This window comes from Luteimonas sp. A478, assembly GCF_054052025.1.
In genome coordinates this window covers 113,818-168,429 of the sequence record NZ_JBSVRF010000003.1, presented here as the reverse complement: position 1 = coordinate 168,429, position 54,612 = coordinate 113,818, and the positions used below count along the sequence as shown (strand labels likewise).

Sequence of the window (54,612 nt, the reverse complement as noted above, 5' to 3'; positions counted from 1 at the left end):
TTCGACAGCAAAGCCATCAAGCTGCAGCGTACCGGCAAGCTCGGCACCTATGCCGCCAGCCTTGGCCACGAAGCCGCCCACGTCGGAATCGGCGCCGCCATGCGGCCCGAAGACGTCTTTGCCCCCAGCTATCGCGAATACGGCGCGCAGTTCATGCGCGGCGTGAAGCCCCGCGACGTCCTGATGTACTGGGGCGGGGACGAGCGTGGCAACGACTTCGAAGTGCCGCGCAACGACTACCCTTGGTGCGTACCGATTTCCACCCAGTGCCTGATGGCCGCCGGCGCCGCCCTGTCGTTCAAGCTGCGCAACCAGGACCGCGTGGCCGTGGCCTGCTGCGGAGATGGCGGCTCGTCCAAGACCGACTTCTACGCCGCGGTGAACTCCGCCGGCGCGTTCAAGGCGCCGCTGGTGCTGTGCGTGATCAACAACGGCTGGGCCATCTCCGTGCCGCGCTCGGCCCAGACCGGTGCCGAGACCCTGGCCCAGAAGGGCCTGGCCGGTGGCCTGCACTGCCTGCAGCTGGACGGCAACGACCTGATCGCCGTGCTGGAAGGCATGCGCCGCGCCACCGAGCGCGCCCGCAAGGGCGAAGGCGGCACCGTCATCGAGATGATGACCTACCGCCTGCACGACCACACCACCGCCGACGACGCCAGCCGCTACCGCGACGAGGCCGAGGTCAAGGACGGCTGGACGCGTGAACCCATGACCCGGCTGCGCACGTACCTGACTGATTCAGGCGTGTGGAGCGAAGACGAGGAGAAGGCCTGGCTGGCCGAGTGCGAGGAGAAGGTGGACGTGGAAATCAACGCCTACCTCAGCACCCCGGTGCAGCCGGTGGAAGCCATGTTCGACTATCTGTATGCCGATCCGCCGGCCGACCTGCTGGCCCAACGTCAGGAAGCCATCGAGCGGGAGGGCCGGGCATGAGCACCACGCAGGCCAATCCGATCACACTGATCGAAGCACTGACCCAGGCCATGGCCTACGAAATGCGCGTTGATGAGCGCGTCGTGGTGCTGGGCGAGGACGTGGGCGTGAACGGCGGCGTGTTCCGCGCCACCGCCGGGCTGCACTCCGAGTTCGGCAGCGAGCGCGTCATCGACACCCCGCTGGATGAAACCACCATCGCCGGTCTGACCGTGGGCATGGCCAGCCAGGGCATGCTGCCCATCGCCGAGGCCCAGTTCGACGGCTTCATGTACCCGATGGTCGACTTCATCGTCAGCCATGCCGCGCGCATGCGCTACCGCACCCGCGGCCGCCTGACCTGCCCGATGGTGCTGCGCGTGCCGTGGGGCGGTGGCATCCGCGCGCCGGAGCACCACAGCGAGGCCAACGAGGCCATCTTCACCAACGTGCCAGGCCTGCGCGTGGTCATGCCGTCCTCGCCGCAGCGCGCCTACGGCATGCTGCTGTCGGCGATCCGCGAGCCGGATCCGGTGATCTTCTTCGAGCCCAAGCGCATCTACCGCCAGTACAAGGAAATGGTGCCGGACGACGGCGAAGCCCTGCCGCTGGACGTGTGCTACGTGCTGCGTGACGGTACCGACGTGACCCTGGTGACCTGGGGCGCGCAGGTGAAGGAAGCCCTGGAGGCCGCCGACAAGCTGGCCGCCGAAGGCATCAGCGCCGAAGTGATCGACGTGGCCACCCTGCGCCCGCTGGACTTCGTCACCATCGCCGAATCGGTCAGCAAGACCGGCCGCTGCGTGATCGTGCAGGAAGCCCCGAAGACCGCCGGCTTCGGCGCCGAGATCGCCGCGCGCCTGGCCGAGGAATCGATGTTCGACCTGGTCGCCCCGGTCGAGCGCGTCACCGGCCCGGACACGCACATCCCGCTGTTCCGCCTGGAAATGAAGTTCCTGCCCAGCGTGGAGCGGGTGGTCGAAGCAGCCAAGCGCGCCGTGTCCCACGGCTGATCCATCCGGACCCTACAACCTGTCGGCGGGCCACGGCCCGCCCTATGGATAAACGCCATGAGCAACAAGAAGACCTTTTTCCTGCCCGACCTGGGCGAAGGCCTGCCGGACGCCACCATCGTCGATTGGAGCGTCAAGGAAGGCGACACCATCCGCCTGGACGACCCGCTGGTGTCCATGGAGACCGCCAAGGCCGTGGTCGAGGTGCCCTCCCCGGTCTCGGGCAAGGTGCTGAAGCTGTCCGGCGAGTCGGGTGACGTGATCATCACCGGCGCCATGCTGGCCGAGTTCGAGATGGATCCCTCCATGCCGCAGCGCGCCGAAGGCCAGGACACCGGCCACAATCACGGCGGCGGCGACAAGGGCGTGGGCAGCCAGGATCCGGCGCCCGATGACCGCGTGGTTGCTTCCGACGACGGCGGCGCGATCGAGGCCGAAGGCGAGCCCGCGGCCAAGGGCGAGGTACGCCAGGATGCCGGCACCGTGGTCGGCGCCATGCAGTCCTCCGACCATGTCCACACCGAGCAGGCCGTGGCCGTTGGCGGCGTCAAGGCGATGCCCGCCGTGCGCGCGATGGCCCGCAAGCTGGGCGTGGACCTGAGCCGGGTGACGGCGACCGGTCCCAACGGCGTGGCCAGCCTGGCCGACGTGAAGAAGGCTGCTGCCGACGGCACCGCCAAGGCTGGCGCCGCTCCGGTGGACCGCGCTGCCCAGGCACCGGCGCCCGCGCCTGCCGCGGCTGCACAGCGTGGCCCCGTGTCACAGTCCGGCCGTCCGATGCGCACCCAGCCGCCAGGCGTCGCCGCCACCGGCCAGCCGGAGCAGCTCAAGGGCGTGCGCCGCAACATGGCCCGGGTTATGGCCGATGCGCACAGCCAGGTGGTGCCGACCACCCTGGTGGACGATGCCGACCTGCACGCCTGGATCGGCAAGCAGGACATCACCGGACGCCTGATCCGCGCCATCTGCACCGCTGCCAAGGCCGTGCCGGCGCTGAACGCCTGGTTCGACGGCAAGAACCTGACCCGCACCATGCATCCGCACGTGGACATCGGCATCGCCGTGGACACCGATGACGGCCTGTTCGTGCCGGCCCTGCGCAATGCCGACGTGCTTGACGCCACCGGCGTGCGCTCGGCCATCCAGCGCCTGCGCCAGCAGGTCGAAGACCGCAGCATTCCCGCCAGCGAGCTGTCGGGCTACACCATCAGCCTGTCCAACTTCGGCATGTTCGCCGGCCGCTACGCCACTCCGGTGGTCGTGCCGCCGTGCGTGGCCATCGTGGGCGCGGGCAAGCTGAGCCACGACGTGGTGGCGGTGATGGGCGGCATCGAAGTGCACCGCCGCATGCCGATCTCGCTGACGTTCGACCACCGCGCCGCCACCGGCGGCGAAGCCGCCCGCTTCCTCAAGGCGCTGCTGGACGATCTGTCACTGCCGAACTGACCCGCACGCCCTGTAGGAGCGCGCCGCGCGCGCGAAACCGCGTGACGCTGATCGCCACGCCGTGGCTCCGGTTCCAGCTACATGGGCCGAAGCCACGGGTCGATGCCTGGATTCACGCGGCCTCGCGCGCATGGCGCGCTCCTACCGGGGCGCGCGTGCGAGGGCGAGGCTGCGGTCCAGCCACACGCCCAGCCCCTGGGCGTTGAGCTCGATATCCATCGCCAGAAGCTCCGGCACCAGCTGTTCGGCGCGGTCGATTCCCTGCCTCTGGGCCCGTTCCACGTACAGTCGCGACAGCGCCCGGCGCAGCCGGACATGCCGTTCCGGACTGTCCTCCAGTCCGCGGGCCAGATCCACCATCGCATCCACCTGGGCGATCAGGCTGGTGCCCAACTGCTGTGCACGCGCCACCCTGCCGTAATGGGTCACGTACACCGCCTGCGGTGCCTCCGCCAGGATCCGGCGGATGGAGTCGCGCAACGCATCCGGATCAAACTGCACCGGCGAGGTGCTGGGCACGATGAAGGCACCGCGGTCTGAATCCAGCTCCCGGTAGGAGATGCCGAAGGTATCGCCGCAGAACCAGCTGCGGCTGCGCGCATCCCAGACCGAAAGGTGGTGCCCGGCGTGGCCGGGCGTGTGCACGCAGCGCAGCGGCCTGCCGGCGAGATCCAGCACCTGGCCGCTGGCCAGGATGCGCATTCGATCCTCGGCGATGGGCGTGAGCGACCCGTGGTGCAGGTCGTACTCATCGCCATAGACCGCCCGCGCGCTGGCCTCCAGCCGGGCGGGATCACGCATGTGCCGCGCACCCCGTGGATGCACTGCGAAGGTGGCGTTGGGCAGCTGCTGCATCAGCGGCCCGGCGCCGCCCGCATGGTCCAGGTGCACGTGGGTGGCAATCACCCAGTCCACGTCGGCGGGCTCCAGCCCTTGCTCCTGCAGCGCCGCCAGCAGCCGCGGCACGCTCTTGCCGGTGCCGGTGTCGATGAAGGCCGCGCGCCCGTTTTCGATCACCAGGTAGGCGGCACAGAACCCCGGCCGCACATAGCCGGTATCGATCGTGACAATGCCATCCGGGGCAGACATGCCTGACTGGAACTCCAATGATCTGCTGAACTGGAAGTCAGTCTAGGCCGCGTCAGCCAAAGCAGGGATCCTGCTTTGGTCGCAGTCGGCGCGTGCGCTCAGCGTTTGCGAAGGATCCGCGGGCGCAGGAAAAAGGCGGCCGTCATCACCGCCAGGTACACGGCATAGCCGATCGCCGTGGCCAGGATCTGGCCCCACATGCGTCCGTAGTCCGGATCGGCCACTTCCAGCGCCCAGTACTGGCTGTATGCAAACGCGACTATCGCCAGCAGCAGGGCCAGCACGTCGTAAACCCGTCGCGCGCGGCCGCGGGGCTGGCGCGGATAGATCCAGAACAACGCACCCAGGATCAGGAACCACGGCACAAACAGGATCAGCGCCAGGTTGAGCTCAACCAGCGAGTTCAAAGCTCGGCCTCGGCAAAGCGGGCGAGCGCCTCCATCAGCTGCTCCACGGCGACCGCCTCGCCCAGCCGGCCGATCAGGTCACCGCCCAGGTGCACGCCCCCCTCCTCCACATGGTGCAGGCCGGCACCGGCCTCGCGCTTGAGCCGGGCAATCAGCTGGCCCGCCCCGCGCGGGGACTCGTGGCCTTCGCTCTGCAGCAGCAGGCGTTCGCCATCGACCAGCTTGAAGTAGAAGCGGCCGTCATCTTCGCGGTACTGCTTGAACTGGGGCGGTGCAACAGGCGCCGCTTCCCTGGCCTCTGCTTGCGCGGCCAGCGGCTGCGACAGGTCGTGCAGGCCTACGGCCGAGCGCAGCTCGCGCAGGAGCGGCGCGGCCACCTCTTCGCGCAGGCGTGCCGCGCCCTCGCGCAGCTGGCGCTCAATCGCGGCCGGATCAGCCACCAGCGCGTCGTAGCGGTCGCGCAGCGGCGCCACCTCCACGTCAATGCGCTCGAACAGACGCTCCTTCGCCTCGCCCCAGGCAATGCCGGCGGCGAACGTCTCCTGCATCGCTGCGGTTTCCACCTCGCTCGCGAACGCGCGATACAGCTCGAACAGCGCCGAGCCTTCAGTGTCCTTGGGCTCACCCGGCGCGCGCGAGTCGGTCACGATCGAGAACACCGCCTTGCGCAGCTGCTCGCGCGGGGCGAACAGCGGGATCACGTTGTCGTAGCTCTTGCTCATCTTGCGGCCGTCCAGGCCGGGAAGCGTGGCCACCTGTTCCTCCACCAGCGCCTCGGGCAGGGTGAAGTGCTCGCCGTAGAGATGGTTGAAGCGCTGGCCGAAATCACGCGCCATCTCGATGTGCTGGATCTGGTCGCGGCCCACCGGCACCTGGTCCGCGTTGAACAGCAGGATGTCGGCGGCCATCAGCACCGGGTACATGAACAGCCCGGCAGTCACCCCGGCGTCGTCGTCCTCGCCGTCCTCGCGGTTGCGGTCCACCGCGGCCTTGTAGGCGTGGGCGCGGTTGAGCAGGCCCTTGCCGGCCACACAGGTCAGCAGCCAGGTCAGCTCGGTGGTCTCGGGGATATCGGACTGGCGGTAGAAGGCTACCCGCTCCGGATCCAGGCCGCAGGCCAGCCAGTTGGCCGCGACCTCCAGGGTGGAACGCTGCACGCGGGCCGGGTCATGGGTGCTGATCAGGGCGTGGTAGTCGGCGAGGAAGAAGAAGCTCTCCACCCCTGGCGCTTCACTGGCAGTGATCGCAGGGCGGATGGCGCCCACGTAATTGCCCAGGTGCGGTACGCCGGTGGGCTTGATGCCGGTAAGGACGCGAAGCGGACGTTGGCTCATTGCATGCAGTATGACGGGCGGCCCAGCAGTTTAACCGGTGCCGCCGCACGCCTGCACAGGCACTCTGGACATGCACTCTGGGCAGGCGTTCTGAACAGCACGGGGGCCGGCATTGCCGGCCCCCGTCCATCACTCCGAAGCCCGCGGTCCGCGCCATTGGCGCTCACGGTGGGCGTCAAGATCAGAGCGTGCGCTCGAAGTCCTTGACCTCCTGCTCGGCGCGGTCACGGCCCCAGCCGTACTGCTCCTGCAGCTTGCCGGCCAGGTATTCGCTGTTGCCTTCGGCCACGTCGAACACGTCGTCGGTCAGGTCGCCCCACTTGGCCTGCGCCTTGCCTTTCATCTGGGACCACTTGCCGGAAATGATGTCTTTATTCATGGGTCTTACCTCGGTTGTGGGGATCGACGCGGTTGTTGCCGCGCACCTGCACTTTGCGTTGGGCGGTTTGAAGGCGGGGTCAAGGTTTCGTTGTGTGGCGTTGACATGCATGAACGACGGGACTCGGCTTGCGGTGGTGCAAAAAGAAAGCCGGCTTGCGCCGGCTTTCTTCATCTGTCCGCGTCGTGCGCGGCCGATCAGGTAATCAGATCGGATCGGTGGCCCCGGTGTCTTCCGCCGCCTCTTCCACCTTCTCACCGACCTTCTGCACATCCTGACCCGCACCGCGAACGGTGTTGCAGGCCGTGAACGTGCCGGCAGTGAACAGGGCGAGCAGCAGCAGTGCAGTCAAACGCTTCATGGATGTCTCCTTGGTAAGGGGTTGGGCAACGCGTGATGTGAAAGCGTGGCCCGTGGGACCCATGAAACCCCAGACTGATGTGAAGCCGGTGCGAACCACTGACTGCGGAGGAGTCTGCCGGCCGGGTCCATTCAGCTTCGTGGGGGCCGCGTCAGTCGCGCATGAGGGTGGACTTGCCGAACAGGCTCTCCACCATTTCCACGGCCAGCTCCGCCGTGGCGTTGCGGATATCCAGCGTGGGGCTGACTTCCACGATGTCGAGCGAGGCCATGCGGCCGGTATCGGCGATCATTTCCATTACCAGCTGCGCCTCGCGGTAATTCAGCCCGCCCGGCACGCGGGTGCCGGTGCCCGGGGCGATGGATGGATCAAGCATGTCCACGTCGAAGCTCACGTGCAGGTGCACGTTGTCGTCCAGATCCGCCAGCGCCTGCTGCATGGTGCGCTTCATCCCCACTTCGTCGATGAAGCGCATGTCGTAGATGTCCAGGCCGTATTCCTTGACCAGGCGTTTTTCCTCCTGGTCCACGGAGCGAATGCCGATCTGTTTGACCTGCGAGGGCAGGATGGCCGGCACGTGGTCGCCGATCCCGGTCAGCACATCCGGGCCAAGGCCGCACAGACAGGCCACCGGCATGCCGTGGATGTTGCCCGAAGGGGTGACGTTGCTGGTGTTGAAGTCCGAATGCGCGTCCAGCCACAGGATGCGCAGCTCACGGCCCTGCTCCCGGCAGTGGTCGGCGACCGCCGAGATCGACCCGATGGCCAAACAGTGGTCGCCGCCGAGCATGACCGGCATCCGTCCGGCGCGCAGTTCGGCCAGCGAGGCCTCCCGCACCGCGCGGTTCCACGCCACCACTTCATCCAGATGGCGGTAGCCCTCCACCGGGGGCTGCCACGGGTTGGCGGGACCATCGAGATTGCCGCGATCGACCACATCCACGCCGCGCCCGCGCAGGGCCTCGGCCAGTCCGGCGATGCGCAGGGCCTCCGGCCCCATGCGCGTGCCCTGGTGCCCGGCGCCCACATCGGTAGGCACGCCAAAGATCGAAACGGGAGGATGTTTCCTGATCATCATCATCGCCTGGGTCTGGTGCCGCTTGTCCGACTCGAACGGACGACCTACCGCTTACAAGGCGGTTGCTCTACCAACTGAGCTAAAGCGGCTTGAATCCGGCCAGGGCCGCGCAGTCCGCGCCTGGACTGCCCTCCCCGGCTGAGGCAGGCATTCTAACGCGCCGTGGGCCTGGCTTCACTGCAGGGGCGCGCAATTGATTGCGGTGGCCTGCGCGGCCTGGGTCGCAGCGCGCGCGGATTCGGCATCGAGCTGCACCGCGGCCACGTCCAGCCACAGCACCGGGCCGCTTCCGCCCAGTGGCTCCACCCTGACCTCGAAACCGGCCTCACCCAGCGCCGCCTGGTGGCGCCGGGCCCTGTCCTCGGCGGTGAACCGGCCCAGCGCGATGGCATTGGCCTCGTCGCCCTGCCCCACGATGAAGTGGTCGTTGAAGCCCGCTTCTTCCAGGCGGGTCACCATGGCCTGCGCCTGGTCGCGGTCGGCCAGCGGCGGCAGCATTACCCGCCAGCCGGACGGGTCGTGCGGCACTTCGCGCCGCACGATGCGCTGTACCCGTGGCTGCAGTGCAGTGCTTGCAGCTGCCAGCTGCTCCTCCTGCTGCCAGGGGCCCAGCCTGAAGCACGCCAGCGCCGGAGCGGCGGCGATATCCACATCGCCGGCATCGGCCCTGCCGTCATTGTCCGCGCCGCCAGCGGCCCCGACGTTATTGCCCGCGACGTCATCGGCCCCGACGTCATCGGCCCTGCCGTCATTGCCCGCGCCGCCAAGCGCACCGGCCCCGTCGTCTTCACCGGCCGGCATCCCGTCGGCCATCGCCCCTGCGAACGTCGATCGGGTATCGAACACCCGGGCTGCGCCCAGCGCAGCCGCCTCCAGCACATCGGGGCCGGCTTCCGACGCCAGCAGCAGGCGCGGCACATCGGCCGGCAGCTCCGGCAGGGGCGTGGGCTCCGGCGCGGGACGCGCGGCCCACCACAGGGCCACCCCCAGGTTCATTACCGCCAACAGGACAATCAGTGCGCGCAGATGCATGGCCGGATTCTAGGCGTTCAGGACGACTCTTCCATCCCCAGCCATCGTGCCAGCCCTTCCAGCACCAACTGGGGGGCGAGCAAGGCGCCTTCGATGCCCGCCGCCAGTGGCCCGGCACCACCGCCATGCATCAGCAGCACGGGCGCCTGCCCCAGCTCGCGCGTGGCCACAGTGCGGCTGCGTTCGATCAGGGCCAGGGCGGCCCCTTCGCAACCGGAAGCCAGGGCGTCATCGGTGTCGACAGCAAACTCCACATAGGCGCCGCCTTCATCGGGCAGCTGCGCAGCGCGCGCGTGCAAGGCCTGCCGCATCAGCGCCGGTGAGGGGGCAATGCGGCCGCCATGGTGGCGGCCACGATCATCCAGCAAGTCGATAGTCAGCGCCGTGCCCACGCCTACCAGCAGCCAGGGCCCCGGGCCGCGGGCGTGCGCGCCAAGCAGGGTGAGGAACCGGTCCACGCCCAGCCGCTCGGGGCGCGGGTAGGCAACCCGCACGCCGTCGCAGCGGGCAAGCGTGCTGGCCACGGAGATCCTGCCGCTGCGGGCGGACAACGCGTCCAGCAGGATCGCGCGCAGCGGTGCGGCTGCCACGCTGGCAACCGCGGCAGACTCGATCCGCTCCGGCAGCAGCGATTGCCAATCCGGCGCGAACGCGCTGCCGTCATGCCCGATCGCCCGCACTTCGCCGATTCGCCCCTGCGCGTCCATCGGAGCCAGCTTGAGCCGGGTGTTGCCGAGGTCAAACAGCCAGCGGCTCATCGGCGCACCCCGCCCGGGCGGATGCTCACCTCGCCGGCATGCACGGCCTGTTCGCCGTCGTCCATCTGCACCCTCAGCGCACCGTCGGCAGCGATACCCAGGGCGATGCCCTCGCGGATGCCGTGGAAGCCGTGTACTTCGACGTGCTGCCCGGCCAGTACATCCAAGGCGGCGTAGCGCTGCAGGAACGGCGCCAGCCCTTCGCGATCGAACTGCACCAGCGCCGGCAGCAACCGCGCCAGGCAGCCGGCAACCAGATGGTTGCGGGAGGGAAGCCGATCTCCGGCCACTGCGTGCAGGTCGGTCCAGGGCTGATCAATGTCCGCCGCGGTCTGCGCGGGCATGCGTACGTTCAGCCCTGCCCCGATGACGGCGCGGACGGGGCCGGCGTTTTCACCGCCTCCTTCTACCAGCAAGCCACCCAGTTTGAGCAGCCCGCCTGCGGGCGCGGGAACCACCAGGTCGTTGGGCCACTTCAGCCGCACCTGGTCGATCCCGGCGGCGTGCAGCGCTTCGGCCACCGCCAGGCCGGCCACCAGCCCCAGCCCCCCGAGTCGCGCCAGCCCGGCATCGAACCGGCGGGCTACCGACAGGTACAGGTTGGCGGCCAGCGGTGACTCCCAGTTGCGGCCGCGCCGGCCGCGGCCGCCGCTCTGGCGTTCGGCCAGCAGCACCTGCACCCCGTTCGCCGCAGCGGGCCGGCGGAGCAGTTCGGAATTGGTGGAATCAATCAGCCAGGCCACATCGAGTTCCACCACCTCGGCCCGTACCGTCTCCGGCAGTTGCTCAAGGATCTTCTGCCCGTCCAGCAGCTCCAGCGGTCGCGACAGCGCATAGCCGCGGCCGGGACTGGCCTCGATCTCCACGCCGGCGGCGCGCAGTGCTTCGATCCGCTTCCACACGGCGGCACGGGTCTGCCCGCTGGCCTGGGCCAGGACATCGCCGGACACTGGACCGGCCCGCAGCCGCTCAAGCAGCGCGCGATCAGACAGGGGCTCCGGGGCGGAGCGGAGACGGGATGAAGACATGGCGGGCGCTGCAGCGAATTCCAGGGTCTTGAGTCTATCGCCCACTTCGCCCATTCAGCCGGACCGCGCCCGCAAACGGTGTTGCAATGCAACACGAAACATGCATGCAGAGCCGCGTGGTTGACTGTTATAGTCCGGGGCTCGCTCCAGGTTTCGGTTCCGCCGATTCCGCCAACCGGGCACCACCATGATTTACCGCATTGCCATCCTGTTGCTGTTCTGCAGCGCAAGCCTGCCGCTCCTTGCGAGCGAAGAGAGCGTGGCCAGCCCGGACGGCAGCGGAGACTGTGCTTCCGTCATGTCCCCTGAGGCGCCCGGCGACAGCTCGTCGATCGCCGGCATCCAGGGTGATGTCGAGGCCGCCGGCACGGACAAGACTTCTTCCGGAAGTCGCGGTGGCAACGCCGAGAACAGCGTTCGCACCCCACGCATGCACAACCTGCTGCCGGGCATGTTCCGCTGAGCCTGGCATCAGGCGCGTGTTCGGCCTGATCCGGCGCCTGCGCCGCGAACCCCCAGCCCCGGATCCATCCCTGTGGCACGCAGTGCGTGCGCGCACTCCGTGGGTCGCCCGCCTGGACGATGAACGTGATGCCCGCCTGCAGCGGCTGGCAGCGTGCTTCCTGGCGGAAAAAACCATCACCCCCATCAACGACCTGCAGCTGGACCCGAGCCAGCGGATGCAGCTGGCGGCGCTGTGCTGCCTGCCGCTGCTGGAGTTCGGCCCCGCAGGCCTGCAGGGCTGGCGCGAGCTGATCGTCTACCCGGACGCATTCCGGGTGAACCGGACCCACATCGACGCCGCCGGCGTGATGCATGAGTGGGACGACGAGCTGATTGGCGAAGCCTGGGAATCCGGCCCGCTGATCCTCTCGTGGGCCGACGTGGAGTCGGACCTGGCGGATCCACGTGCCGGCTTCTGCGTGGCGGTCCACGAAATGGCCCACAAGATCGACGCCCTGGACGGTGTGCTCGACGGCACGCCGCCGCTGCCGCGCGCCTGGCAGCAGCAGTGGGCGCGCGACTTCCAGCGCAGTTTCGACGCGTTCGTTGTCCAGGTGGAGCGCGAGGCGGAAACCGCCATCGACGCCTACGCTGCCGAAGCTCCGGAAGAGTTCTTCGCCGTGTGCAGCGAGTACCACTTCAGCGATCCGGCCACCCTGACCCGCGAAATGCCCGAGGTGGCCGCGCACCTGGAGCGCTTCTACGGCCCCTCACCTTTCGCTCCCCTGTAGGAGCGCGCCATGCGCGCGAAACCGCGTGAACCGGAGTTACGCCGCAACGCTTCGGTCACGTAGCGGCAGCCGACGCCCCGTGTGCCGCCAGATGTCACGCGGCTTCGCGCGCATGGCGCGCTCCTACAGGCCCGGGGGCAGGACGACTTCGAAGCGGGCACCGCCCAGCTCTTCGGAGGCACCCACGTTCAATTCGCCGCGGTAGCTGGCAATGATGTCCTGCACGATCGACAGTCCGATACCGTGACCGTGCACGCGCTCGTCGCCGCGCACACCACGCTGCAACACCGCCGCGATCCGGTCGGGGGGAATACCCGCGCCATTGTCTTCCACCGCCAGGATCACGCCAGGCCGACGATTGGCCGCAGAGGCTCCCGGCTTCACCGTCAGCAGCACTCGCGAGCTGGCCCACTTGAAGGCGTTCTCAAGCAGGTTGCCCAGCAGCTCCTGCAGGTCTCCGGGCTCGCCGTGGAAGCGCGCCTCCGGGTCGATCTCGAACTCGCACAGCACGCCCTTGCTGGCGTAGATCTTCTCCAGCCCGCGCACGATCTGCTCCGCATGCGGCTCGATCTCGACCGGCGCGGCAAACAGCTTGTGGCCGCGTGATGAAGCCCGCCCGAGCTGGTAGCCGACCAGGTCGTTCATGCGCCGCAGCTGGATTTCCAGATCTTCGCGCAGTTCCGCATCGCTGGCATCGGAGTCCAGGCGGGTGCGCAACACCGCCAGCGGCGTCTTCAGGCTGTGGGCCAGGTCGGCCATGGTGTTGCGCTGGTGTTCAAGGCTCTGGCGCTCGCTCTCGATCAGGGCGTTGATGCTTTCGGTCAGCGGCTGCAGCTCGCGCGGGTGCAGGTCGCCCATGCGGTTGAGCTGTCCGCGCTGCACCCGGGTCAGCTCGTCAATCACCCGCCGCAATGGCCACAGGCTCCAGCGCAGCACGCCGGACTGCAGCAGCAGCAGCACCGCCCCGGACACACCCAGATAGCGCCACAGCGCCTGGCGGAACACCTGCACCTGGGTGGGCAGGGTTCCGGCGTCTTCCATGATGTAGACGCTGAAGGGGGTTTCGATTTCCTGCCCGCCCATCTCGCGCACCAGCACAAAACCGCGGCCGTAGCGGACCACTTCGCCGTCCAGACCGGCGCTGTCGGTCATCGGCAGCGGCCCGTCGATCCGCTCCTGGCCACCCTCCAGCAGGGGCATGTCCGGCAGCTGTGGGCCTTGGGCTGAACCCGACAGCCACTGCGAGTCGGTCATCACCACCACGGCGTACAGGTCACCCCCCGGGCGCTCGAAGCGCTCGTCGGGCGGATACTCGGGCGGGATCAGGGTGTCGTCGCGGGCGAACTCGATGGTGCCCGCATAGAATTCGGCAAACACCCGCAGGCGTTCGCGCTGGCCCTGGCTGGCCACATCCACGAACGCACGATCCAGGGCGAAGCCGGCCAGCGCCAGGAACGCAACCAGGCCGACGCTGGCGGCCAGCAACTGGCGCACCTGCAGAGAGCGCGGTCGCCACGACATGCGATATCCCCGGACGTTCCCCATGGCTTCAGCCTACTCCGGCCGGGCCGCCTGCGCGGACCCCGGCCATCAGGCGCCCGCTCAGCTTTCGGCGTTGCGCGGGATCGCGAAACGGTAGCCGCGACCGCGCACGGTCTCGATCGGCTTGAGCGTGCCTTCCGGGTCCAGCTTCTTGCGCAGCCGGCCGATGAACACCTCCAGCACGTTGGAGTCGCGGTCAAAGTCCTGCTGGTAGATGTGCTCGGTCAAATCGGCCTTCGAGACCAGATCGCCGGCATGCATCATCAGGTATTCGAGCACCTTGTACTCGTAGCTGGTGAGATCAACGTTCTTGTCGTCCACCGTCACCGTCTGCGCTGCAAGATCAAGCGTGACCGGCCCGCATTCGAGCTGCGGCTTGCTCCAGCCGGCCGCACGCCGCACCAGCGCGTTGATCCGCGCCAACAGCTCCTCGACGTGGAAAGGCTTGACCAGATAATCGTCGGCACCCTGCTTGAGGCCGTCCACCTTGTCCTGCCAGCTGGAACGCGCGGTCAGGATCAGCACGGGAAACTGCTTGCCTTCGTCGCGCAGGGCCTTGATCAGCTCCATGCCGGACATCTTCGGCAGGCCCAGATCGATGATGCCAACGTCAAACGGCATCTCACGGCCCATGTAGAGGCCCTCTTCCCCGTCCTGGGCGGCGTCTACCGCGAACCCCTCACGCTTCAGGCGCGCGGCAAGAGTCTCGCGCAGTGGGGCTTCGTCCTCGACGAGCAGAATCCGCATTCCTATCTCCAGTCACTGGGCCTTGCGGCCGTTTGTTCAAGTATCTGAACTCAATCGTCATCGCCGCGTGAGCGCTGGCTGCGGCGCCGTTGTGGATCGTCTTCGAAGACCCGCACCCGGCCCCGGTCATCAACCATCTTGATGCGGTTGATCTCGCGCCCGCCCGAGTGCATGCGCTCCGCGCTCAGGATCTGGCCGCGATTGGCCTGGCGCACATGGCGAATCGAATCAGCCATCGAATCCTGTCGCTCCGCTTGGCGGCGCGGGGACTGCTTCTGGCGGGACGGCTGGGGCTGTTGCTGCCGGGCGCGCTCTTCTGCCAGCCGCTCCATCCGCTGCTCGTGCAGCCGCTGGGCATGCGCCGGCGGGCCAAGCAGCAGGACGGCGGCAATCGGCAACAACCACAGCAATTTCGTTGAAAACAGTGGCATGGGCAGCAGAATTATTGTGATGGGCTGGTGAAACAAGCTGCACGTGCCTGGATCCTGCCAGGCCCGGAGCCCCTAAATTGTTGATTTTTCGGGGTGAATCCGTCCTTAATCCGCCCCGGCACGGAGCCGTCCCGTTCAGGTAGGACCTGTCCCGATTCTGCCCGATCAGGTTCTTTCCGCAACATGTCGCCGGTTGCGGCAGGCCAAACGCGTGCATTCAGGCTGCTGACGCGCTCCGCCGGGTGGCATCCAGGGCCTGCTCCACCAGCGCCCAGCCGGCATCCGGCAGGTGCGCGCCTTCGCTGAGCACCCGGCGGAACGCACGCCCTCCGGGCTGGCTCTGAAACAGTCCCAGCACATGGCGGACGATGTGTTTGAGGGCAAGCCCGCCAGCCAGCTGCGCCTCCACATGCGGACGCAGCTCGCGCAGCAGCTCCTCCCTGCTTCGCAGCGGACTGCCGGTCCAGGCTGCGTGCAGGCGGTGCAGCAGGTAGGGGTCGTGGTAAGCCGCACGGCCCAGCATCACCCCATCCACGTGTTCCAGGTGGGCTGTCGCGGCATCCAGATCGGCAATGCCACCGTTGAGCCAGATGGTCAGCTCCGGACGGTCACGCTTGAGCCGGTACGCCCACTCCGGGCGCAGCGGCGGAACCTCGCGATTCTCCTTTGGGCTCAGGCCCTTCAGCCAGGCGTTGCGAGCGTGCACCACGAAAGTGTCACAGCCTGCCGCTGCCACCGTCTCGATGAAGTCGGCAAACCGCTCCCACTCGTTGTCATCATCCACGCCCAGCCGGCACTTCACGGAGACCGGCACCGGGGTGGGCAGGTCCGCGACCGCCTCGCGCATGGCCACCACGCACTCGGCTACCAGCACCGGCTCACGCATGAGGCATGCGCCGAAGCGCCCCGCCTGGACGCGGTCGGACGGGCAGCCGCAGTTGAGGTTGACCTCGTCGAAGCCGTGTTCTGCACTGATCCGCGCCGCCTCGGCCAGCAGCGCCGGATCGCTGCCGCCCAGCTGCAGCGCCACCGGGTGCTCAGTGGGATCCATCGCCAGCAGGCGCCCACGGTTGCCATGGATCACGGCGTTGGCGTGCACCATTTCGGTGTACAGCAGCGCGTTGGGCGCCAGGATCCTGTGGAACACGCGGCAATGGGTATCCGTCCACTCCATCATCGGCGCGATGGACAGCGGGAAGGCGGAGCCGGGTTGGATCGGAAAGGAAGCGGTCACTGCACGAAGGCCAGGAGCCTGAAGGGCCGGATCAGCCCGCTATTGTCGGCGCTCGCGGGCGCGAGGTCCAAACGCACCCGCTGCGGGGTTCAGCAAACAGGCCGCGCCGCGATGCCGCTTCAGGTGCCCGGCAGTTGCTGGCGCGATTCCACGTAGCCCTGCCAGGGGTCGCTGCGCAGGCTGGCCGCACGGCGTCTGGCCCGGGTCATGTCGTAGTCCCCGCCCGACCGGGTGCGGCCCAGCTCTTCCCAGCGCACCGGCATCGCTACTGGCGCACCCTTGCGCGCCCGCAGGACCCAGCTGGCTACGCTGGTCGCGCCGCGGGCGTTGCGCAGCCAGTCAATGAAGATCCTGTCGCGCCGCGCCTGCTTGGATGCAGTGGCCACGTAGCGCATGGGCGAGTGCGCCGTCATGGCCTTGGCGAATGCCCCGCAGAAATCCTTGGCGGTCTCCCAATCGGGACCGGGCCGGATTGGTACGCACACGTGTACGCCCTTGCCTCCCGACAGGCGGGGCCAGCTCTCCAGCCCCACTTCGGCGAGTCGGTCGCGCACCTCACGCGCGGCACGGATGACTTCGTTCCACGGCACCCCGTCCGCCGGGTCCAGATCAAACACCAGCCGGTCCGGCTTCTCGGGTGTCTTGCGTCTCGCGCCCCAGGGATGGAACTCGATCGCGTTCATCTGCACCAGCGACAGCACGCCCTGGATGTCGCGCACATAGATGTATTCGTCCTTGCCCTCGCGCTCGCGCAACATCACCGGATGCACACCCGGGCCAAGGCTGTCAGCGTGGTGTTTCTGGAAGAAACATTCTTTGCCAATCCCGCCCGGACAGCGCAGCAGCGACAGCGGGCGCTCGACCATTTCCGGCAGCAGCCAGTCGGCTACCGCTTCGTAGTAATCGGCCACGTCCTGCTTGGTGACGCCCTCGCCCGGATAGACCTCGCGGTCGGGGCTGGTCAGGCGGGTGGAGGCCATATCGTTCTCCTTTGTCGGGCGGGCCCGGCGGAGTGGTGCATGCGGCGCATCGAGGTCCTCGCGCAGACCCACGAAGCTGGCCTGGCGCACGAGCCCCTCCTTGCCGCGACCGCGGGTGTGCACGTCAACCATGAGTTCCGGTCGCACCCAGCGCACGCTGCGCAGCGGAAAAGGAACGTGTGCAGGCAGCTCCACCACGGCTTGTTCCGCATGCAGCCCTTGCAGCCGCTTGTGGATGGCGCGCAGCGAGTCGTCACTGAAGCCACTGCCCACCCGGCCCATGTATTCGAGCCCGGCGTCCGCGGTCCGGGCCTGTGCCAGCAGCAGCGAGCCGAAGCCATGCCGGCTGTTCTTTGGCGGCGTGTAGCCCACCACCACGAACGACTCATCGGCCACGTGCTTGAGTTTGATCCAATCGCCCTGGCGGCCGCTGCGGTACGGCGAATCCGCGCGCTTGCAGACAATGCCCTCCAGTCCGGAACCGACACTGGCCTGGAAAGCCGCAGCGGCGTCGCCTTGCACATGTTCACTGAAGGCCAGCACCGATGATCCGGCCGCTTCGATCAGCTGGCGCAGCAGCGCGCGGCGCTCACGCAGCTCGCACCCGCGCAGGTCCACGCCGTCCAGGTACAGCAGATCGAAGGCCACGTACCGCAGCTGCGCGGTATCACCGCGTTCGAGCAGGCCCTGCAGCAGGCCGAAATCGCTGCGCCCGCGTGCATCGATCGCGATCAGCTCCCCATCCAATACCGCCTGCGCCACCGGCATTTTTCCAAGCGCAGCGACCAGCTGCGGCAGCCGCTCCGACCACGGCAGCTGGTTGCGCGAATACAGTTCCACTTCGTCATCGCGGTAGGCCAGGAGTCGATAGCCGTCCCACTTCACCTCGTGCTGCCAACCGTCACCGCGCGGTGGCTGTGTGCGCAGGGTCGCCAGCTGCGGCTCGATCCCGCGGGGCATTGCGGCCTTGCGGCCCCCTGCAGCCAGGGCCAGCTTGCGCCATCCATCCCTGCCGGCAGGCGTCGGTTCCGGACTTCCGGTCCGCGGCCTGGCGGGTTCGTCCAACAGGGCATCGGCGTCCACATCCCGCGCGTAGGCGTCGGTGCGCTTGATCAGCAGCCACTGTGGCTGGCGTGCCTGGCGCCCGGTGCGCACCAGGGTAAAGCGGCCCTGCAGGCGCACGCCGTCGAGCGCAAAATCCAGCTTGCCCGCGGCGATCGCCTCAAGCGGATCTCCATCGGCGGCCCAGGTGCCGCTGTCGAAAATCTCCACCCTGCCTGCGCCGTATTGCCCCTTGGGTATCTCCCCTTCGAAGGTGGCGTAGTCGAGCGGGTGGTCTTCCACCTCCACCGCCAGGCGCTTTTCCCCGGCCCGCAGCGAGGGACCCTTCGGCACCGCCCAGCTCTTGAGCGCGCCGTCCGCCTCCAGGCGGAAGTCGTAATGCCTGCTACTGGCGTGGTGCAGTTGCACGACGAAGATCGGCGCACCTTGCTTCCCCCGCCCCCGGCCCTCCCCTGAGGGCTCCGGCGTGGCATCGAAGCTGCGCTTGCGGACGTAGTCGCGCAGGCTCACGGCTCAGCCCGCCTTGCGCGCCGCCGCCTTCCTGGCGGCCTTTTTCCCGCCGGATCCGGTGGATGACTTCCTTGCCGCCTTTTTTGCGGTTTTCCTGGCTGCTTTCTTCGCCGGCTTTTTGGTGACCTTGGCGCCGCCATTCCCGTTGCCTCCGCCGCGCTTGCCACCCTTCTTTTCCAGACTGCGCTTGAGCAGCTCGGCGAAATCGATGACGTTGGTGGCCGCGCCCTCCGGATGCCGTTCCTGCTCGGGCTCGTCATCCTGCACCACCTTCTTAGAGCGCACCCGCTGTTCAATCACCTGCTGCAGGCGGATCCGGAAGTCGTCCTTGAACTGCTCCGGCTCCCACTCGCCGGCCATCGAAGTGATCAGCTGCTCGGCCATCTCCACCTCGCGCGGGGTGATTTTCCACTTGTCGGATTTCCCCTCGGGCAGGCGGTACTCCTCAGGGTCCACCAGCTCCTGGGCAAAGCGCAGCACCATCATCACCAGCGCGTTCCCGCGCGGCAGCACCGCAGCCAGGTATTCGCGGGTGCGGATCACCACCCGGCCAATGCCCGCCTTGCCGGTGCGGGCCAGTACATCGCGCAGCAGCACATAGCCTTTCTCCGCCTTCGCCGCGGGCTCGAGCACGTACGGCTTGTCGAAGTACTCCACCCCGATCGATGCAACGTCGACAAAGGTATCGATATCGATCGTTTCCTTGCGGTCGGGCGCAGCCGCGGCGATGTCCTCTTCCTCGATCACCACGTAGGCGCCCTTGTCGTACTCGAACGCCTTGACGATCTCCTTCCACGGCACTTCCTCGCCGGTTTCCTCGTTCACCCGTTCATAGCGCACGCGGGCATTGTTGCGGCTGTCGAGCATGCGGAAACTCAGGTCCACGCGACGTTCCCCGGCCATCAGCCGCACCGGGATGTTGAGCAGTCCAAACGATAGCGTGCCAGTCCAGATCGGCCGGGCCATGGGGCGCTCCTCGGGTCAGTCAAAGTGATCGCCCGGTCTTGGCGCCGGGCGTGCGGCTCAGGCGCTGATATGCCCCCGCCGTTGAACGGGACAGGAACGATGGCAGGGCCCGCGTGGATGCCGCGTCACGGCCGTGTGGGCCCACGGTCACGCCACCACAACGTCAAGCGGCAGACGATTGTCATCCCAAGTCAGCGAGGTGCTTCCCATGGGTCGAGATCGCAAGGACCTGCCGGCTGAAGACGGCGGACGTGGCAATGACGAGACAGCCAGCGAGCGTCGCGCGCGCCATAGCCACGCTGACAGCAACCAGGACGAGGCGCTGGAGGAAACCTTCCCTGCCAGCGACCCGGTGTCGCCGTTCGTGCCGGCCAAGCCGCGCAAGTGATCTGCTAGAACGGCTCCCCGTCGCCCGATGCCGGCTGGATGGGCGGCTGGCCGTGGTCCGGGAAGGCCCGCGACAGCTCCGCATCCAGTTCCAGCGGCCTGCCCCAGCGCTGGTAGCTGTGAACCACGCCACGCTTGAGGCGGGCAAAGGCTTCGCTCCCCGGACCGGCACCCAATCCGGCGGCCAGCGTGTTCCAGCTGGCGGCCGGCTGCTGTTCGCGCAGGTCAACGATCAACCCGCATGAGCGGCCGGTCACCCGGGCCAACGAGCAGGCGAAATACACATCGCCCGGCTCCCATTCCGACTCGTCCATCAACGCAGTCAGCGGTCCCCGCGCAGCGCCGAGATACCTCACCATCTCATCGATAAACGCTTCGCGATGGCGGCCCGCATAGCGGCCGACATCTGCCAGGCGGGCGTCAAGCCAGACGTCACCGGTAGCCGACACTTCTTCCGGCTCCGTTCCTGCTTCTTCCGGCTCCGCTTCTTCCTGCCCGTCGTCCTCATCCGGACCGGCCGGCTCCTGATCCAGCTGCTCCTGATCCAGCTGACCCTCCTGCAGCCGCTCCGACGGCGGCCGGACCGTTGCGGTGTCCTGCGCGCTGACATTGGCCGTGAGTGCCATGCCCAGGCACAGGCCAATCAACAGGGTGCATCTGCAATATTTGTCCATCATTACTCCGCTCTCCGGCTACCGGCCTGGGGACGCGTTGGGCGACAGGGTATCGGCCGACCGGGCTCCGGGCAGCGGACGACCTTCAGAATCACGCAGTTGCAGGCGCCCATCGGACAACAGCGCGAAGGTGCGCAGGCTGCCTTCGGTGCCTTCCAACAAAACCAGGCCTTCGGCGGATTGCCAGCGGCCACCCTGCACGAATCGTTCGGCATGTTCAGCGGTCAGGTAGGTTTCCGCCATCCGCCAGCGCTGGCGGTCACCGTCGCGGGCCAACACCAGCGAAGTCTGGATGCCTGCACAGTCGGCGCACGGCAGGGAGCCCGCCCAGTGCATCCGGGCGCCATCTGCAACCTCGAGTGTCAACAGGGGTTCTGGCGGGCTGCCACATCCCGCCAATGCCCCGGCCAGCACGAGCAGCACTCCCGCAGCGTACGTGTTTCGCATCGGGTGATTGTGCCGTAACAGCGCCAGGGGCGCCGTGGATCAACGCTCGGAAATGATGAACGAGCCGAAAGCGACGCCCACGTCCCAGCCATCGCCGGTGCCGGCCAGGGCCAGGCTGACCGGCCCGTTGGTCACCACGCGGGCATTGGCTGAACGCACCGCCCCCGCGTGCGCTTCGGCCGACGCATAGCCGCCCAGCACTTCGCGCATGCTTTTGACGCCGGAAAACGTGCCGCTGCCGTTGTCGATCCGCGACTTGCCGAAACTCAGTCCGCCACCGCGGGCTTCGATCGTCACCGGCATGCTTTGCCCGTTGTTGCAGCTCACCGTTCCGGTACCGCTGGCGGTCTTATAGAACACCGACCAGCCGCTCATGTTGAAACTGAGCCGGCAATCCAGCTCCGCTTGCGCCTGCGCCGGGCCTGTAGGCAACGCGGCAAGCAGGGCGGCGACGGCCGCCGCGGCAAGCATCTGCAATGCCCTGCTGCCGGAGCCCGCTTGCCCGCGATGCATGGCGTCGGTACCCGCCAGCGGTTGTCGCCTGCGCCCGCTCACCAGCGGTTGTCCCGGCGGTTGCGCTTGCCGCGGTTATCGCGGTCAAAGCGCGGGTCGTAGTAGCGCACGCTGCAACGGCCATTGCGGTCGCAGTTGCCGTTGCGCTGCTTGGCGTGGCCGCGGGCACGGGCGTGCGGCGGCGGGCCACGGAACTGCGACGGATGGTAACCGGCACGGTAGTTGCGGGGCACTTGGCGGTAATACACCGGCCGCCCGCGGCGGTCATGCACCACGACCAGGCGGTCGTTATGGCCGTAGTTGCCATGGCGGTAATAGGGCGAGCCGCCGCGAAGCACCACATCGGCCACGTCGACGATCACGCGGACCAGGTCATCATTGGCACGGGCCGGGGCCGGGGCCAGCGCGGCGGCGCCGAAACCGGCGGCCAGGATCAGGGGAGCAAGCCAACGGAAGGAAATGTACATGTGCGGACTCCTCAGCAGGTTCCCCGGCGGGCGGCGGGGCGATGGATCCACCATGCCCCGGCAATGGTGAACCGGCTTATAACCCGCAGCCTCCCACCGGCCCCTGTTCAGGCCGCGGCGGCACCGGCGGCGGCGGCAATTTCCTCGACCACCGCGGGCAGGGAAGCAGGGGCGGGCGCTTCGCGCATCCGCCAGGCATGCTCACCCAGGTCGGCCTCCATCTCGTGCTCCCAGGTCACGTGGTAAGGCATGTGCACGGCCCAGCCGCCCAGCTCCAGCACCGGCGCCACATCCGAGCGCAGCGAATTACCGATCATCAGGAAGCGGTGCGCGGGCAGGCCAAATTCGCCCAGCACCCGGGCATAGGTCTGTGGATCCTTTTCGCTGACGATCTCGATCCGCGGGAACAGTTCAGCCAGACCCGATTCGCGCACCTTGGCTTCCTGATGGAACAGGTCGCCCTTGGTGATCAGCACCACCTCGTAGCGGGCGGCCACCGCTTCCACCGCCTCGCGGATGCCCGGCAGCAGTTCCACCGGGTGCTGCAGCATGTCCTTGGCCAGGCGCAGGATGCGGCCGATGTCGGCGGCGTCGATGCGCGCTGTGGTGATGTCGATGGCCGCTTCGATCATCGACAGCGCCATGCCCTTCACGCCGTAGCCGAACAGCGCAATGTTGCCCTTCTCCACCGCATACAGGCGCTGGCGCGCACGGCTGTCGTCAAGGTCCACGTAGCGGCCGAGGATGTGCTCGAACTCCAGCTGCGCCTGATCGAAGAAGTCCTGGCTGCGCCAGAGGGTGTCATCGGCGTCGAAGCCGACCAGGCCGATGCTGGATTCGCTTTGTTCTGTCATCCGCGCATTTTACGGGACAGAAAAAAGGCGGGGCGACCAGATGGCCGCCCCGCCCGCATGAAGCCAATGCTTCATCCGCCGGATCAATCCTTGCGGGATCGCTCTGGCGGGTTCAGTCTTCCTGAGGCGGCGGGGCGCCTGCGCCCTGCGAAGCGGCCCAGGCCTGGTACTCCTGCGGCGTCAGCACGCCGTCGCCGTCAGCGTCGGCCTGGTCAAAGACCGAGGCCAGCTGCGCCAGGCCCGCGGCTTCGGAACGGCTGAGGTTGCCGTCACCATCGCTGTCCAGGTCATTCCAGCTCACCTGGCCCTGGGGGGCAGGCTGGCCGGTCGGCGCCGTCGGCTCCTGACCGAGGTCGTCGGCTTCCTGGGCGAAGGCCATCGGCATGGCAAGGGCAAAGCCGAGGGCGAGAAGGCCGGTCAGGGGCTTGCGTACGTTGTTCATGCAGTCTCTCCAGTTGAAATCAAAAGCGCGGACCGTGTCGCTCCGCACGGCGCCGAGACTGCTTGGGCCCAAATGAACCGCGCGGGGGCCGGCGTTCGCACTGTCCACGCGCTTTTAACCAAAAGCCGCCGGACAGCAGCTAGGTCCCGACGTGACCGGGTCGGCATTGGAGCCAATAGAGCGCGCCACTGCGCGCCGACGCTCGCAGACGCCGTTCCGGGGAACGGAGCGCGGAGGACTGAATACAACACAACCTTTACTTGCCGGTATCTTATGCGCTCCTGTCATTTCACCCGTCCGGATACGGAGAGCACCATGACCCGACACCTGCTGGCGGCCGCCTGCGCCGCCTCCTGGCCAGCGCCTGCGGCGACAACCAAGTGCCCGTCAACTTGGAAGGGCCGGCTGCCGAGGCGGCGGAACGCGCCGCGGCCAGCTCCGGGCGCCCCTTTACGATGGAGGAAATCAGCCGCTTCAATGAGCCATGGGCCATGACCTTCCTGCCCGATGGCCGCCTGCTGGTGACGGAGAAACCGGGCACGCTGCGCCTGTACGACCCCCAGCGCGACATCACCGGCCAGATCCGCGGCGTCCCCGAGGTGGTGCACGGCGGCCAGGGCGGCCTGGGCGACGTGGTGCTGCACCCTGACTTCCAGAGCAACCCGCTGGTCTACATCAGCTATGCCGAGGCCGGCGAAGGCGATACCGCCGGCGCGGCGGTGGCCCGTGCGCGGCTGGTGCTGGACGGCAGCGGCGACGGCTCGCTTGAGAATCTGGAAGTGGTGTGGCGGCAGGTGCCCAAGGTCAGCGGCCAGGGCCACTACGCGCACCGCATCGCTTTCCACGACGGCATGCTCTGGATCAGCTCCGGCGACCGGCAGAAGTTCGATCCGGCCCAGGACATGCAGTCGAACATGGGCAAGATCCTGCGCCTGAATGAAGATGGCTCGGTCCCCGCTGACAATCCCTTCGCCGGCCAGGGCGGCGTGGCCGCGGAAGTGTGGTCGCTCGGCCACCGCAATCCGCTCGGCTTCGTGTTCGATGCCCAGGGCCGGCTGTGGAACCACGAAATGGGCCCCAAGGGTGGTGACGAACTGAACCTGGTGGAGCGCGGCGCTAACTACGGCTACCCGATCGCTTCCAACGGCGATCACTACGACGGCCGCCCGATCCCCAACCACGACACCCGCCCCGAGTTCCGCGCCCCGGTGATCACCTGGACCCCGGTGATTTCTCCGGCCGGCTTCATCATCTATGACGGCGGGATGTTCCCGGACTGGAGCGGCAGTGGCTTCATCGGTGGCCTGTCCTCCGAGTCGCTGGTGCGGATCGAGTTTGATGGCGAATCGGCGCGCGAAGCCGAGCGCTTTGACATGGGCACCCGCATCCGCGAAGTGGAGCAGGGCCCGGACGGCGCGATCTGGCTGCTGGAAGACGGCGGCCGAGGTGACAACGGCAAGCTGTTCAAACTCACGCCTGCCGGCTCCTGATGTCCCCGGCCGCCGGCGACGCCTGGATGACCCACGCCCGGCCCGATTGCCGGCACGTGGGGTAGGATCTCGCGCGATGGGACAGGCCGGGACGATCCTGCTGGTAGACGACACGCGCAGCGATGCCGCGCTGTATTCGGCCCTGTTGCGTCGCGCCTCCAATCCCCCGCGCGAGGTGGAACATGCGCAGTCGCTGGAAGCAGCGCTGCGGATGCTAGAAAGCGGCCGCTACGCCGCGGTCCTGCTCGACCTCGGACTGCCCGACTGCGAGGAACTGCAGGGCCTGGAAGCGATCGTGGGTCGCTACCCGGAGTTGCCGGTCGTGGTATTGACCGGGCGCGACGAGGACCTTGGCGAGCGGGCCATCGCCGCCGGCGCCCAGGACTACCTGCGCAAATCCGAGGCCAAGCCTGCGGTGATCGACCGCGCATTGCGTCTGGCCCAGGCCCGCCAGGAACTGGAAAACCGCGATCGGCAGGCACGCGAAGAACTGCTGCAATCACGCAGGCAGCTGGCGGAAAGCGAGCGCCGCTACCGCGACATCTTCGATCACAGCATGGGCCTGATCTGCACCCATTCGCTTGGCGGCATGCTGCTGTCGGTGAATCCGGCGGCGGCAGAAGCATTCAGCCTTGCACCGGAAGCGCTGGTGGGACGGCGGCTACATGGATTCGTGCCCGCGGCCGCCCACGACCAGGTCGACGCCTACCTGGGGCGCATCCACGAACGCGGCGCGGACCACGGCCTGGTGCCGGTGATAGTCGACGGTGAGCTGCGGATCTGGCGCTATCACAATCGCCTGATCGACCGCGAGGGAGAGCAACTGGTGCTGGGGCTCGCCCATGATGTGACCGACCGGCAGCGCATCGAACGCGAACTGCGCGCCAAGACCGCCGAACTGGAAGCGGTGAACGACGCCGCCCCGCTCGGCCTGATGCGCACCGATGCCCAGGGCCATTGCACCTATGTCAACCGTACCTGGCAGGCGCTGGCCGGAGTCTCCCAGGAGCAGGCTTTGGGCAATGGGTGGCTGGAAGCAGTCCACCCGGAGGACCGTGAGCGGGTGGCAGAACAGTGGGAGCGCACCTGGCGCGCCGGCGAGAAGTTCTCCGGCCGCCAGCGCTACATGCATATCGACGGGCGCACCGTCTGGTGCACGGTGCATGCCTCGCCGATGATCATCGACGGTCGGATCAGCGGCTATTTCGCCACCGTCCAGGACCTTACCCGCGAACACCTGGCCGAGTTGGCCCGCCGCCGCGGCGACCGGCGCCTGGCCACCCTGGCCGATGCGCTGCCGCTGCTGCTGATGTTCGTGGACCGCGACATGCGGGTGGAATTCATCAACTCCGGCTGGACGGACGAGCTGCAGCGGACGGTCGAGCAGATCATCGGTCAGCCACTGGTTGAACTGATCAGCAACTCGGTGGCGAAATATTTCGCCGAGGGCCTGGAGCGGGCCCGCGCGGGAGTCGAACACAGCGTGGACTTCGACGATCCGGGCGACACGGCTATCCGCACCTGGAATGCGGTGTTCATCCCCCAGCGCGACCAGGACGGACACGTGGATGGCGTGCACGTGATGCTGCGCGACGTGACCCTGGAAAAGGCCCATCGCCAGGAACTGGTGCGTCGCGCCGAACAGGACCCGCTGACCGGTACGTTCAACCGTGCCGGCTTCGAGGCGCACGGCGGCCACGCCTGGAAGGAAGCCGCACGCCAGGGACGCCCGCTGGGCGTATTCTTCTTCGATCTGGACGACTTCAAGGAAATCAACGACAGCCTGGGCCACGCATCCGGCGACGGGCTGCTGCAGGAAGTAGCCACCCGGGTCCGCGAGAGCCTGCGGGCGGACGACATCATCGGACGCCTTGGCGGGGATGAGTTCGCGGTGATCGTGCGCCATGTGTCCGACGCGGGCGCGGCCGAAACAGTGGCCGCGAAGCTTATCGGCGCGGTCAGTGCTTCCACGCGGCAAACGGCCGCGGGCGCCGCCGACCAGACCCGGCATGCCTCCTGCAGCCTGGGCTATTACATCGCCGACGCGGCGCAAGTGTCACTGCAACAGGCCCTGCAGCGCGCGGACCAGGCGCAGTACGCAGCCAAGCGGGCCGGCAAGGGCCTCGCCGTGCAGTGGCAGGCACACGGCCTGCCACAAGCACGGGACCGCAGGTAACACGCGCCAGGACCCCCGGCGAAGGTCAGTCTTCCCAGCCCCAGGGAGCTTCAGGCGCAGGCACTGCCCGGGACAGATCAAAATCCACCTGGAACCCGCGCTCTGTACCCACCCGGTTGCCCGCATAGACAAAGCGTCCATCCGGGTGGATCTCCATCAGCCACACGCTGCGCTGACCGCTGCCGGGGATGACCTCGCGGGTCTGGTCATCGGCGGCGAACATCTGGGTATCGGCGCTGCCGGTGTTGCTGGTGATGCCGCCATACATGGTGACCGTATCCGGGCTGCCGTCAGCCTGGCGGTGATCGTGGCGCAGCTCGATTCCATCAGCGCTGCGGCTCAGCACCCAGGTCCGCGAGCGGTCATCGTCGATCACCAGCGGGATCCGTACCCGGTTGCTGCTGCAGTCACGCACGTGGATGACCACATTGCGATCGCGGAAGGTGTCATCCCCTTCCGGCGCCCGTACCAGCTGCCCGGCGTAGGCCTTGCCGCACAGCGCTTGCAGCCGCTCCCACCACTGGTCCTGCGGATCGCCTGCGCTGGCGCTGCCGGCCACGGCCAGTGAAAGCGCCAGCGCCAACGGCGGCAGCGCGCGGTTCAACATCTTCCGGTCAACAACGGTCTGCATCCTCGACTCCCCGACAGGCATGACCCGGAAGTATCGCCGCATCCGGGCGCCGGGGTCAGGACAGGGCCCGGACGATGTCCGGAATCGGAGCGTTGGTCAGGTTTTTCGGAATCTCCGCAAGCAGCCGCTCGCTGGCCTGTTTATGCAGGCTGGGGCGAATCTGCCCAAGGGTCTGGGGATCGGCGATCAGCACCGCGTGCTCGAATCCATTCTTCAGCACCAGCGCATTGAGATGGTTGGCCAGCTGCTTGGCGAAGGTGGCCTCGTCCATCTCTTCGCCACGGGTTTCGGTCGGCATGGAGCCCGCGGGGCCGTCGTCATCCAGGTTCTGCGGGGTGAGGCTGTCCACCTGGACAAGCTCGTGCTCAAACACGCCGCCCACGCTGCGCAACAGCCGCGCGCCTCCGCCGTCGGCGACGATGATCAGGGTGTCCTTGGGAATCCTCATTCGGGTGCGATCTCCTTCCAGGTCGATCTCTTCCAGGGATGGGCGGCTGCGGTTTACAGCCGCCCCAGTTCGTGTTCGATCTCGTTGGGCGCCGGACGGACCAGACGGGCGACGATCGCGCCATCGCGCAGCACCACCAGCGTGGGCCACAGCTTCACCTGGAACGAGCGCCCCAGAGGCCGTCCGCTGCCGTCTTCGATCTTCAGGTGCGCCAGCTCGTCGCGCCCGGCAAGGGCGCGCTCCAGTGCCGGCTGGGCGGCCTGGCAGTGTTCGCACCACGGCGCGCCGAATTCCAGCACGGTGATGCCGTCCAGCACGTCGACTTCGGATCGGCTGGGCTCTTCGGCTGCGTAGTCACGGGTGTAGGCCATGGAGTGATCCTGCCAGCGGCCAGGTGAAGCTGCAGCATACGGCCTGCCCGGCCAGCCGCCGGCCGGGAATCACTGGCCCTTGTGGACCTCGAGCAGCTCGACCTCGAACACCAGCGAAGCGTTCGGCGGGATCACGCCGCCGGCGCCGCGGCGGCCATAGGCCATCTCCGCGGGGATGCGCAACTCACGCTGGCCACCAACGCGCATGCCGGCCACGCCTTCGTCCCAACCGCGGATCACGCGGCCGGCGCCCAGCGGAAACACGAACGGCTGGTCACGCTCGAGCGAACTGTCGAAGGGTTCGCCGCGGCGGTCAGCCTCGCGCTCGTCGTAGACCCAGCCGCTGTAGTGCACCGTCACCTCATCGCCGGCTTCGGCCACATCGCCCTGCCCCTCGCGGATCTCGATCTGCTCCATCTGCGCCACCGTGCCGCCAGGCGGCGGGCCGGGATCGGCGCAGCCGCTGACCAGGACAGCGGCAAACAGGCTGGCGAGCAGGATCCGGACGGACGTGATGGACATGGCAGTCTCCATAACAGGGGACCGAAGATTACACCGCCTGCCCCGCCGCATGGCCCGATGCCCAGGCCCACTGGAAGTTGTAACCGCCGAGCCAGCCGGTCACATCCAGCACCTCGCCAACGAAATGCAGCCCCGGCACCCGCCTGGATTCCAGGGTGGAAGACGACACCTCGTCGGTATCCACCCCGCCCAGGGTCACCTCGGCGGTCCGGTAGCCCTCGGTGCCGCTGGCCACCAGCGGCCAGGCCGACAGCGTGGCGGCCATGTCTCCCAGCTGCGCCGGGGTGTAGCGGCGCATCGGCTGGCTGGTGAACCAGTGTTCGCACAGGCGCTGGGCAAAGCGGCGCGGCATCACCTCGCCCAGCAGGGTTTTCAGCTCCGCGTCCGGGCGTTTGGCCTGCCAGTGCTGCAGCAAATCAAGCGCATCGGTGCCCGGCAGCAGGTCCAGGCGCAGTTCATCGCCGGGCTGCCAGTACGAGGAGATCTGCAGGATCGAGGGCCCGCTGACCCCGCGGTGGGTCAGCAGCATGGCGTTGCGAAAGCTCTGTCCGTTGCTGTGGGCCTCAACCGGCAGGGCCACCCCGGCCAGCTCGGCCAGCCGCTCCTGGTGGCGGCCGCTCAGGGTCAGCGGCACCAGCCCGGCGCGGGTGGGCAGCACCTCGTGGCCGAACTGCCTGGCCAGCTCATAGCCGAACCCGCTGGCGCCCATGCTGGGGATGGAAAGCCCGCCACTCGCCACCACCACCCGGTTGGCCACCGTGGTGCCCAGCCGGCTGCGGATATCGAAGCAGCCGTCGTCCTGCACGTTGACCGCGGTGATGTCGCAGCGGGTCTCGACGCGCACGCCCACACGCTCGCACTCGTCCAGCAGCATCTTCACGATCAGCTTGGACGACTCGTCGCAGAACAGCTGGCCCAGCTCCTTCTCGTGCCAGGCAATGCCGTGCCGCTCCACCATCTCCAGGAAGTGCCACGGCGAATAGCGGGCCAGCGCCGACTTGCAGAAATGCGGGTTGGTGGAGATGAAGTTCTCGGGCCCGGTGCCGGTATTGGTGAAATTGCAGCGCCCGCCGCCGGACATCAGGATCTTCTTGCCGACCCGGTTGGAGCCTTCCAGCACCAGCACCCGCAGGCCGCGCGCGGCAGCGACCTGCGCGCACATCAGGCCGGCGGCGCCGCCACCGATCACCGCCACGTCTATGTGCTCTTTTTGCATCGGCGCATTCTATCGGGCCGCGCGCGCATCCCCGTGCCTCAGCACCCGGCCGGCGGCCGCAATACGCTCGCCGTCCTCGAATGCCGGAACGCCGTTCACCACCACCAGGTCGAAACCTTCGGCCTGCGCGGTCGGGTCCACGTAATCCGCCCGCGCCCGCACCCGCGCCGGGTCGAACAGCACCAGATCGGCCACTGCGCCCTCGCGCACCACGCCGCGGTCGGCCAGGCGCAGGATCGATGCCGGCAGCCCGGTGCACTTGCGCACCGCCTCTTCCAGCGTCACCAGCCCATCGCGCACCGCGAACTCCTCGATCCACTTGGCAAACGTGCCCGCGCCGCGGGGATGGCTTCCGCCGGGCGAGCCGTCGCTGGCGATGGCCACGTACGGATCCAGCATCAGCCGCGCCTGCAGCGCCTCGTCCATCACGAAGTGCGCGGCGCTGCCGCCGCGCGGGCCGATCTCCAGCAGCACATCCGGGAACGGCTGGCCGGCGGCTTCGGCCACCTGCGCCAGCGTCCGGCCCGCGTGGGGGCCGCTGCCGAACAGCAGCGCTTGCGGACCGCCGCGACGGATCATCCGCGCCTCCAGCGCGGCACGCAGCTCGTCGCGGCGCGATGCCAGCACTTCGGCGTAGTCGGTGGGCGGCATCGCCCATTCGGGAAACAGGATGCCAACGCCCGTGTAGCTGGCCGTATACGGGTAGGCATCGGCGGTCAGCTCCACGCCCGCGCGGCGATATTCCTCCAGCGTTTCCAGCAACCGCTCGGCGCGCCCGGCTCCCTGCCCGTAGACCACCTTCAGGTGCGAAATATGGGTGCGGGCCGGTCGGCTGGCTTCGATGTGTTCGCGGATGGAATCCTCCACCCGGTCATCGTCTTCCGAGCGCATGTGACTCATGGCCACGCCGCCGTGGCGCGCCACCGCCTGGCCCAGCGCCGCGATCTCCTCCGGTTCGGCGTACATGCCGGGCACGTATTCCAGCCCGGTGGAGAGCCCGAACGAACCCGCGGCCATGTCTTCTTCCAGCAGCGCCACAAGCTGCGCAAGTTGCGCCGCGGAGGGCACCCGGGTGTCATCGCCAATGCCCGCCTGGCGCCGCAGGGTGCCGTGTCCGGAACAGGTGGCCACGTTGATGTCGGGGCCGGCCGCTTCAACCTCCGCCATCCAGTCCGGCAGCCGGCGCCTGCCATCGCTGCCGGCGCCCGGGCTGCCGCCATCCTGGCCCAGCACCACCGTGGTCACGCCCATGGCGAGGAAGGGCTGGTAGGAGCGCTGCAGCGGATCGCCGTGGGTGTGCAGATCGATGAAGCCCGGCGCCAGCACCCGGCCGCCGCCGGCGATCACGCGCGCGCCGCGGGACTCGCTGCGGCCCACACGACCGATCTGCACGAACCGGCCATCCTTCACCAGCACATCGGCGTGGCGGGCCGGTTCACCGGTGCCGTCGATCACCCGCACATCGCGCAGCAGCAGCGGCGCGGCGTCCTGCGCCCGCACGCGCCAAGGCACCAGCCCTGCTGCGGCGCCCGCCGCCATTGCCGCCAGTACTTCGCGCCTGGACCAGCCGCCATCAACCATGGTGATCACTCCCCAAACCCGGACAACGCCCGAGTATGCGTGGGAAGCCGGGAACCCTCCAACAGCCGGTGCCCGCAGCACCCGCGGCCATCACTGGGCCACGCGCAATGGCCCCTTCCCCATTGCGTCGCGGTAACGCAGGCGCAGCGCCTGCACCTTGCCCAGGTAATCCTGCGTTTCCCGATAGGGCGGCACGCCCCCGTATCGGGCCACGGTACCGATCCCGGCGTTGTATGCGGCCAGCGCCAGCACCTCATTGCCGTCATATCGGCGCACCAGGTCGCGAAGGTAACGCGCCCCGGCGCGGATCGACTGCCCGGCGGAAAACGGATCATCCACTCCGTAGTCAGCGATCACGCCGGGCATCAACTGCATCACGCCCGCTGCGCCCTTGTCCGACACCGCATCGGCGCTGAACCCACTCTCCGCGTGGGCAACGGCGCGCAACCAGGACTCGTCCAGCCCGGTGGCCTCCGCCGCCCGGCGGAACTCCTCTGCAAACGTGCGCAGCTGCGGAGGTCCCAATCTTCCCAGGCCGGCGTGCGCAGTCTCGCCGGGCGGGGTCTGCACGGTGAAGCGCAGATAGGGCCGGGCCCCCGGCAGCTGGCGCGTGGTGTAGACAAGCACCCCGTCCTGCTCCAGCTCATACAGGGTGCCGCTGACCTCGCCCATCGCGCCCCACAGGTTGGGCGTCTGCACCGGATCGTCCTCGATCACCAGCGCCTCGCACTGCGAACCGGGCTCCGGCGCCGTGGCCATGCTGACCGTGCCATCACGCACGCACCGCCACACCGTGCGTGCATCGGCGGGCGCGCTCCAGGCCAGCAGCAAGATGGACAATGCAGCACCCGCCGCCACGCGCCGGACGGCGGAAACAAGCATGGATAAGGGCGCAGAGATGAGCATGATCTTTCGAGCCTAGGCCCGTCCCGCGGGCACGCCGGTGAACGTCGACGCCGCGCGAAAGCAGCCGTTCAGCCGGCAGGCGTCACGTCCGGCGAAGGACCCTCCGGATCCTTGCCGCCCCGGCGCAGCCGCCCGAACAACTCCACCACTGCCAGCACCACGGCGCCCACCACGATGCCGACCACGCCGTTGCCCAACATGCTGACCAGCGCGCCCGCAGCGCCATCGGGTGACAACTGGTCCAGCAGCGCCTGCAATGCGCCAATGCCGTGCACGAAGATGCCGCCGCCGACCAGGAACATGGCCGCCGTGCCCACCACGGTCAGCGTCTTCATCAGCCAGGGGGCGGCGGTCACGATCCAACGCCCGAATCCCGCCAACGCCCCCTCCCGGCGGCACAGCCACAGGCCGAAATCGTCCAGCTTCACGATGCCCGCCACCAACCCGTACACGCCCACCGTCATGCCCAGCGCAATCGCCACCAGGGTCATGGCCTGCTGCGAGAACGGCGCGCCGCCCACTACGCCCAGCGACAGCACGATGATCTCCGCCGAAAGGATGAAGTCGGTGCGGATCGCGGCGCGGATCTTGTCCTTCTCCGCCGCCACCCGGTCCACCGCCTGGTTGGCGTTATGTTCCGCATGCTGTTGCCTGCGCTCCTGCACCTGCTTGGGATGCAGGAACCGATGCGCCAGCTTCTCCGCACCCTCGTAACAAAGGAACGCGCCGCCCGCCATCATCAGCGGCGTGATCGCCCACGGCAGCCACACGCTGATCGCCAGCGCCGCCGGCACCAGGATCGCCTTATTGAGGAATGAGCCGCGGGCCACCGCCCATACCACCGGCAGTTCGCGGTCGGCCTGCACCCCGGTCACCTGCTGGGCGTTGAGGGCCAGGTCATCGCCCAGCACCCCGGCGGTTTTCTTGGCCGCGGCCTTGGTGAGAATGGAGACGTCGTCGAGGATCGAAGCAATATCGTCGAGCAGGGTGAGCAGGCTGGCACCGGCCATTGCGTCCCATCCTTCGCGGAAAACGCAAGTGTGCCGGAACCCATGTCAACGCCTACACACACCCCGCGTAGGAGCGCGCCATGCGCGCGAAGCCGCGTGACACATGGCATTGCCGCGAGGCGTCGGTAACCGCGTCGTGGCCGGAGCTACCCCGCATCGCCGGGATTTACGCGGCTTCGCGCGCATGGCGCGCTCCTACCCGAAAGGGTGGGGGCGTAAACTTGGGGAATGACCAATAACGATCCCGCTGCCAATCTCGGGGCCAATCTCGACGCGATCCGTGCCCGCATCGCCGCCGCCTGCCAGCGCGCCGGCCGCGATCCTTCCGAAGTCCGCCTGCTGCCGGTCAGCAAGACCGTGGATGAAACCCGCCTGCGCGACATCCACGCGCTGGGCATCCATGAGCTGGGCGAAAACAAGGTGCAGGAAGCCCAGGACAAGTGGGAGGCCATGGAAGACCTGGCCGACCTGCGCTGGGTGCTGATCGGCCACCTGCAGACCAACAAGGCCAAGCACGCGGCCCGCTTCATCAGCGAGTTCCAGGCCCTGCACAGCACCCGCCTGGCCGAAACGCTGGACCGCCGCCTGCAGATGGAAGGCCGCGCCATCGACGTGCTGGTGCAGGTGAACACCTCGGGCGAGGAATCCAAGTTCGGCCTGCCGCCCGAGGAAGTCGAGGCCTTCGTGCGCACCTTGCCGGCGTATTCCTCGCTGCGCGTGCGCGGGCTGATGACCCTGGCGCTGTTTTCACCGGATGAATCCCTGGTGCGCCCCTGCTTCGTGCGCTTGCGCGAGCTGCGTGACCGCCTGCGCCAGAGCGCGCCCGACGGCATCGTCATGGACGAGCTGTCCATGGGCATGTCCGGCGATTTCGAAATGGCCATCGAGGAAGGCGCCACCACCGTGCGCGTGGGCACCGCGATCTTCGGCACGCGCCCCACCGCCGACAGCGACTACTGGCCCGGCTTCGCCGGCAGGAAGGCGGGCGAGTGAGCCGCCCGCCAACTCCGCCGCCCCCCGTGGGCGAGCGCATCATCGATGTGGTCTCGGTGCAGTCGCAGGTGGCCTACGGCAACGTGGGCAACAACATCGCCGTGCCCGTGCTGCAGGCGCTGGGCCTGCACGTGGCGCCGGTGCCCACGGTGGTGTTCGGCAACACCCCCCACTACCCCACCATGCATGGCGCCCCGCTGCCGCTGGACTGGTTCCAGGGCCTGCTGGATGACCTGGAAGCGCGCCAGGCCGCCACCCGCGCCCGCCGCGTGCTGGTCGGCTATCTCGGCTCTCCCGAACAGGGCATGGCCCTGGCCGCCTGGGTGCAGCGCATGCAGCGGATCAATCCCACGCTGCGGCTGCAGATCGATCCGGTGATCGGCGACCACGACTACGGCGTCTATACCGATCCGGCCCTGCTGCCGGTGTGGCGCGACCACCTGCTGCCGCTGGCCGAGGGCCTGTGCCCCAACCATTTCGAACTCGGCAAGCTGACCGGCCGCAGCCTGCGCACCCTGGATGAGTGCCTGGACGCGGCCGAAGCCCTGCTCAACGACACCACCCGCTGGGTGGTGGTGACCAGCGCCGCGCCCGAGCTGTGCCCGCCGGACCGGATCCAGGTGGCCATCGTCGGTGAGGGCGTGCGCGAAGTGCTGGAACACCCGCAGGTGCCACATCCGGTGAAGGGGGTAGGCGACATGTTTGCCGCCCTGGTGGCCGGGCGGATCGACAGCGGTGTGCCGCTGCTTGATGCCGTTGACCGCACCTGCGGCAATGTGGTCGACGTGCTGCGACATGTGCAGGCGCAGGGCTGGCAGGAACTCGCCCTGCCGCGGCATATCGCCCGCCGCCTGGAATAGTCCGGGCCTTCACGCTGCGGCACGCGCGCTTGATGCACATCATGGAGCCGCCGGCGCTGAACCGGCATTGTGTCCCCATCGGACAACTATCGGATCCCTGCATGCCCATCCAACTGGACCTGCGACACCTGCCGGCGCCTGAGCCCATGGAGCGCCTCCTCGACGCGGTCGACGCGCTCACTCCGGGCGATTCCATCGAGGCCCTGACCCCGTTCTGGCCCACTCCGCTGCTGCCCATCCTCGAGATGCAGGGCTGCGCATGGCGCCGTGAACCCAGCCCGGACAGCCACGCCCGCATCCTCATTTTCCTGCGCGAAGACGCGGAGCGCTTCCCCGCCGTGGCATGAGCGGCCTGGATTTCGCCCAGGCGCCCCCGCCGCAAAGGCCCCTGCGCTGGTTGTTGAGCGTTCCCGTCTGGGGAATGCTGGCCGGCGCCTTCCTCCTCGCTTATGGCGAGACCGCCCTGGCCAGCCGCTGGTCGCCGCACACCGTGGCGCTGGTGCACCTGTTCACCTTGGGCGTGCTGGGCAACGCCATGCTCGGCAGCCTGCTGCAGTTCCTGCCCGTGGCCGCCGGCACGCCCATGCCGCTGGGGCGCTCGGCCGCCTGGCTGCACGTCGCGTTCAACCTCGGATTGGCGATGTTTGCCGTCTCCATGGTGCAGATGCACCGCACCGGGCTGGGCGTGTCCAGCGTGCTGCTGGCCGTGCCGATCCTGGTGTTCGTCGCGGCTGCCCTGCCCGGGCTGCTGAAGCGCGGCGCCCAGCAGGTGCTGCGCTCCGGCCTGGCGATGGCGGTACTGGCACTGGCCGTAACCGCGGTGGCCGGTGCCGTACTGGTCGCCATTCTCCGCGGTGACGCCCCGTTGCCGCTGGAATCGATCACCGATGCCCACGCCACCATCGGCCTGCTCGGCGGCGTGCTGGGCCTGATGGCCGCTGTGGGCAGCGTCACCCTGCCCATGTTCCAGGGCACCGAAAAAATCCCGGATCGGTGGCTGGGAGGCTGGATCGCACTGACCGTGGTGTCGCTGGCCATCGGCGCCACCCTGCGGATCTACACCGGCCTGCAGCAGCCGCTGGTGGTCTCCGCCCTGCTGCCCGCGCTGCTGTTTGTCGGCACCTCGCTGTGGCTGCCGCTGCGCCGGCTGTACCGGCGCAACCCCGCGCTGGTGTGGGCGTGGCGGCTGGGCACGCTGGCCGTTGGCGCCGCCTGCGTGATCACCCTGGCCGGCACCACCTCCCCGCTGTCATCGGAGGGCGTGTTCCTCGCTGGCGCCCTGGCCATCGCCATCGGCCTGCCGATGATGCTCACCGGCATGATGCTGGAAATCATCGGCTTCCTCGCCTGGATCAACCTGCGCCGCGACTGCCCCCGCGGCATGCGCGTGCCCGGCGTAGGCACCCTGGTACCGGACAAGGACAAGTGGGTCGTGCTGGCGATGCATCTGCTGACGGCTGCAGTGCTGATTGGCGCCGTGCTGGAGCCTGCCATGCTCGCCCGCCCGGCCGGGCTGATGCTGGTGCTGTCGTGGGCGGCCGTGCTGGCGGTTCAGCTGCGTGGGATGGGCAGGGCGCGGACATTCCGGCGGGAGAACTTCCCGGCCGGAAACGAAGCTTCCAGCCCCTGATCACGCCGACTTCCCGGCATTATTCGCGTTCACCACAGCCGATCCTTTTCATCGACGCCAGGATCGCATCCGCACTTTCAGGACTATCTGTCAACGCGAACTTCAGCTCCCCGCACATCCTGTTCTTGCTCATACGCTGCATGGTCCCCCCAAGCGACCGATCCACGAACACAAAACGTGCGCGAGGCTCGGGAGCCGAGGGCAGTGAGGGGCCAGGCGCGTAGATCCTCCGGCTGGAATAAACCAGTTCGCCACCTGGTAGCGAAAGGTCAAGCGTTTGGGTGCCATTCCCCGACTCTGCCTCCACCGCTTCAAGTGGCTTGTCAAACATTGGAGCCGCCTTTTCGGCTTCCCTCGCACTGCGGTTCGACTGCTTCGGGACGGCCACCTCCGTGGAAGGGGGCAACGCATCCGGTGCCTCTTCGATCCAGACCAACTGGATGACGTCATGTGCCGGAGCCACGTGGGGGCCAGGCGACCGCAAACTGGCATTGAGAAAGCACAGCAACACCAAGTTGAACGACACGGACACCAAGGCTGCCGCGCCGCGGTCAACCCGCTGCAACCCTTCACCTCCAAGACGTTCCATCGTCATATGTTCCATTCGTTGTCCGGGACGAAGTTCTCCGCGGGCGGGCACATAGAGCTGCAACTCTGCGCCGTGAGCATACTGGCGACCAGTCACTTCCATTGGCCTTGGCGGCGGTGCTGGACGGACCGATCAGTACCCGGCTTGGGCACCCCCATCAGGGACGGTGACGGTGTCCGCCGCATGCGGCGAATCAGGCGCCATGCCGCCCCCGGCAGTGAGGCCGGCAAGCGCAAGGCCGCCCAGGACCAGGACGAACCCGATCGCGATCGCCACGGCGGGTCGTTTGACCGGACGCGCCAGGCGTCCGAGAAGGTGGCCGACCGGCGGCAGCACCACCAGGGCGCCGGCAAACATGGGAATGGAAGGGATCGTATCCCCGGCCGAGAAGGCACCCCAGGCGATGAATCCAAGCATCAGGGCCAGCACCCAGCGCACCAGTGTGATCAGCATCTTGAAGCGGCTCCCGATTCGACTTCAGGCGGGACTTTAACCAAATTTTCCAGCGGACGAGAAAGCCCGCCTGGTGGCGGGCTTTTGGGCCGGGGTGCAGCACGTCATCCCATGAGCCGGTCTCGCTCCGCCCGCAGGCTCGCCATCTTGCGGACCAGTCGCCAGGTCCGGAATACCACGTACGGAACGTAACCCGCGGCGGCAATCAGGAATCCGGAGCCCAGGTGCTGGTGATGGATGGCCGGAAGCGTCAGGAACGCCAGCGGGATCAGCAACAGGCCGCCGGCGAGGCCGAACCAAAGCGTCGCCACCACGAATTTCGCGCGGCGCACCTCCGCATCAATCATTCCCACAAGCCCGCCAGCGGGGAGGCCGAACAGGCGATAGCGCTGGCGAATCAGCAGGTATCCCACCTGCCACGCCACCACCACGGTGCAGGCGACCACCAGCCATGACCGCAACTCGGACTGCCGGCTCCACGCCCACGCCGACAGCACCAGCACCGCCAGTACGCCGAGAAATTCGCCCACCAGGCCGATCCGATTCCGCCACCGGTATCGCCGCATGCGCGACCGCAATACACCGGGATCAGGCGCGTCAGTCGCGCTCCACTGAGCAACAAGATCACCCCAGTCGTCATTTCTCATTTCGGTCTCCAAGCATGCCCCGCAATTTCTGCCTTGCCCGACTCAGGCGCTGGTCCACAGTGTTGTCGGCCACGCCCAGGATTACAGCGATCTCGCGGTTGCCAAAACCTTCCAGCACAAGCAGTACGCATTCCCTTTGCCCGCCGGGTAATCGGCGTACCGCCTCCAGCAGCCGGTCGCGCTCCTGCAGCCCATCGGCGTACTGCTCGGGGCGCAGCGCAGTGGATTCCAGATGCTCGTCCAGGCTGGCGGAGTCGGTGCGGTTGGCCCGGCGCCTCACGTGGTCGAGCGCGGTGAACTGTGCGATACGGGCAACGAAAGCTTTCAACGGACCATCGCCGCGGTACGCCGGCAACGCCTTCCACAGGGCGACCGACATGTCCTGCACCAGGTCGTCGCGGGCAGCACTGGTCCGCGTGTACCCCGCTGCGATGCGGAACAGCATCGAACCGTGGTCGCGCAGAACAACATCGATGTCAGACGGCGACTTCACCCTTCAGGCGTCCAGCACCGGAGCGAAAACGTCCCGATACGCCGCATACCCGATGCATAGGCCTGCGGGCAGAAGCACCAGCAGCAGCAAGGGCATCCAGACCAGCCCGGCCAGCATCATCGCCATGACCAGCGAGTGGAGCACCATTGGCTGCCAGCAGCGCTTGAGAAGCCGGGCGTTCTCCTTGATCGCCGGCCACAGCCGCATTCCATCCAGGACCATCCGTGGACCGACGAAAAACAGGAACAGCATCAGACCCATTCCCGAAGCAAGGATGCAGGCCATCTGTGCCCGGGAGAACGTAATACCGGCAACATCCCCCATCACCAGCGCAATTGCCTGCGTCTGGTTGCCGATCAGGGCGGCCACCGACGCCTGCAGGCCGAACACTGCAAGGCTCGCCAGCGCCAAACCCGCAACCTGGCGCCAACGCAGCGCTGTCTGCCAGCCGGTGATCCGGGGCGAGAACCGGTGATGGCGCACCTTGTGGTCAAGCATGACCAGCACCCAAGCGGAGACAGCTGGCGTGAGGAGCTTGGAGAGCACCATGCCCGCCGCCGGAGTCAACTGGACAAGCGCTTCGAACAGCACGGGCAGCAGCGCCAACACCAGAAGCCGCAACGGCGCTACGCGATATATCCGCCAGCCCTGCTTCCACCACGCTCCAACCCGGGTCCATCGCAGCACTGCCTGGTCATAGCCAAATACGTCACCCCGCGTGCCTGTCAGTTCCATGTCCATCCCCGTCACAGCCCAAGTTATGGAATACAGACGAGCGGGCCAGGGAGAACCTGACAGACGTTACAGCGGCAAGGGGCTGCCCTCTCACCCAGCCGCCCACAAAGCCAGGCCGCCGACGAAGAACAGCACGACCCACGACAGGTGACGCCCGCGGGTCATCACCAGCGGCAGCATTCCCGACAGCAGCATGGTCCAGCCCAGCACGGTCAGCAGCTGGCTACGCCCCAGGTCACCCGACGCGGCCTGCCAGAGCAGCACCGCCATGCCCCACCACGCCACCGTGGTGATGTGCCAGGCAAAGCGCAGCGTGCGGATGGTGAACGCGGTACCGCCGAACAGCCTGGGCAGGTGGTCGCGGCGAAACAGGCGGATGAGAATGTAGCGCTCGCCCAGCAGCGAGTGGGCCAGGCCGAGGAGGAAGAGCAGCACTGATCCAACATGCAGAGTCGTCATGGCCCGTCTACTCGTAGTGCGTCCACATTCTCAGGACTTTAACGGTGTGCTCGGCCTGGAGCACTTGATAGACCAGACGATGCTGGATGTTGATTCGCCGGGAGTAGGCGTCGGCCAGCCGTTCCGGTGTGGTCGCGCGCCCGCGCCCCATGACCCCGCGCGCGCGATCTGCCAGACTTCTCGCCCTTCAAGATTTCCGGTGACGCCCGCGGCATGCGCCTGAACAAGTACATCAGCAACACCGGCGCCTGCTCGCGCCGCGAGGCCGACCGCCTCATCGGCGAAGGCCGGGTCACGGTCAATGGCCAGCGCGGGCGCGTGGGCTCGGAAGTGGGCGAAGACGACATCGTCGCAATCGACGGCCAGACGCTGCAGACCCGAACCGTCGCGCCCGGCAAGCGCCGCCACGTCTACATCGCGCTCCACAAGCCGGTGGGCATCACCTCCACCACCGAGTCGTCGGTGAAGGGCAACATCATCGACTTCATCGATCACCAGGAACGGATCTTCCCGATCGGCCGGCTCGACAAGGATTCCGAGGGCCTGATCCTGCTCACCAGCAACGGCGACATCGTCAACGCCATCCTGCGCGCCGAGAACAAGCTGGAGAAGGAGTACCTGGTGAGCGTGAACAACGCGGTCACCCAGGAAGCCCTGCGCGGCATAGCCCGCGGGGTACCCGTCCACGGCAAGATGACCTTGCCGTGCCGGACCAGCCCGCTGGGCAAATACGGCTTCCGGATCGTCCTGGTCCAGGGCCTCAACCGCCAGGTCCGCCTGATGGCGGCGCACTTCAAGCTGCGGGTCAAGCAGCTGGTGCGGGTGCGGATAGGACCGGTCAAGCTGGCCCATCTCAAGCCCGGCCAATGGCGCAACCTCACCGAAGCCGAGCTGCGTGCGCTGCTGCCGGGCCAGACGGAATTCTGATGCGCGATCAACCCTGCCGTCAGGTTTCACAGGCCGCAGCGGCGGTCGGCACCGTTGCCGCCGTGCGCGCGGTCACCCGCGCCGTCCTGCTGGCCCAGGCGTAGATCATCAGTCCAACCACGGCGGTGGCGGCACCGACATAGCCGGTCGAGGTCCAGCCGTAACCGGCGGTGATCGCCATGCCGCCCAGCCACGGCCCCAGCGCATTGGCCATGTTGAACGCAGCGTGGTGCGAGGCCGCGGCCAGCGTCTGCGCCTCGCCTGCCACGTCCATCAGGTGCGACTGCAGGATCGGCCCCAGCGCGCCCAGCAAGCCAATGGCGACGGTCGCCAGCAGGATCGTGGGTAAGCTACCCGCCATCACCGGAAATAGCAGCAGCGCCACCACGGCCCACGCCAGCACCACCCAGACGCTGCGCAGCCCGTAGCGGTCGAACAGCCATCCGCCGGCAAAGTTTCCGATCACCCCACCCAGGCCAAACCCGGCCAATCCCAGCGGAATCCACCCCGCCGACACCCCGGTCACTTCCAGCATGGTGGGCGCCAGATAGCTGAAGACCGCGAACATGCCGGCGAAACCGATCGCGCCGATGCCCAGTGCCTGCCACACCGGCGTGCGGTTGAACGCGCGCAGCTCGGCCAGCGGATTCGCCTTCGGACCGTTGGCCTGCACCGGCAGCCACACCGCCAGCAGCACCGCGGTGACAACCGAGATCACCGCCACCGCCACGTAGATCCAGCGCCAGTCGACCACCTGGGCTGCCCACGTCGCCAGCGGATTGCCGGCCAGGATCGCCAGGGTCAAACCCAGCATCACCAGGCTGACCGCGCGCCCACGCTGGTGCGGCGGGCTGATCGCCACCGCCGTCAGCGCCGCCACGCCGAAGTAGGCGCCGTGCGGCAAGCCGGCGATGAAGCGGAACAGCAGCAGGCTGCCATAGGTCGGCCCCAGCGCGCTGGCCAGGTTGCCCAGCGCGTAAAATCCGATCAGCGACAGCAACAGGGTCTTGCGCTTCCAGCCCGCGCCCAGGATAGCCAGCACCGGCGCACCAACCACCACGCCCAGCGCGTAGGCGCTGATCAGGTGCCCCACCTGCGGCTCGGTCACGCCCAGCGAGACGACCATGTTGGGCATCAGCCCCATGCCGGCGAACTCGCCGGTACCGATGGCAAAGCCGCCCAGCGTCAGCGCGAACAGGATCAGACCGACCTGGCGTGGGCTCAGTGCGGGGGCAGTCTGGGGTGGGGTGAAATCAGGAGAGGGAGCTTTAGGCATCACCCATTTTGCTGCATTGCAGCAGAGAGATTCCAGCTACGGGCGTAACGATGCGTTTGCTACAAGCCAGCGGCCAATTCACGGGTGAGTTGCGCGGCTGGTATCTCCTTGCATCCACTCGCATTCTGACCAGACCATAGACGTAAGAAATCACCGGAGCCTCGACTCTCGGCCTTGGCGCGCAAGGGAGCAATGGCGGCGGTAGCCAAAGGAAAATCGGGTGTAGTAGTACTGATGGGACCAAGCTCATTCATGACGCGGTTCACGATGGCACGCGCGGGTCGACCGGAGAAAAGGTTGGTGACCGCCGTGTGGCGGGCGCGCTCGCTTTTCAGTGCGGCGCGGTGCACCGCGCTGGTGGTCGCTTCAGGACAGAGCAGATAGGCCGTCCCGATCTGCACGCCAGCGGCACCAAGCGCCAGGGCGGCCGCAACGCCTTTCGCACCCGCGATGCCACCGGCAGCAACGACCGGGAGCTTCACCGCGTGCACGATTTGCGGCACCAGTACGAACGTTCCGGCCTGGGTAGTCAGGTCGTCTGACAAGAACATGCCGCGGTGTCCGCCCGCCTCAAGACCTTGCGCAATGATGGCATCGACTCCCTGTGTCTCGAGCCAACGCGCCTCTTCAACAGTCGTTGCCGAACACAGCACCTTCGCGCCCCAACCGCGCACCCGCGCCAGCAATTCGGCCGAAGGCAAACCAAAATGGAAGCTGACCACGGCGGGCTTGAATTCTTCCAGCACGTCCGCGGCCTCCATATTGAAAGGCGCGGCCCCCGGTCCGGTGGGAATGGTGTCTACGTCAATTCCATATTCTTCGTAATAAGGCGAAAGCGCAGCTCGCCACCCCGCCTCACGCTCGGCACCGGGTACGGGCGGCGTATGGCAGAAGAAATTCACGTTGAAAGGCTTGTCTGTTTTGAGCTTGATCCCCGCCAGCTCATCGCGCATGGAATCAAAACTGAGCATGGCACAGGGCAGTGATCCCAGCCCGCCAGCGTTCGACACGGCCACTGCCAGTGCACTTCCTTGCACGCCCGCCATAGGTGCCTGAATGATCGGCAGCTCTATACCCAGGAGTTGTTGAAGGGACATTGTTGGAACTCCGGTTTCTGAACCTAGATCTATTGTTTCCTGCTCGCGGCACCTACGGAGTTGCTGGAGCAACCGCTGGGATCACGCTGGTGATGCGCTGCCAATTAATGTCGTTCCAATGAACCACTGCACCAGTGCCTAGTGGACAGAACTGGATCGCACCATCGGCCCGGTCCCATACGCTACAGTTTTTATCTTTTCTTGGCCTCCCATAAAGGCGAGTGAGATCTCGAAGAATCAGATCACGCCGTACACCATCGTCCCTAGCGACATTAAAATAAAAGGCCAGTTGGTTTATTTTTCCTTCACCGATACTCACCCATAACGTTCCTGGGTGGTCTAGGTACACAATTGTTCGGTCAGCGCAGGAAGACTCACATTCCATTTGGGGAAACATGCGGCGCATGGCCCAGTAGTCTTGGCCCATATGTGCTCCGGCGACGGTGAACTCGGAGCGTGATTCCTTCGGCGAGCCCGATCTAGCGCTCGCTGTTTGGGCTATGGATGCAGCCAGCAGACCAACCATTAGAATGAGTAGGTGGTTCATCGAGGCTCCCTAAGGTCTAACACCTAAGTTAAGCCGAGACGCGTAGCGGAGCCAACCACATGGCAAGCTTTACCTGCCATGTGGTTGGTGGAACGAAGCGGCTTCGGCTTGAACGCATGGTTAGATTTTATTGCCCAAGCTCTTGGCCAGAGACAGCAGCTCCTGTGCAGCGCGTAGGGCTGCGATCACCTTTGACTGTTGAGCCTGGAACGACACAAAACGGTCAACCTTAGGAACCACAACGCGGATAGCGGCCGACTTGCCCGCGGTCACCACCTGCAACTTGGGATCTCGGACCAGCCGCTTTATCTCATCAACCCTTCCAGCGGCGTTCCTCATTTGGAGATCAACGTACCCATGTGCCATCTTGTGAACGATGTTGAATCGACTATCTAACTCTCTCGGTCGAAAGTCTGGCCAATCGGAGTTGACTGGCTTATTTCCCGGTCGAGGCATCTCAAGTGATGGGAAGCTTTCACTTGCCAATCGCCAGTAAGACAGCCAGAACTCCGTCACATCATCATGGGGGAGTGGGCTGTAACCCCTGCGATTCTGCTCAATTGCAGAATTTAACATGCCTGCGCGAAAATCTGACCTTTCATTGCTCTGAGCTAAGAGCCAGTCTCGAATTTCCTCGTAACTAATTCTTGCGTCGTAACTTTTAGATTCCGCATTGCTTTGCAAATATCGTGCGGGCGCAATAATGCAACATATGTAACTACTCCAGCTGCCCGCAGTAAGCCCCATCTCTCCGCGCTTCTGATAACGAGCGCTTTGATCAGGTTGAGCAGGGGCGTCAATCTTATTCTCGATCAGAATTGCATACCCGGAACTAAACTTCACAATCAGATCGGACTCACCAAACTGGGCGTGCGTGACAGAGTGCCAAGCACCCGCGGAAGAAATTGATGGAGCCAAGTGGCCGACCCTTTCCAATAACCAGGCAGAGAACTTTGGTGAAACATTGATCTCTTCCAGAAGGAGCAGGTCAATATCCCTCTCCGCCACATACGAAACCTTACTGACGTTGATCACGGAATCTAACACCTAATTCGAGGACAAAATGGGCTGTAAGACAAGGTTATAAACCTGCCTTTGCATACTTTACATCCCATGAAACCCCCTTGGATTCAACTACATAGGGCCTGTGCCGGCACCTAAGCCCGCGTCCCGACCTCCCCGCCGGTTGCGCCCTTTCGACGCTACCACCGCCCTCCCACCCCCGGCAACTGCATGACTAGCCCACGTGACTGGCGCGGGGACATTCGGGTTTGCGGGGAGTCGGGGGCGTAGCCCCGACCTACCGGAGCGCCGACAATGAAGTAGCGGTGAGCCGCGTCCTGGCGCCGGGGTGTCGCGTCAAGCAATACATGGATGTATTGCGCGCGCGTCAGGGCAGGATGCCCTGCCGCGCGAAAAGCGACACCGCGGCGGCAGGGCGCGGCGTTCGGCCGAAGCCCGGCGCTGGGTGTCCGGGTTTGCGGCGCGTCGGAGGCGTAGCCCCGACCTACGTCAGGCGCGGGCTTCCCGGCGAAGAACGAAAAAAAGGCCCGCCAGATGGCGGGCCCTGTGTTTCCACGGTACGGGCGGATCAAAGGATGTAGCGACTCAAATCCGGATCCTCAACCAGCTCACCCAAGTGCTCATCCACATACGCACGGTCGATGGTCACGCTGCCGGTCTTGTCAGGCGCCTCATAGCTCAGCGTGTCGAGCAGCCGCTCAAGCACGGTATGCAGCCGCCTTGCGCCGATGTTTTCCTGCCGCTCGTTCACCTGGGCGGCAATTTCGGCCAGGCGCTCAATGGCGTCCTCGCCGAATTCCAGCTCCACCCCTTCCGTCTTCAACAGCTCCACGTACTGGGTGGTAAGCGCCGCCTTTGGCTCGGTGAGGATGCGCACGAAGTCATCCTTGGTCAGGGCGGCCAGTTCAACGCGAATGGGGAAGCGGCCCTGGAGCTCAGGGATCAGGTCGCTGGGCTTGGCCATGTGGAACGCGCCCGAGGCGATGAACAGGATGTGGTCGGTCTTGACCGAGCCGTACTTGGTGCTGACGGTGGAGCCTTCCACCAGCGGCAGCAGGTCGCGCTGCACGCCCTCGCGGCTGACATCGGCACCACTGGTGCCGCCTTCACTGCGGCGGGCGACCTTGTCGATCTCATCCAGGAACACGATCCCGTGCTGCTCGGTGGCCTCGATGGCGGCCTCGCGCACTTCGTCCTCGTTGACCAGCTTGCCGGCCTCTTCCTCGATCAGCAGCGGACGCGCGGCGCGGATGGTCATCTTGCGCTTCTGGGTCTTGGCGCCGCCGAGGTTGGAGAACATCTGCCGCAGCTGCTGGCCCATTTCCTCCATGCCGGGCGGGGTCATGATGTCCACGCCGCCGCTCATGCTGAGGTCGAGTTCGATTTCGCGGTCATCCAGTTCGCCAGCGCGCAGGCGTTGGCGCAGCTTGCGGCGGGTTTCCGATTCCTGGCTGGAAGGCTCGGCGCCGATATCCACGGTGGCGCTCTGCTGCGAAGGGCCGAAGCCGAAGCCCGGGGCCGGGGTTTCGCGGCGCGGCAGCAGGGCATCGAGGATCCGGTCTTCGGCGTTTTCCTCCGCCCGGGTACGCATGCGCTGCTTGGCCTGCTGGCGGTACAGCTTGACCGAGGTGTCGGCCAGGTCGCGGATGATCTGCTCCACGTCCTTGCCCACGTAGCCCACCTCGGTGAAGCGGGTGGCTTCGACCTTGACGAACGGGGCGTTGGCCAGGGTGGCCAGGCGCCGGGCGATCTCGGTCTTGCCCACGCCGGTGGGGCCGATCATGAGGATGTTTTTGGGCATCACCTCGTTGCGCAGGTCCTCGGGCAGCTGCATGCGGCGCCAGCGGTTGCGGAGCGCAATGGCGACGGCGCGCTTGGCCTCGTTCTGGCCAACGATGTGGCGGTCCAGCTCCTGCACGATCTCGCGCGGGGTCATGGTGGACGAGTTGTTATCAGCCATCAGAGTTCCTCCACCACGACGTTGCCGTTGGTGTAGATGCACACCTCACCGGCGATCTTGATCGCCTCCACGGCAATGGTCCTGGGGTCCAGGTCGGTATGGGCGGCCAGCGCGCGGGCGGCCGAGAGCGCGTAGGGGCCGCCGGAGCCGATGGCGACCACACCGTCGTCGGGCTCGATCACATCGCCCGTACCGCTGATGACCAGCGAGGTCTCCTTGTCGGCCACGGCCAGCAGGGCTTCGAGCTTTCCGAAGCGGCGCTCGGTGCGCCAGTCCTTGGCGAACTCCACCGCGGCACGCAGCAGCTGGCCATGCCTTTCGAGCTTGGATTCGAACAGTTCGAACAGGGTGAAGGCATCGGCGGCGGCGCCGGCGAAACCGGCCAGTACCTGACCGTTGCTGCCCAGGCGGCGCACCTTGCGCGCGTGGGCCTTCATCACGGTATTGCCAAGGGTCACCTGGCCGTCGCCGGCGATGGCGACTTTGTCACCACGGCGCACCGACACGATGGTGGTGGCGTGGAAGACGTGGGGGTTCTGTCTGGGGTCCATGCAGCCTCCGGGGTTGAACCCCCTGTCTGGGGGTCGCGCCTGGCCGATACAAGGGTGCGGCCTACTGACCGTTTACGCTGGACCACCTGAAATCTGCTGCTGTAGGAGCGCGCCATGCGCGCGAAGCCGCGTGACGACAATCCACGCCGTGGGGCGTCGGACGGAGCGTACTGGCCGAAGCTGTTCGGCGAAACACGATTCACGCGGTTTCGCGCGCGTGGCGCGCTCCTACTTGGGGTCGGGTTTGCGGCGAGCGCGGGGATGGGCGGCGTCGTAGACGCGGGCCAGGTGGCCGAAATCCAGGTGGGTGTAGATCTGGGTGGTGGCGATGTCGGAATGGCCCAGCAGCTCCTGCACGCCGCGCAGGTCGCCGGACGATTCCAGTACGTGGCTGGCGAACGAGTGCCGCAGCAGGTGCGGGTGGACGCGCTTGAACAATCCCTGGCGCTGGGCCAGCAGGCGCATGCGGGCCTGTACGCTGCGCGGGCTGATGGGGCCACCGCCGCGGCCGGGGAACACCGGCAAGTCGTTGGTGCCGCCGCTTTCCGCGCGCCACTCCTGCAGCGCCCGCCGTGCGTGCGAGCCGACCGGCACCATGCGCTGGCGGTTGCCCTTGCCGAGCACGGTGACCAGGCCGTCTTCCAGCTGCAGGTCGCGCCAGCGCAGCTGGCACAGCTCGCTCACCCGCAGGCCGGATGAGTACAGCAGCTCCAGCATGGCCCGGTCGCGCAGGCCCAGCGGAACGTCGGTGGGCACTTCCACCAGCGCCTTTGCCTCGTCGGGATCCAGCACCTGTGGCAGTTTGCGGCTGGCCTTGGGCGCGCGGATGCCGGCGGTGGGGTCGGCAGTGATCCGGCCGTTGCGCAGCAGCCAGCTGTACCAGCCCCGACAGGCCGAGAGCCTGCGCTGCAGGCTGGCCGGCGACAGGCCGCGACGGTGCTCGGCGGCGATGAAGGCGCGGATGTCGGCTCCATCCAGCAATTCCACCGCCCCGCCCTGCTTTGCCGCCCACGTGCACAGGGCAGTCAGGTCGCGGCGGTAGGCATCCAGCGTGTGCGGGGACGCACGGCGCTCGAACTGCAGGTGGTCGAGGAACGGCTGCGCCGGCGCGATCGGGTCGGCGGGCGCTGTCACAGGCCGAAGCGCCAACCGGTCGCCTGTAGGAGCGCGCCATGCGCGCGAAGCCGCGTGACAGCAGGCATCGCGGCGGGGCTACGGCAGGCAGTGTCCTGGCCGAAGCCACCCTGCACCCCACGATTCACGCGGTTTCGCGCGCATGGCGCGCTCCTACGGTGGGGGTGGCGGCGGCTCGGGGTTCAGTCATCGAAGCGTTGCAGGGCGGCGGTAAAGGCGTCGCCCATCATGCGCAGGAACAGGGTGCCCATGCCGGGGTAGAAGCGGTTGGGGTCGTGGCTGCCGATCGCCACCATGCCCACGCCCTCCAGCGGCAGGAGCGCACTGGAATTGACCTCTTCCACCCGCTCGCCGTACAGCACGGTCTGCTTGTCCGGGTGCAGTCGCCCGCACAGCGGCTCGCCGTCCTTCAGGCAGTCAGTGAACGGCTGCAGCAGACGATCATCGCGGGTGATCACCTGCAGCCACTCGGCGCTCTCCAGTCCGGGCAGCGGCTGGAACAGCACGATCCGCACCAGATCCCCGGCGAAATCCTCCGCCAGCGAGGCGGCCATGGCACGCACGGTGCCGGCGGCATTGGCCTGGCGCATCAGCGACAGGGTCAGCTGGTGGGTACGCACGGCCAGGCGCTCGTTTTCCTGCGAGATCGCGAACAGGTCCTGCAGCCGGCGCGACAGCTCGCGGTTCTTGTCACGCAGCACTTCCAGCTGGTAGCTGGCCAGCGAGGCCGCCGGGCCGTCGTCGCGCGGCACCACCAGGCTCAGGGCCAAATCGGGGAACTGCTGCAGGAACCTCGGGTGGCGGCGCAACCAGGCAGCCACTTCGTGGGCGCCGATTTTTTCGAGGTCGGTCATGCGGTCCACTCTCCTTCAAAAACAAATGCGGCCGGTCCGGCCATCGTGATCGGTTCGCCGTGGCCGGGCCAGGCAATCTGCAGGGTACCCCCTGGAAGCTGCACTGCTACCCGGCGTCCCACCCGTCCGCGCCGCATCAGCACCGCCGCGGCGGCGCAGGCACCGCTGCCGCACGCCAGGGTTTCGCCCACGCCGCGCTCGTACACACGAAGGCGCACCGTGGCCGCATCCACCACCTGGACAAAGCCGACGTTCACCGAATCGGGGAAGCTGGAGGACTGCTGCAGTGCAGGCCCCAGCCGGGCGACCGGGACGGTGTCCACGTCGCTGACTTCAATCACCGCGTGTGGATTGCCCATTGAGACCGCGCCGAATTCCACCGTGGTGCCGTCCAGCTGCACGCGATAGGCATCCTCGGCGCTATCAAACCCGGCCAGCGGAACTGCGGCCGGCTCAAAATCGGGAACGCCCATGACCACCTGCAGCCGGCCGTCGGGCAGCGCGGTCACTTCATGCAGGCCTGCGGGGCTGTCCATCAGGAAGGTTGGTGGCTGGGCAGCACCGTCGCGCAGCAGCCAGGCCGCCACGCAGCGCGCGCCATTGCCGCACTGCCCGGCGGGCAGGCCGTCCGCATTCCAGATGCGGTAGGCGGCGACGGCGCCGGGCGAACGCGCCGGCTCGATGGTCAGGATCTGGTCGCAGCCGACGCCGGTATGGCGGTGGGCCAAGGCGCGGCACAGCTGCGGTGAAGGCGGCGGGCTGCCGTCACGCAGGTCCAGCACGACAAAGTCGTTGCCGGCGCCATGCATCTTGGTGAAGCACATGCCCGCAGGGCCGCGGCGGCCTGTGGCCTCAGTCGTCACCGGTCGGCACGGGCAGCGGCAGTTCCGGTTCGCCGTCGTCCAGGTCGGTCTCGTCCACAGGATCGGTCTGGTCTGCTGGATCGGAATCGTCCAGCGGCGCGAAGTCGTCTTGCAGGTCCTCGTCACCGAAGTCGTCGATCATTTCATCGTCGTCGGGCGGTGGCGGCATGAACAGGTCGTGCTTGTTGCCGCAGCCGGCGAGGGCCAGCGCGGCCAGGAGCAACAGGAGTGCGGACAGGCGTGTCGGTTTCATGCCGGCAGTGTAGCGGCAGGGAGGTCCGCGCGGAATCCAGCGGCCTTCATTTCCGCCCTGCCCCATGGGTCGGCACTGACGCTGGCGGCTCCGGCCGCCGCCACAGCCACGCTGCCACGATGGCCATCACCCCGGTGCCAGCCATTGCGGCCCAGAACATGGGGGAAACGAGGAACAGCACCACCGCGCACAGCACCATCGAGCCGATGGCGAGCACTTTGGAGCGGCGGGTGACGGCACCATGTTCCTGCCAGTTGTGGATCATCGGCCCGAACGTGCGGTGCGCCAGCAGCCAGGCGTGCAGCCTCGGCGACCCGCGCATCGCCGCCCAGGCGGCGGCCAGGATGAATGGCACCGTCGGCAGTCCAGGCAGCACCACGCCCAGCATGCCGAGGCCGAGCATGGCGTAGGCCAGCAGCAACCAGGCCCAGCGGAAGCGGACGGGCGAGTTCATTGGAGGCAATGATATCCGGCCGGTGCATAGCGACGCGCGAAGCGCACGCATGATGCCCCCTGTAGGAGCGCGTCATACGCGCGAAGCCGCGTGACGGTGAGCGTTGCCGTGGGACGTCGGCCACGGCGCGGTGGCCGGAGGCAAATAGGGCGTCGGCGGCACCGCGGTGGCCGGGGCCTCGCGGCACGCCGGAATTCACGCGGTTTCGCGCGCGTGGCGCGCTCCTACGAGGGGAGCGCGCCACGCGGGGTCAGTTGACGCCGAGCTCGTCGAGCAGAAAGGCGTACATTTCCGACAGTTCCTCGTAGCGACGGAAACGGCCGGACTTGCCGCCGTGGCCGGCGTCCATGTTGGTGCGGAACACGATCGGGTAGTCACTGGTGTTCAGCACCCGCAGCCTGGCGACGTACTTGGCCGGCTCCCAGTACTGCACCTGCGAATCCCACAGGCCGGTGCCGACGAACATGGCCGGGTAGGCCTTTTCTTCCAGGTTGTCGTAGGGCGAGTAGCTGAGCATGTAGCGGTAGGCCTCGGGCTGTTCCGGGTTGCCCCACTCGTCGTACTCGTTGGTGGTCAGCGGAATGCCGCGGTCGAGCATGGTGGTCACCACGTCGACGAACGGCACCTGCGACAGGATCACCCGGTACTTGTCCGGGGCAATGTTGGCCACCGCGCCCACCAGCAGGCCGCCGGCGCTGCCGCCGTAGGCCGCCACGCGGTCAGGGGCCGCATAGCCCTGGGCCACCAGGTGGTCAGTGACGTCGATGAAGTCGGTGAAGGTGTTGATCTTGTTGAACAGCTTGCCCTGGTCGTACCACTTGCGGCCCATTTCCTGGCCGCCGCGGATATGGGCGATGGCGTACACCACGCCGCGGTCGAGCAGGCTGACCACCGGCAGGTTGAAGCCCGGATCCATCGACATGCCATAGCTGCCGTAGCCGTACTGCAGCAGCGGCGCGGTGCCGTCACGCTCGAAGCCGTTGCGGTACACCAGCGACACCGGCACCTTCGTACCGTCGCGCGCGGTCGCCCACAGGCGCTCGGTGGTGTACTGCTCCGGGTCGTAGCCGATCACCGGCTGCTGCTTGAGCTGGCGGCGCTCGCCGGTCACCACGTTCAGTTCAAAGGTGGTCGCCGGGGTGGTGAGCGAGGTGTAGCCGTAGCGCAGCCATTCGGTGTCCGGCTCGGAGTTGGTGCTCAGGCCCATGGAGTACGCCGGCTCATCGGCGCTCACGTAATCCTCGCTGCCGTCGGCACGGATCACGCGCACGCGCTCGAGCCCTTCAGAGCGCTCGCCGATGGCGGTGAAGCCGTCAAACAGCTCCACGTCTTCGATGAACACCTCTTCGCTGTGGGCCAGCCAGTCCTGCCACTGCTGGCGCGAGGTGGCATTGCTGGGCGCGGTCATCACGCGGTAGTTGGGCGCGTTCCAGTTGGTGCGGATCACCCAGCGGCCGTCGTGGTGGTCGGCGTCGTATTCAACGTCGCGCTCGCGCTCGGCCAGCACGGTGAAGCTCGCCGGGTCGGCCGCCGGGGCGCAGCGCATTTCCGAGGCCACGGTGCTCTGCACGTAGATGCAGATGTAGGCATCGTCACGGGTGCGGCCGATGCCCATGTAGAAGCTGTCGTCCTTCTCTTCGTAGACCAGCACGTCCTCGGACGCGGGCGTGCCAAGCACGTGCCTCTTCACCCGCACGGTGAGCAGGGTCTCGGGATCGTTCTCGACGTAGAACAGGGTGCGGTTGTCGTCGGCCCAGACCAGGCCGGCGGACACGCCCCGGATCTCGTCCTCGAAGATCTTGCCGGTCTCCAGGTCCTTGAAGCGGATCACGTACTGGCGGCGGCCCACGTCGTCCTCGGCCCAGGCCATGATCCGGTTGTCGGGGCTGGTTTCGTAGTTGGCGACGGAAAAGTAATCCTTGCCCTCCGCCATGGTGTTCACGTCCAGCAGCACCTGTTCGGCGGCGAAATCGCCGGCGTCGTTGGCCTGCTGGATGGAAAGCGCGTCCACGCCGTCGGCGTCCGCACGGCGTGCGTACACCGGGTAGTCCTTGCCGGTCTCGAAGCGCGAGTAGTACCAGTAACCACGCTCGCGGAAAGGCACCGAGCTGTCGTCCTGGCGGATGCGGCCAACGATCTCCTCGTACAGCTTGCCCTGCAGCGACTTGCTGGAGGCCATCACCGAATCGGCGTAAGCGTTCTCGGCGTTGAGGTAGGCCAGCATGTCCGCGTCTTCGCGGGTGTCGTCGCGCAGCCAGTAGTACTCGTCATTACGCACCGCGCCGTGCGGCGAGGTGACCTGGTGCGAGCGCAGCTCGGCGATCGGCGGCTCCGGCACGGTGGCGGGCGCGGCGGCGGAAGCGTTGGAAGCCCCCGCTGCGTCATTGGCGGAAGGGGTGCAGGCGGTAGTCATCAGCAAAGCCAGGGCAAAGGACAGGGGAAGCTTCATGGATGGGGGTTTTCCGTCAAATAACAACGTTGCGGTTGCGGGAAGACGTGGTTCCGGGTGGCGCCCCTGTAGGAGCGCGCCGTGCGCGCGAAGCCGCGTGACCTCTGGGTCATGGCGGGGCTTCGGTCAGTCCGAAGTGTCCGAAGCCCCACCGCACAACATGATTCACGCGGTTTCGCGCGCGTGGCGCGCTCCTACGGTCAAAGCCGTCCCCGGGGCGCGGGGACGGAGGGTCAGTCCTTGCCCAGCTGCTGCCACAGGAACGTGTAGAACAGCGCATCCATGTGCGCGGCCTGGCGGTTGTTGGCCGCGCCGCCGTGGCCACCTTCGATGTTCTCGTAGTAGCGCACGTCCGCGCCCGCATCGCTCATCAGCGCATGCATCTTGCGGGCGTGGCCGGGGTGCACGCGGTCATCGCGGGTGGAGGTGAGCAGGATGGTGGGCGGGTAGTCCTTCTTCGCCGGGTCGAACAGGTGGTACGGCGAGAAGGTCTGGATGTACTCCCACTCCTCGGCGATATCCGGGTTGCCGTACTCGGCCATCCACGAGGCGCCGGCCAGCAGCTTGTGGTAGCGCTGCATGTCCAGCAGCGGAACCTGGATCACCACCGCGCCGAACAGCTCCGGGTACTGGGTGAGCATGTTGCCGGTGAGCAGGCCGCCGTTGCTGCCGCCGCGGACGCCCAG

61 protein-coding genes and 1 tRNA gene (2 of these 62 cut by a window edge) are annotated in these 54,612 nt (G+C 67.2%); 13 read left to right on the top strand and 49 right to left on the bottom strand.

Going from position 1 to position 54,612, the window contains the following annotated elements; all coding sequences use genetic code 11:
* The 3 genes in view from pdhA to ACW7G3_RS07330 are tightly spaced (at most 57 nt apart) and all read left to right on the top strand, a layout consistent with a single transcriptional unit that may run on beyond the window.
* Positions 1-933 carry the 3' portion of a pyruvate dehydrogenase (acetyl-transferring) E1 component subunit alpha gene (pdhA, locus tag ACW7G3_RS07340; RefSeq protein ID WP_456982020.1) on the top strand. 141 nt of this gene lie to the left of the window's left edge, so 933 of the gene's 1,074 nt are visible here — the last part of the coding sequence; its start codon lies off the left edge, out of view; its stop codon occupies positions 931-933.
* On the top strand, positions 930-1,925 hold the full coding sequence (locus tag ACW7G3_RS07335; protein WP_456982019.1) for an alpha-ketoacid dehydrogenase subunit beta: 996 nt from the start codon (positions 930-932) through the stop codon (positions 1,923-1,925). Before pdhA ends, ACW7G3_RS07335 begins: the two co-directional genes overlap by 4 nt.
* 57 nt (positions 1,926-1,982) lie before the next feature.
* A complete protein-coding gene (locus tag ACW7G3_RS07330) occupies positions 1,983-3,371 on the top strand; it encodes a dihydrolipoamide acetyltransferase family protein (protein WP_456982018.1) in 1,389 nt (462 codons plus the stop codon).
* 141 nt (positions 3,372-3,512) lie between these two features.
* On the opposite strand, the gene ACW7G3_RS07325 is transcribed toward ACW7G3_RS07330, so the two are convergent.
* The 10 genes from ACW7G3_RS07325 to birA all read right to left on the bottom strand — a co-directional run bounded on the left by ACW7G3_RS07325 (position 3,513) and on the right by birA (position 10,801).
* Entirely contained in the window at positions 3,513-4,460 is a 948-nt protein-coding gene (locus ACW7G3_RS07325) for an MBL fold metallo-hydrolase (RefSeq protein ID WP_456982016.1), read from the bottom strand.
* A gap of 98 nt (positions 4,461-4,558) precedes the next feature.
* Positions 4,559-4,867, bottom strand: a complete 309-nt coding sequence (locus tag ACW7G3_RS07320; protein ID WP_456973970.1) for a hypothetical protein — start codon at positions 4,865-4,867, stop codon at positions 4,559-4,561.
* Positions 4,864-6,201 (bottom strand): tryptophan--tRNA ligase, encoded by a 1,338-nt coding sequence (locus ACW7G3_RS07315; protein ID WP_456982014.1) that lies wholly within the window; start codon positions 6,199-6,201, stop codon positions 4,864-4,866. Before ACW7G3_RS07315 ends, ACW7G3_RS07320 begins: the two co-directional genes overlap by 4 nt.
* Positions 6,202-6,382: 181 nt before the next feature.
* A complete protein-coding gene (locus tag ACW7G3_RS07310) occupies positions 6,383-6,580 on the bottom strand; it encodes a CsbD family protein (protein ID WP_456973974.1) in 198 nt (65 codons plus the stop codon).
* A 205-nt stretch (positions 6,581-6,785) separates the two neighbouring features.
* On the bottom strand, positions 6,786-6,941 hold the full coding sequence (locus ACW7G3_RS07305; RefSeq protein ID WP_456973976.1) for an entericidin A/B family lipoprotein: 156 nt from the start codon (positions 6,939-6,941) through the stop codon (positions 6,786-6,788).
* A 151-nt stretch (positions 6,942-7,092) separates the two neighbouring features.
* The gene (gene rocF, locus ACW7G3_RS07300) at positions 7,093-8,016 is read right to left on the bottom strand and encodes an arginase (protein WP_456973978.1); all 924 of its coding nucleotides are present in this window, start codon (positions 8,014-8,016) and stop codon (positions 7,093-7,095) included.
* Positions 8,017-8,032: 16 nt separating this feature from the next.
* A tRNA-Thr gene (locus ACW7G3_RS07295) sits at positions 8,033-8,108 on the bottom strand.
* 85 nt (positions 8,109-8,193) lie between these two features.
* Complete coding sequence (locus ACW7G3_RS07290) at positions 8,194-9,051, bottom strand: SPOR domain-containing protein (RefSeq protein WP_456973980.1); 858 nt, start codon at positions 9,049-9,051, stop codon at positions 8,194-8,196.
* 17 nt (positions 9,052-9,068) lie between these two features.
* Complete coding sequence (locus ACW7G3_RS07285; protein WP_456982013.1) at positions 9,069-9,809, bottom strand: type III pantothenate kinase; 741 nt, start codon at positions 9,807-9,809, stop codon at positions 9,069-9,071.
* Entirely contained in the window at positions 9,806-10,801 is a 996-nt protein-coding gene (birA, locus tag ACW7G3_RS07280) for a bifunctional biotin--[acetyl-CoA-carboxylase] ligase/biotin operon repressor BirA (RefSeq protein ID WP_456982389.1), read from the bottom strand. The genes ACW7G3_RS07285 and birA overlap by 4 nt, the downstream gene beginning before the upstream one ends.
* Before the next feature lie 223 nt (positions 10,802-11,024).
* Here birA and ACW7G3_RS07275 point away from each other — a divergent pair, with 223 nt between their 5' ends.
* Positions 11,025-11,300 (top strand): hypothetical protein, encoded by a 276-nt coding sequence (locus ACW7G3_RS07275; RefSeq protein WP_456973984.1) that lies wholly within the window; start codon positions 11,025-11,027, stop codon positions 11,298-11,300.
* Between the two features lie 25 nt (positions 11,301-11,325).
* Complete coding sequence (locus ACW7G3_RS07270) at positions 11,326-12,072, top strand: M90 family metallopeptidase (RefSeq protein WP_456982387.1); 747 nt, start codon at positions 11,326-11,328, stop codon at positions 12,070-12,072.
* A 123-nt stretch (positions 12,073-12,195) separates the two neighbouring features.
* Here ACW7G3_RS07270 and ACW7G3_RS07265 read toward each other — a convergent pair whose 3' ends face one another.
* From ACW7G3_RS07265 to ku, 6 genes are all read right to left on the bottom strand, one after another.
* Positions 12,196-13,572: an ATP-binding protein gene (locus ACW7G3_RS07265; protein WP_456982385.1), complete on the bottom strand. Its 1,377-nt coding sequence runs from the start codon at positions 13,570-13,572 to the stop codon at positions 12,196-12,198.
* A 102-nt stretch (positions 13,573-13,674) separates the two neighbouring features.
* Positions 13,675-14,361 carry a response regulator transcription factor gene (locus ACW7G3_RS07260; RefSeq protein WP_456973986.1) on the bottom strand — a complete coding sequence of 229 codons (687 nt, stop codon included), beginning with the start codon at positions 14,359-14,361 and terminating at the stop codon, positions 13,675-13,677.
* A gap of 50 nt (positions 14,362-14,411) precedes the next feature.
* The gene (locus tag ACW7G3_RS07255) at positions 14,412-14,792 is read right to left on the bottom strand and encodes a hypothetical protein (RefSeq protein WP_456973988.1); all 381 of its coding nucleotides are present in this window, start codon (positions 14,790-14,792) and stop codon (positions 14,412-14,414) included.
* Between the two features lie 217 nt (positions 14,793-15,009).
* On the bottom strand, positions 15,010-16,026 hold the full coding sequence (gene dusA / locus ACW7G3_RS07250; protein ID WP_456982012.1) for a tRNA dihydrouridine(20/20a) synthase DusA: 1,017 nt from the start codon (positions 16,024-16,026) through the stop codon (positions 15,010-15,012).
* A 119-nt stretch (positions 16,027-16,145) separates the two neighbouring features.
* Complete coding sequence (gene ligD, locus ACW7G3_RS07245) at positions 16,146-18,578, bottom strand: DNA ligase D (RefSeq protein WP_456982010.1); 2,433 nt, start codon at positions 18,576-18,578, stop codon at positions 16,146-16,148.
* A 3-nt stretch (positions 18,579-18,581) separates the two neighbouring features.
* Positions 18,582-19,544, bottom strand: a complete 963-nt coding sequence (gene ku, locus ACW7G3_RS07240) for a non-homologous end joining protein Ku (RefSeq protein ID WP_456982009.1) — start codon at positions 19,542-19,544, stop codon at positions 18,582-18,584.
* 208 nt (positions 19,545-19,752) lie between these two features.
* Between ku and ACW7G3_RS07235 the strand changes: the two genes are divergently transcribed.
* Positions 19,753-19,932 (top strand): hypothetical protein, encoded by a 180-nt coding sequence (locus ACW7G3_RS07235; protein WP_456982008.1) that lies wholly within the window; start codon positions 19,753-19,755, stop codon positions 19,930-19,932.
* A gap of 4 nt (positions 19,933-19,936) precedes the next feature.
* Here the strand turns inward: ACW7G3_RS07235 and ACW7G3_RS07230 are convergent, their stop codons facing one another.
* The 6 genes from ACW7G3_RS07230 to ACW7G3_RS07205 form a co-directional block, all read right to left on the bottom strand.
* Positions 19,937-20,608, bottom strand: a complete 672-nt coding sequence (locus ACW7G3_RS07230) for a hypothetical protein (RefSeq protein WP_456982006.1) — start codon at positions 20,606-20,608, stop codon at positions 19,937-19,939.
* A 15-nt stretch (positions 20,609-20,623) separates the two neighbouring features.
* The gene (locus tag ACW7G3_RS07225) at positions 20,624-21,052 is read right to left on the bottom strand and encodes a copper resistance protein NlpE N-terminal domain-containing protein (protein WP_456982004.1); all 429 of its coding nucleotides are present in this window, start codon (positions 21,050-21,052) and stop codon (positions 20,624-20,626) included.
* Between the two features lie 39 nt (positions 21,053-21,091).
* Positions 21,092-21,523: a hypothetical protein gene (locus ACW7G3_RS07220; protein WP_456974159.1), complete on the bottom strand. Its 432-nt coding sequence runs from the start codon at positions 21,521-21,523 to the stop codon at positions 21,092-21,094.
* A gap of 80 nt (positions 21,524-21,603) precedes the next feature.
* A complete protein-coding gene (locus ACW7G3_RS07215; RefSeq protein ID WP_456982003.1) occupies positions 21,604-22,032 on the bottom strand; it encodes a hypothetical protein in 429 nt (142 codons plus the stop codon).
* A gap of 107 nt (positions 22,033-22,139) precedes the next feature.
* A complete protein-coding gene (locus ACW7G3_RS07210) occupies positions 22,140-22,886 on the bottom strand; it encodes an HAD family hydrolase (RefSeq protein ID WP_456982001.1) in 747 nt (248 codons plus the stop codon).
* Positions 22,887-22,998: 112 nt separating this feature from the next.
* Entirely contained in the window at positions 22,999-23,328 is a 330-nt protein-coding gene (locus ACW7G3_RS07205; RefSeq protein WP_456974004.1) for an EF-hand domain-containing protein, read from the bottom strand.
* Between the two features lie 341 nt (positions 23,329-23,669).
* Here ACW7G3_RS07205 and ACW7G3_RS07200 point away from each other — a divergent pair, with 341 nt between their 5' ends.
* Positions 23,670-24,818: a PQQ-dependent sugar dehydrogenase gene (locus ACW7G3_RS07200; RefSeq protein WP_456982383.1), complete on the top strand. Its 1,149-nt coding sequence runs from the start codon at positions 23,670-23,672 to the stop codon at positions 24,816-24,818.
* A 76-nt stretch (positions 24,819-24,894) separates the two neighbouring features.
* Positions 24,895-26,994, top strand: coding sequence for a PAS domain-containing protein (locus ACW7G3_RS07195; RefSeq protein WP_456981999.1), 2,100 nt, complete (start codon positions 24,895-24,897; stop codon positions 26,992-26,994).
* 25 nt (positions 26,995-27,019) lie between these two features.
* Here the strand turns inward: ACW7G3_RS07195 and ACW7G3_RS07190 are convergent, their stop codons facing one another.
* The 8 genes from ACW7G3_RS07190 to ACW7G3_RS07155 all read right to left on the bottom strand — a co-directional run bounded on the left by ACW7G3_RS07190 (position 27,020) and on the right by ACW7G3_RS07155 (position 33,679).
* Positions 27,020-27,625, bottom strand: coding sequence for a hypothetical protein (locus ACW7G3_RS07190; RefSeq protein ID WP_456981997.1), 606 nt, complete (start codon positions 27,623-27,625; stop codon positions 27,020-27,022).
* A 55-nt stretch (positions 27,626-27,680) separates the two neighbouring features.
* A complete protein-coding gene (locus ACW7G3_RS07185) occupies positions 27,681-28,073 on the bottom strand; it encodes a host attachment family protein (protein WP_456974012.1) in 393 nt (130 codons plus the stop codon).
* A gap of 53 nt (positions 28,074-28,126) precedes the next feature.
* Entirely contained in the window at positions 28,127-28,444 is a 318-nt protein-coding gene (locus tag ACW7G3_RS07180; RefSeq protein WP_456974014.1) for a thioredoxin family protein, read from the bottom strand.
* 69 nt (positions 28,445-28,513) lie between these two features.
* On the bottom strand, positions 28,514-28,966 hold the full coding sequence (locus ACW7G3_RS07175) for an FKBP-type peptidyl-prolyl cis-trans isomerase (RefSeq protein WP_456981996.1): 453 nt from the start codon (positions 28,964-28,966) through the stop codon (positions 28,514-28,516).
* Positions 28,967-28,994: 28 nt separating this feature from the next.
* Positions 28,995-30,182 carry an NAD(P)/FAD-dependent oxidoreductase gene (locus ACW7G3_RS07170; RefSeq protein WP_456981994.1) on the bottom strand — a complete coding sequence of 396 codons (1,188 nt, stop codon included), beginning with the start codon at positions 30,180-30,182 and terminating at the stop codon, positions 28,995-28,997.
* Positions 30,183-30,191: 9 nt separating this feature from the next.
* Positions 30,192-31,763 carry an N-acyl-D-amino-acid deacylase family protein gene (locus tag ACW7G3_RS07165; RefSeq protein WP_456981993.1) on the bottom strand — a complete coding sequence of 524 codons (1,572 nt, stop codon included), beginning with the start codon at positions 31,761-31,763 and terminating at the stop codon, positions 30,192-30,194.
* Positions 31,764-31,853: 90 nt separating this feature from the next.
* Complete coding sequence (locus tag ACW7G3_RS07160; protein WP_456981992.1) at positions 31,854-32,645, bottom strand: lytic transglycosylase domain-containing protein; 792 nt, start codon at positions 32,643-32,645, stop codon at positions 31,854-31,856.
* 92 nt (positions 32,646-32,737) lie between these two features.
* Positions 32,738-33,679, bottom strand: coding sequence for a DUF808 domain-containing protein (locus ACW7G3_RS07155; protein ID WP_456974024.1), 942 nt, complete (start codon positions 33,677-33,679; stop codon positions 32,738-32,740).
* A gap of 228 nt (positions 33,680-33,907) precedes the next feature.
* Between ACW7G3_RS07155 and ACW7G3_RS07150 the strand changes: the two genes are divergently transcribed.
* The 4 genes from ACW7G3_RS07150 (at position 33,908) to ACW7G3_RS07135 (ending at position 37,162) form a co-directional block, all read left to right on the top strand.
* Positions 33,908-34,672 (top strand): YggS family pyridoxal phosphate-dependent enzyme, encoded by a 765-nt coding sequence (locus ACW7G3_RS07150; protein WP_456974026.1) that lies wholly within the window; start codon positions 33,908-33,910, stop codon positions 34,670-34,672.
* Positions 34,669-35,532: a pyridoxal kinase gene (gene pdxY / locus ACW7G3_RS07145; protein ID WP_456981991.1), complete on the top strand. Its 864-nt coding sequence runs from the start codon at positions 34,669-34,671 to the stop codon at positions 35,530-35,532. The genes ACW7G3_RS07150 and pdxY overlap by 4 nt, the downstream gene beginning before the upstream one ends.
* Before the next feature lie 101 nt (positions 35,533-35,633).
* The gene (locus tag ACW7G3_RS07140; RefSeq protein WP_456981989.1) at positions 35,634-35,879 is read left to right on the top strand and encodes a DUF2249 domain-containing protein; all 246 of its coding nucleotides are present in this window, start codon (positions 35,634-35,636) and stop codon (positions 35,877-35,879) included.
* 53 nt (positions 35,880-35,932) lie between these two features.
* Positions 35,933-37,162: a hypothetical protein gene (locus ACW7G3_RS07135; RefSeq protein ID WP_456981988.1), complete on the top strand. Its 1,230-nt coding sequence runs from the start codon at positions 35,933-35,935 to the stop codon at positions 37,160-37,162.
* Between the two features lie 19 nt (positions 37,163-37,181).
* On the opposite strand, the gene ACW7G3_RS07130 is transcribed toward ACW7G3_RS07135, so the two are convergent.
* The 7 genes from ACW7G3_RS07130 to ACW7G3_RS07100 form a co-directional block, all read right to left on the bottom strand.
* Entirely contained in the window at positions 37,182-37,853 is a 672-nt protein-coding gene (locus ACW7G3_RS07130; RefSeq protein WP_456981986.1) for a hypothetical protein, read from the bottom strand.
* 30 nt (positions 37,854-37,883) lie between these two features.
* Positions 37,884-38,204 carry a hypothetical protein gene (locus tag ACW7G3_RS07125; RefSeq protein WP_456981984.1) on the bottom strand — a complete coding sequence of 107 codons (321 nt, stop codon included), beginning with the start codon at positions 38,202-38,204 and terminating at the stop codon, positions 37,884-37,886.
* Between the two features lie 104 nt (positions 38,205-38,308).
* A complete protein-coding gene (locus ACW7G3_RS07120) occupies positions 38,309-38,851 on the bottom strand; it encodes a hypothetical protein (protein ID WP_456981982.1) in 543 nt (180 codons plus the stop codon).
* On the bottom strand, positions 38,841-39,344 hold the full coding sequence (locus ACW7G3_RS07115) for an RNA polymerase sigma factor (protein ID WP_456974040.1): 504 nt from the start codon (positions 39,342-39,344) through the stop codon (positions 38,841-38,843). The genes ACW7G3_RS07120 and ACW7G3_RS07115 overlap by 11 nt, the downstream gene beginning before the upstream one ends.
* A 3-nt stretch (positions 39,345-39,347) precedes the next feature.
* Positions 39,348-40,079 (bottom strand): hypothetical protein, encoded by a 732-nt coding sequence (locus ACW7G3_RS07110; RefSeq protein WP_456974042.1) that lies wholly within the window; start codon positions 40,077-40,079, stop codon positions 39,348-39,350.
* A gap of 90 nt (positions 40,080-40,169) precedes the next feature.
* Complete coding sequence (locus ACW7G3_RS07105) at positions 40,170-40,538, bottom strand: hypothetical protein (RefSeq protein ID WP_456974044.1); 369 nt, start codon at positions 40,536-40,538, stop codon at positions 40,170-40,172.
* Positions 40,539-40,545: 7 nt separating this feature from the next.
* Positions 40,546-40,689, bottom strand: a complete 144-nt coding sequence (locus tag ACW7G3_RS07100) for a type II toxin-antitoxin system YoeB family toxin (protein ID WP_456981980.1) — start codon at positions 40,687-40,689, stop codon at positions 40,546-40,548.
* A 62-nt stretch (positions 40,690-40,751) separates the two neighbouring features.
* On the opposite strand from ACW7G3_RS07100, the gene ACW7G3_RS07095 reads away from it, so the two are divergent.
* Positions 40,752-41,465 carry a pseudouridine synthase gene (locus ACW7G3_RS07095; protein WP_456981978.1) on the top strand — a complete coding sequence of 238 codons (714 nt, stop codon included), beginning with the start codon at positions 40,752-40,754 and terminating at the stop codon, positions 41,463-41,465.
* Between the two features lie 19 nt (positions 41,466-41,484).
* Here the strand turns inward: ACW7G3_RS07095 and ACW7G3_RS07090 are convergent, their stop codons facing one another.
* The 12 genes from ACW7G3_RS07090 to ACW7G3_RS07035 all read right to left on the bottom strand — a co-directional run.
* A complete protein-coding gene (locus tag ACW7G3_RS07090) occupies positions 41,485-42,741 on the bottom strand; it encodes an MFS transporter (RefSeq protein WP_456981976.1) in 1,257 nt (418 codons plus the stop codon).
* Between the two features lie 59 nt (positions 42,742-42,800).
* The gene (locus ACW7G3_RS07085; protein WP_456981975.1) at positions 42,801-43,838 is read right to left on the bottom strand and encodes an NAD(P)H-dependent flavin oxidoreductase; all 1,038 of its coding nucleotides are present in this window, start codon (positions 43,836-43,838) and stop codon (positions 42,801-42,803) included.
* A 667-nt stretch (positions 43,839-44,505) separates the two neighbouring features.
* A complete protein-coding gene (locus tag ACW7G3_RS07080) occupies positions 44,506-45,420 on the bottom strand; it encodes a PD-(D/E)XK nuclease family protein (protein WP_456981973.1) in 915 nt (304 codons plus the stop codon).
* 556 nt (positions 45,421-45,976) lie between these two features.
* Positions 45,977-47,368 (bottom strand): ATP-dependent protease ATPase subunit HslU, encoded by a 1,392-nt coding sequence (gene hslU / locus ACW7G3_RS07075; RefSeq protein ID WP_456981971.1) that lies wholly within the window; start codon positions 47,366-47,368, stop codon positions 45,977-45,979.
* Positions 47,368-47,919, bottom strand: coding sequence for an ATP-dependent protease subunit HslV (gene hslV / locus ACW7G3_RS07070; protein WP_456981970.1), 552 nt, complete (start codon positions 47,917-47,919; stop codon positions 47,368-47,370). Before hslV ends, hslU begins: the two co-directional genes overlap by 1 nt.
* A gap of 228 nt (positions 47,920-48,147) precedes the next feature.
* Entirely contained in the window at positions 48,148-49,053 is a 906-nt protein-coding gene (gene xerC / locus ACW7G3_RS07065) for a tyrosine recombinase XerC (protein ID WP_456981968.1), read from the bottom strand.
* Between the two features lie 182 nt (positions 49,054-49,235).
* On the bottom strand, positions 49,236-49,907 hold the full coding sequence (locus ACW7G3_RS07060; protein WP_456981967.1) for a DUF484 family protein: 672 nt from the start codon (positions 49,905-49,907) through the stop codon (positions 49,236-49,238).
* Positions 49,904-50,731: a diaminopimelate epimerase gene (dapF, locus tag ACW7G3_RS07055; protein WP_456981966.1), complete on the bottom strand. Its 828-nt coding sequence runs from the start codon at positions 50,729-50,731 to the stop codon at positions 49,904-49,906. Before dapF ends, ACW7G3_RS07060 begins: the two co-directional genes overlap by 4 nt.
* Positions 50,732-50,759: 28 nt before the next feature.
* Entirely contained in the window at positions 50,760-51,023 is a 264-nt protein-coding gene (gene lptM / locus ACW7G3_RS07050; protein WP_456974064.1) for an LPS translocon maturation chaperone LptM, read from the bottom strand.
* Between the two features lie 46 nt (positions 51,024-51,069).
* Entirely contained in the window at positions 51,070-51,477 is a 408-nt protein-coding gene (locus ACW7G3_RS07045) for a YbaN family protein (protein ID WP_456981964.1), read from the bottom strand.
* A gap of 250 nt (positions 51,478-51,727) precedes the next feature.
* Positions 51,728-53,926: a S9 family peptidase gene (locus ACW7G3_RS07040; protein WP_456981963.1), complete on the bottom strand. Its 2,199-nt coding sequence runs from the start codon at positions 53,924-53,926 to the stop codon at positions 51,728-51,730.
* A gap of 233 nt (positions 53,927-54,159) precedes the next feature.
* On the bottom strand, positions 54,160-54,612 hold the 3' portion of the coding sequence (locus tag ACW7G3_RS07035) for a prolyl oligopeptidase family serine peptidase (protein WP_456981961.1). The gene runs 1,680 nt beyond the window's last position; the window shows 453 of its 2,133 coding nt (coding positions 1,681-2,133); its start codon lies off the right edge, out of view — the gene reads right to left on this strand; the stop codon is at positions 54,160-54,162.

Excerpts from the sequence above, each read along its gene's own strand:
- ACW7G3_RS07155 (WP_456974024.1), bottom strand. The coding sequence starts at position 33,679 with ATGGCCGGTGCCAGCCTGCTCACCCTGCTCGACGATATTGCTTCGATC.
- ACW7G3_RS07180 (WP_456974014.1), bottom strand. The coding sequence starts at position 28,444 with ATGGCCTACACCCGTGACTACGCAGCCGAAGAGCCCAGCCGATCCGAA.
- ACW7G3_RS07125 (WP_456981984.1), bottom strand. The coding sequence starts at position 38,204 with ATGCTGATCACACTGGTGCGCTGGGTGCTGGCCCTGATGCTTGGATTC.
- ACW7G3_RS07170 (WP_456981994.1), bottom strand. The coding sequence starts at position 30,182 with ATGCAAAAAGAGCACATAGACGTGGCGGTGATCGGTGGCGGCGCCGCC.
- ACW7G3_RS07120 (WP_456981982.1), bottom strand. The coding sequence starts at position 38,851 with ATGAGAAATGACGACTGGGGTGATCTTGTTGCTCAGTGGAGCGCGACT.
- ACW7G3_RS07330 (WP_456982018.1), top strand. The coding sequence starts at position 1,983 with ATGAGCAACAAGAAGACCTTTTTCCTGCCCGACCTGGGCGAAGGCCTG.
- hslV (WP_456981970.1), bottom strand. The coding sequence starts at position 47,919 with ATGGACCCCAGACAGAACCCCCACGTCTTCCACGCCACCACCATCGTG.
- ACW7G3_RS07165 (WP_456981993.1), bottom strand. The coding sequence starts at position 31,763 with ATGGTTGATGGCGGCTGGTCCAGGCGCGAAGTACTGGCGGCAATGGCG.
- ACW7G3_RS07090 (WP_456981976.1), bottom strand. The coding sequence starts at position 42,741 with ATGCCTAAAGCTCCCTCTCCTGATTTCACCCCACCCCAGACTGCCCCC.
- ACW7G3_RS07225 (WP_456982004.1), bottom strand. The coding sequence starts at position 21,052 with ATGCGAAACACGTACGCTGCGGGAGTGCTGCTCGTGCTGGCCGGGGCA.
- ACW7G3_RS07045 (WP_456981964.1), bottom strand. The coding sequence starts at position 51,477 with ATGAACTCGCCCGTCCGCTTCCGCTGGGCCTGGTTGCTGCTGGCCTAC.
- ACW7G3_RS07190 (WP_456981997.1), bottom strand. The coding sequence starts at position 27,625 with ATGCAGACCGTTGTTGACCGGAAGATGTTGAACCGCGCGCTGCCGCCG.
- ACW7G3_RS07150 (WP_456974026.1), top strand. The coding sequence starts at position 33,908 with ATGACCAATAACGATCCCGCTGCCAATCTCGGGGCCAATCTCGACGCG.
- ACW7G3_RS07040 (WP_456981963.1), bottom strand. The coding sequence starts at position 53,926 with ATGAAGCTTCCCCTGTCCTTTGCCCTGGCTTTGCTGATGACTACCGCC.
- ACW7G3_RS07335 (WP_456982019.1), top strand. The coding sequence starts at position 930 with ATGAGCACCACGCAGGCCAATCCGATCACACTGATCGAAGCACTGACC.
- ACW7G3_RS07310 (WP_456973974.1), bottom strand. The coding sequence starts at position 6,580 with ATGAATAAAGACATCATTTCCGGCAAGTGGTCCCAGATGAAAGGCAAG.
- ACW7G3_RS07095 (WP_456981978.1), top strand. The coding sequence starts at position 40,752 with ATGCGCCTGAACAAGTACATCAGCAACACCGGCGCCTGCTCGCGCCGC.
- ACW7G3_RS07060 (WP_456981967.1), bottom strand. The coding sequence starts at position 49,907 with ATGACCGACCTCGAAAAAATCGGCGCCCACGAAGTGGCTGCCTGGTTG.
- ACW7G3_RS07085 (WP_456981975.1), bottom strand. The coding sequence starts at position 43,838 with ATGTCCCTTCAACAACTCCTGGGTATAGAGCTGCCGATCATTCAGGCA.
- ACW7G3_RS07275 (WP_456973984.1), top strand. The coding sequence starts at position 11,025 with ATGATTTACCGCATTGCCATCCTGTTGCTGTTCTGCAGCGCAAGCCTG.
- ACW7G3_RS07100 (WP_456981980.1), bottom strand. The coding sequence starts at position 40,689 with ATGGGGCGCGGGCGCGCGACCACACCGGAACGGCTGGCCGACGCCTAC.
- ACW7G3_RS07255 (WP_456973988.1), bottom strand. The coding sequence starts at position 14,792 with ATGCCACTGTTTTCAACGAAATTGCTGTGGTTGTTGCCGATTGCCGCC.
- ACW7G3_RS07105 (WP_456974044.1), bottom strand. The coding sequence starts at position 40,538 with ATGACGACTCTGCATGTTGGATCAGTGCTGCTCTTCCTCCTCGGCCTG.
- ACW7G3_RS07305 (WP_456973976.1), bottom strand. The coding sequence starts at position 6,941 with ATGAAGCGTTTGACTGCACTGCTGCTGCTCGCCCTGTTCACTGCCGGC.
- hslU (WP_456981971.1), bottom strand. The coding sequence starts at position 47,368 with ATGGCTGATAACAACTCGTCCACCATGACCCCGCGCGAGATCGTGCAG.
- ACW7G3_RS07285 (WP_456982013.1), bottom strand. The coding sequence starts at position 9,809 with ATGAGCCGCTGGCTGTTTGACCTCGGCAACACCCGGCTCAAGCTGGCT.
- ACW7G3_RS07110 (WP_456974042.1), bottom strand. The coding sequence starts at position 40,079 with ATGGAACTGACAGGCACGCGGGGTGACGTATTTGGCTATGACCAGGCA.
- lptM (WP_456974064.1), bottom strand. The coding sequence starts at position 51,023 with ATGAAACCGACACGCCTGTCCGCACTCCTGTTGCTCCTGGCCGCGCTG.
- ACW7G3_RS07260 (WP_456973986.1), bottom strand. The coding sequence starts at position 14,361 with ATGCGGATTCTGCTCGTCGAGGACGAAGCCCCACTGCGCGAGACTCTT.
- ACW7G3_RS07195 (WP_456981999.1), top strand. The coding sequence starts at position 24,895 with ATGGGACAGGCCGGGACGATCCTGCTGGTAGACGACACGCGCAGCGAT.
- ACW7G3_RS07315 (WP_456982014.1), bottom strand. The coding sequence starts at position 6,201 with ATGAGCCAACGTCCGCTTCGCGTCCTTACCGGCATCAAGCCCACCGGC.
- ACW7G3_RS07205 (WP_456974004.1), bottom strand. The coding sequence starts at position 23,328 with ATGAACAACGTACGCAAGCCCCTGACCGGCCTTCTCGCCCTCGGCTTT.
- rocF (WP_456973978.1), bottom strand. The coding sequence starts at position 8,016 with ATGATCAGGAAACATCCTCCCGTTTCGATCTTTGGCGTGCCTACCGAT.
- ACW7G3_RS07290 (WP_456973980.1), bottom strand. The coding sequence starts at position 9,051 with ATGCATCTGCGCGCACTGATTGTCCTGTTGGCGGTAATGAACCTGGGG.
- ACW7G3_RS07235 (WP_456982008.1), top strand. The coding sequence starts at position 19,753 with ATGGGTCGAGATCGCAAGGACCTGCCGGCTGAAGACGGCGGACGTGGC.
- ACW7G3_RS07130 (WP_456981986.1), bottom strand. The coding sequence starts at position 37,853 with ATGGAAGTGACTGGTCGCCAGTATGCTCACGGCGCAGAGTTGCAGCTC.
- ACW7G3_RS07325 (WP_456982016.1), bottom strand. The coding sequence starts at position 4,460 with ATGTCTGCCCCGGATGGCATTGTCACGATCGATACCGGCTATGTGCGG.
- dapF (WP_456981966.1), bottom strand. The coding sequence starts at position 50,731 with ATGTGCTTCACCAAGATGCATGGCGCCGGCAACGACTTTGTCGTGCTG.
- ACW7G3_RS07210 (WP_456982001.1), bottom strand. The coding sequence starts at position 22,886 with ATGACAGAACAAAGCGAATCCAGCATCGGCCTGGTCGGCTTCGACGCC.
- ACW7G3_RS07185 (WP_456974012.1), bottom strand. The coding sequence starts at position 28,073 with ATGAGGATTCCCAAGGACACCCTGATCATCGTCGCCGACGGCGGAGGC.
- ku (WP_456982009.1), bottom strand. The coding sequence starts at position 19,544 with ATGGCCCGGCCGATCTGGACTGGCACGCTATCGTTTGGACTGCTCAAC.
- ACW7G3_RS07215 (WP_456982003.1), bottom strand. The coding sequence starts at position 22,032 with ATGTACATTTCCTTCCGTTGGCTTGCTCCCCTGATCCTGGCCGCCGGT.
- ACW7G3_RS07140 (WP_456981989.1), top strand. The coding sequence starts at position 35,634 with ATGCCCATCCAACTGGACCTGCGACACCTGCCGGCGCCTGAGCCCATG.
- ACW7G3_RS07230 (WP_456982006.1), bottom strand. The coding sequence starts at position 20,608 with ATGATGGACAAATATTGCAGATGCACCCTGTTGATTGGCCTGTGCCTG.
- ACW7G3_RS07220 (WP_456974159.1), bottom strand. The coding sequence starts at position 21,523 with ATGCTTGCCGCGGCGGCCGTCGCCGCCCTGCTTGCCGCGTTGCCTACA.
- ACW7G3_RS07160 (WP_456981992.1), bottom strand. The coding sequence starts at position 32,645 with ATGCTTGTTTCCGCCGTCCGGCGCGTGGCGGCGGGTGCTGCATTGTCC.
- ACW7G3_RS07175 (WP_456981996.1), bottom strand. The coding sequence starts at position 28,966 with ATGTCCATCACGTCCGTCCGGATCCTGCTCGCCAGCCTGTTTGCCGCT.